We start from the raw sequence: 57,671 nt of genomic DNA, 5'->3' as shown, positions 1-57,671 counted from the left end.
CGTTCGCCACGCGGGCATGGATCCGCGAGCTTGTTCCAAAGGCCCCGGTGGCCGTCCTTCCCCAGGACGTGCGCCGGGGCCTTCGGTGTGAGCGGCTGTCCGACCCGGGTTACGCGCGTCCGTCCGGCCCGGGTTACGCCCGTCCCCGGGAACGCGCCGCACGCGCGACGGTCACCACGCACTTCTCCAGGGCGTACTCGGGGTCGTCCCCGCTGCCCTTCACCCCCGCGTCCGCCTCGGCCACCGCGCGCAGGGCCACCGAGACGCCGTCCGGGGTCCAGCCGCGCATCTGCTGCCGGACGCGGTCGATCTTCCACGGCGGCATGCCCAGCTCGCGGGCGAGGTCGGCGGGGCGGCCGCCGCGGGCGGAGGAGAGCTTGCCGATGGCCCGCACGCCCTGGGCGAGCGCGCTGGTGATCAGTACCGGCGCCACTCCGGTCGCCAGGGACCAGCGCAGCGCCTCCAGGGCCTCCGCCGCCCGTCCCTCGACCGCCCGGTCGGCGACCGTGAAGCTGGAGGCCTCGGCCCGCCCGGTGTAGTACCGCCCGACGACGGCCTCGTCGATCGTGCCCTCGATGTCGGCGGTCAGCTGGGACACCGCCGAGGCCAGCTCCCGCAGGTCGCTGCCGATCGCGTCGACCAGCGCCTGGCACGCCTCGGGGGTGGCGGACCGTCCGGCGGTGCGGAACTCCGCCCGCACGAAGGCCAGCCGGTCGGCGGGCTTGGTCATCTTGGCGCACGCCACCTCGCGGGCGCCCGCCTTGCGCGCGGCGTCCAGCAGGCCCTTGCCCTTGGCGCCGCCCGCGTGCAGCAGGACGAGGGTGATCTCCTCGGCGGGCGCGCCGAGGTAGGCCTTGACGTCCTTGACCGTGTCGGCGGACAGGTCCTGCGCATTGCGTACGACGACGACCTTGCGCTCGGCGAAGAGCGAGGGGCTGGTGAGCTCGGCGAGCGTGCCGGGCTGCAGCTGGTCGGGGGTCAGGTCGCGTACGTCCGTGTCGGCGTCGGCGGCCTTCGCGGCGGCCACCACCTCCTGCACGGCACGGTCGAGCAGGAGGTCCTCCTGGCCCACGGCAAGGGTCACCGGGGCGAGAGGGTCGTCATTCGCAGTCTTCCTGGCCATCGCGACAAGCATCGCACGCGCCACTGACAGCGGCGGCGTGCCCTACGGCTCCTCGCGCCAGCCTTCCCACTCCCCCGCGAACGCGTCCAGCTCGGCGGGGTCCAGGGCCTCACGCTCGTCCCGCAGGACGACGAGCCACTGGGCGTCCTCGGCGTCGTCCTCGCCGGCCAACGCGTCCCTCAGGATCCGCGGTTCCTCGTCGATCCCGAACCGCTCCCCGAGCTCCTGGGCGAGCTCCTGGGCGGCGTCGCGGTCGGGCAGCACCAGCACATGTCTCACGTCACTCACGGGTGCCATTGTCGGTCAGCCCTTGGGCACGATCTGCACGTCGAGGTCGATGCGGATGCTGGGCCCGACGACGGCGATGCCGCGCGCCAGCATCGTCTGCCAGCTGACCGTGAAGTCGTCGCGGTGCAGCTCGGTGGTGGCGCGGCAGGCCGCCCGCGTCTCGCCCTCCATGCCGTTGCCGAGGCCGAGGTACTCGGCGTCCAGCGTGACCGTGCGCGTCACGCCGTGCAGCGACAGCGCGCCGGTCACGGCCCAGCGGTTGCCGCCGCGGTGCGTGAACCTGTCGCCGTAGAACTCCAGCGTCGGATACCGCTGCACGTCCAGGAAGTCCGCGGACCGCAGGTGGTCGTCGCGCATCTTCACGTTGGTGTCGATGGACGCCGCGTCCATCACCACGTGCATCGCCGACCGCTCCATGTCCTCGGCGATCCGCACCGCGCCGGCGAACGCGTTGAAGCGGCCGTGGATGCGGGCCAGACCGATGTGCCGCGCGGTGAACGCGATCGAGGAGTGCGTCGGCTCGATCTCCCAGTCGCCCGGCGCGGGCAGCTGCGGGGGCTGGGCCACCTGAAGCGTCACGTCACCGAGCGACGCCAGCGCGTCCTCGGTGACCGTCACGGACGCCCGGTAAGGCGTGTAGCCCTCGGCGGACACGGCGAGCCGGTACTCCCCCGCGGGCACCGTCGCCACGAACGACCCGAAGGGGTCCGTCCCACCGCCGACCACCTTGCGCCCCATGGTGTCGCTGACCGCGAACTCCGCGTTCACGACCGGCTCGTTGACGGGGTCGAGGACCCGGCAGCTGAGCACCCCCGCGTTCGGCGGCGTTCGCACCGCGGCCAGGGGTCCCGTCCGTTGCATCCGCTTCGTACGGTTTCCCAGCAAGCGGCCGATCATCTGCGACACCCTCTGTGTGACATGGAAAGAATTGGTTGACGAAGAAACATTCGATCACCATTGGGGCTTTCGAGGCAACACGGGGTCACATCGCGGGAAAGCGGCGCATGTGCTGCGGGTACGCACGAGTAGCCCGTGTTGCCCGGTTTCAGCGCTCCCGGCGGGTTTCCTCACGAGCGGGCCCGGCGGGCCCGGCGGGCACCCGGTCGAGGCGGATCCCGAAGAGGTCCCGGTAGGCCCTCAGCACCTCCTCGTCCGTCGCCACCTCACACACCTCCCGTCCCCCGTCGGCGGCGGTCGTCGTGAGCCTGCGCCCGCTGAGCGTGACCCGGCCTCCGTCCTCCGTGAGCCGGGAGCACACCGGGGACTGGAGGAAATGCGACCGGGGCGAGGTGCTGTGCCACCACGCACCGGCCACGAAGTCGCCGAGCACCCTCGGGCGCGGCTCCAGCCGGTACACGGGCTTCCCGTCGCACAGCACGTCCAGGTCGGCCGCGCGGACCGCGTCGTGCCCGCCGCGCACCCCGGCCGCGTCCGGCCCCGCCGCCACGATCCGGAAGGTCCCCCCGGGGTCCTCCTGCTCGCCCCGCTCCCCGAACTCCAGCGGACCGTGACTGTGCGCCCCGAACCCGACGTCCGCCAGCCAGTCGCCCCCGTCCACCGTCCGCACCAGCAGCGCCATGTGGTCGTACGGGATCCCGAGCGCGCCGCCGTCCCCGTACACCCGCGCCGCGAGCAGCGTGACCTCGTACCCGAGCGCGGACAGCAGCGCGGCGAAGAGCCCGTTGAGTTCGTAACAGAACCCGCCCCGCCGCGCGCCCACGATCTTCTCCAGCAGCCGCGCCTCCTCCAGAACGATCCCCTCGCCCAGGTGGACGGACAGGTTCTCGAACGGCACCGTCCGCAGATGGCGCTGGTGCAGCTCGCGCAGGGCGCCGAGGGTGGGCCGGGCCGGAGCGTCGGCTCCGAGCCGGCGGAGGTAGGCGTCGACCTGTGATGTCTCCATGCCCTCAGTCTCCTGGAGCGTGACCGGACGGAACCGGCGAGGCGGGACCAGGCGTCGATCGGTGCACAAGATCGCTGATGGACGTGGAGGAGCGTGTGATGACCGGCACAGCCACCCGGTATCTCTGTCTGGCCCGGCACGGCGAGGCGTCGTCCGAGGAGAGCGGGCTGACGGAGAACGGCCGCCGGCAAGCCACGCTGCTCGGCCGGCGTCTCCGGGACCTCCCCCTGACGGCCGTTCACCACGGTCCGCTGCCCCGCGCCGAACAGACCGCACGTCTCATCGGTGACCAGCTGGAGAACGTTCCTCTCCACGTCTCGGAAGTCGCCGGTGACTACGTTCCCCACGTGCCGGACAGGGACGAGCTCCCGGTGGAATCGGCGGACTTCTTCCTCCGTTTCCTCGCCGGTGCCACCGAGGAGGAGCGGGAGCACGGACCCGCGCTGGCCCGCCGGGCGCTGGACATGTTCACCGGGCCGGTGGACGGTGAACAGGACCGCTACGAACTGGTCGTCACCCACAACTTCCTGATCGCCTGGCTCGTACGGGACGCCATGCACGCGCCGCCGTGGCGCTGGCTCGGCCTGAACCACTGCAACGCCGCACTCACGGTCATCCGGTACGCACCCGGCCGGCCCGCCTCCGTCCTCACCACCAACGACATGCGCCACCTGCCCACCGAGCTGCGCTGGACCGGATTTCCTCCCGAGGTGCACGTCTGAGGGTGCCCGTGGCGCGTGACGCTGTCCGGCAGCCGCCCATGCCTCAGTCACCCGCCACCCGCAGCGTCTCTCCGGTGCCGGTGACCGCCAGCGCCCCGTCCCGGTCCGTACGCAGCACCATCGCGCCGCGCGAGCGCAACGCGGCGACGGTGGCCGACGCCGGGTGGCCGTAGGTGTTGTCCTCGCCGCAGCTGATGAGCGCCAGCCGTGGGGCCACCTTCCGTATGAGGCCGGGGTCCTGGTGCGCGGAGCCGTGATGGGCGACCTTCAACACGTCGACCTCCTTCAGGGCCGCGGCGGCCGGTGAGCTCGCCAGGGCCTGCTGGGCCGGGGGCTCCAGGTCCCCGAGGAGCAGCAGGCGCAGGCCCGCTGTCCGCACCAGGAGGGTGACGCTGGCGTCGTTGGCTCCTTCCGTGCTCGGTGGTGGCGGCAGCGTGGGCGAGCCCGGCGCCGCGGCAGCCGGTGGTGTGCTCGGGGGTGGCCACACCACCTCCCAGGACAGCGGGCCGGTCCGCCGTCGTTCCCCGGCGGTGGCGTGCCGCAGGGGGATCTGTCTGGCCGCCGCCTGTCTGCGCACGAACTCCGCCTGGTCGGCGGGCTCTTCCAGGGCCGTCGTCTCGATCGCGCCCACCGAGCGTCCCCGCAGGACCCCGGGCAGTCCCGCCACGTGGTCGGCGTGGAAGTGGGTCAGCACCACGAGTGGGACGCGGGTGATGCCGAGTGAGCGCAGGCAGTGGTCGACCAGTGCCGGGTCGGGTCCGGCGTCCACGACGACGGCCGTGTCGTCGCCCGCCGCGAGGACCAGGGCGTCGCCCTGACCGACGTCGCACATCACCATCCGCCAGCCCGGTGGGGGCCACCCGGCGATCACCCGGGTCAGCGGTGGCGGCTGCACCACCGCCAGCACCAGCACCACCGCGCAGACACCGCACCACCAGGGGTGCTTGAGCAGCCGTCGGCCGAGGAACAGCGCCGCCACCGTGACGAGGGCGAGCAGCGCCGCGCCCGGCCAGCTGCCCGGCCAGTCCACTCCCGCGCCGGGCAGCGCGGCGCCGGTGCGGGCGATCCCCGCGATCCACTCGGTCGGCCAGCCCCCGCACCAGGCCAGCGCCTTGGCCAACGGCATCGCCAGTGGTGCCGTCGCCAGCGCCGCGAAGCCCAGCACCGTGGCCGGCGCCACCGCGAACTCCGCGAGCAGGTTGCACGGGACCGCGACCAGACTCATCCGCGCCGACAGCACGGCGACGACCGGCGCGCACACGGCCTGCGCCGCGCCCGCGGCGGCCAGTGCCTCGGCGAGCCGGGGCGGGACGCCGCGTCGGCGCAGTGCCGCGCTCCAGCGCGGGGCGAGGGTGAGCAGGGCGCCGGTGGCCAGCACGGAGAGCAGGAAGCCGTAACTGCGGGCCAGCCACGGGTCGTACAGCACCAGCAGCAGGACCGCCGTCGCCAGCGCCGGGAGCAGGGACCTGCGGCGTCCGGTGGCCAGGGCGAGCAGGGCGACGGTTCCGCAGGCGGCGGCACGCAGCACGCTCGGGTCGGGGCGGCAGACGATGACGAAGGCCAGAGCGAGCATCCCGCCGAGCAGCGCGGTCGTCCGCAGGGGGATGCCGAGGCGTGGCGCCAGTCCCCGGCGTTCGCTGCGCTGGGCCAGGCTGGGCGGGCCGAGCAGCAGCGCCAGCACGATGGTGAAGTTGGCTCCGGACACGGCCAGCGTGTGCGCGAGGTCGGTCTCCTTGAACGCCTCCTCCAGTTCGGGTGTGATGCGTGAGGTGTCACCGACGACCAGCCCCGGAAGCAGGGCTCGCGCGTCCGTCGACAGGCCGTCGGTGGCCTCCCGCAGACCGGCCCGCAGTCGTCCCGCGAGTCGCTGCGCGTCCGACGGACCGGCGACCACCTCGGGTGCCTTGCCCTCGCCGCGTACCCGCAGCACGGCGGCGATGCGGTCGCCGCGCGTCCTCGGCGGTGCCGTGCGGGCGGTGACGCGGAGCCGCGTGGTGGGCAGGAGGTCCAGCCATCGGGCGGTGTCGGCGCCTGCCTTGTCCGACTCGTCGCTCCCGTCCACGTCGACGAGCATCAGCACCGGCGTCCGCGTCCGGACCTCCCTTCCGCCGGTCTCGGTCACCCGTCGTACCTCGCCCTCGATCAGCACGGTGGGCGGCACGGCACGGTTCCCCCGGATTCTGGGCCGGGTGAGGCGGGGGTCGGCGGTGAGCTCGACCTCCGCGGTGACCGTGGCGTACTGCCGGGCCAGCGCCGGTACGGGCCCGCGTCGCAGGTCGGCGCCGTGCAGCGCGGCCGAGGCCGCGGAGGCGGCGACGCAGAGGAGGAGGGCGGCGACCGAGGCGCGGGACCGCCCTCGTGCGGGCCCGCGTTTCCGTGTCCTCAGCAGCAGGACGGCGGCCACCGCCAGACCGACCGCCACCACGCCCACGGCCCACCCGGCCGACGCGTCCAGCAGCAGCGCCGCCGTGCCCCAGGCGGCGAGCGCGGGCGGGACCAGCCGCAGGTCCGCGGGGCCCTCCTGCCGGGGGTGAGCCGCACCGAGCCGGTGCCCGGAGGCGGCGTGCACGGGGGCGCGCGGAGGTGCCGTGCCGTCGGCAGAGGCCCCAGCCCCCTGCGGGGCCGGGCGCCCGGTGGCGGTGCCACCGACGGCGCTCGCCTGCGCGTCGTCCGACCCGTTGCTCATGGCCGCACGAGGTCCCGTACTCATGGCCGCACGAGATTCCGCAGGTCGGCGAAGCGGCGGTCGCCCACATGGACACCCCGACCTCCTGGCCGGGTGCACCCTGGACCTACAGAACCCGCGAAGAAGTGATCGACATGACCATCCGCGCTATCGCCCACCACCTCGGACTACCCGTCCGGCGCGACCCACAGCAGGCGGCAAAGATCATCGAGGAACTTCGCCCGGTGCTGAACGAGGTTCCTCAAGGCGACCGACGGGATTGGGCCACCGCCGAGATGACCAGGATGGTGCTCACCGAGCGCCACTGGCACCGGCCCTATCTCCGGGGCTAATCAGGCGGACCGTGGTCTTCGTCGCGGCGATGCCGGTGCTCTGCCACGAGGGTCCCCACCAAGGACAGTCCTGCGATGACGGCGCCAACAATCGACGCCACCGCATCGGCACTAGCGAGCCCTGAAGTCAGCAGTACCGATACGACAGCCGTGCCGGTAGTGGCGATGAGCCCAACGTAGGCGAACACTCGCATGCGGTCACGACGTCCGTGCGAGTCACGCATATACCTTCACCCCGGCCACGACGGACGACAGCAACACGATCAACCCGATGGCATCGGCACACACCACGTAAGGCCAGCCCCTGACGCGGCCCGAGCCGTCATAGCAGATCATTCGGACACCGAACGGCATGAAGGTCATGCCGACGAACTGAACCCCCAGCGCGATGAAGACCGTGCTCGACGCGATGGGCTTGTGATCCAGGCTGGCCGCGATAAGAGCGCCGCAGAGTGCAACCGCTGCTGTCACGGTCCAATCGATCCAAAAGACCGCATCATCGAGTGTAAGCGCGTGCTTCTTACCCGGCGGGGGCTCACGAGAGACCAACTTGAGCCAGGTCTGAAGCACCGCCACAACGAACGCTAGCCCCAGCGTCAGTAGCCAGGCCAACTTCATCCCCCAAAGTACGAACTGACGAGCAGACATCATGACATCCGCCGTCGTGCCGCTGCACCTGCCAGGAGAAGTTACTCAATGCTGGAGCCCCGCATGGCCTCCGCGATCTTCTCGGCGACCTCGGCGCGCACCATGCCCAGGTGGACGTACGGCTTGCCATTGTGGGTGACCATCGGTCTCACGCTGCCCCAGACGCGCTCAGGCAGGCCGAGAGCGGCAAGGGCCGCCCGGATGGCCTCCGCCGCGTCCGTGGCCTGCTTGCGGCCGTCGCGGTACGTCTGCATGTCCATCGTCATCAGTGAGCCCCCGAGGCGTGGGCGCGGACATTCGTGGCGTGCTTGGCGGCCTGCTGGATGTCGCCAAGTCCCTCGGCCGCCTTCAGGTGCTGCCACTCGGACTGGCACGTCGTGCAGTCCCGGACCGGGGCGCAGTCCAGTAGCCACGCATTGAAGCCGACCGGCAGCTCTACCGGTGATTCTTGCGTCGTCTTGTGACGGACCATGGATGCGCTCCCCGGCTGATCGATGGGCTATCCATGCTGCGCCGTAGTGGCAATTCTCCCTAGCCGCTTTCCTGTTGTTGCAAGAGATCGTCTCTGATGTCGGCTGCCAAGGCCCGCATGTCGTCGCCGTGCAGTGCCCCCTCCGCGAAGCCGTCGAACTTGGCGACGTACAAGGCCACGTCACGCGGGTCCGTGACGACGATTTCCGCGTGCACGGTCTCAACGGTGACCGCCCGGTCGTCCCTGACGACGAACGCATGGTTGGGGATGTCGTGTTGCCGACCGGCCAGGGGGACTACCCGTACGTCGATGTTGGGCAGACGCGACAGGGAGATAAGCCGGTCCAACTGGCCGGCCATGACGAACGGCGGCACGATAAGCCATCGCAGCACGGGCTCGGTGACCACGAACCTGAACGTCTTGCCCGTCTCATACAAAACCTCTTGCCGTTCAAGCCTCGCGCTCACCGTCTCCCTAACCACGGCCTCGCTCAGGTCCTCATGCCGGGACAGGATCGCTCGCATGTACTCGGGAGTCTGAAGCAGGCCGGGTACGAGAGAGGGCTGGAAGAGACGCAGGAGGGTCATCCGGGCCTCTACGGCCTTGAGCTGCCTCTGTGCCTTGTGGAGCCCCGCGCGCTGGATGAGGCGCCATGCTGTGGCCTCTGTAGCGACGGCACGGGCGACGTCCATGTACTCGGCCTTGACGTCGTCCGAGACACCGATGGCGGTCAGAAGGCGTTCAACATCGTCCGCGCTGGGAGCGAGCTTGCCTGTCTCGATCTTGCTGAGCTTGCTGGCAGACATGACAGCGCTGCGGGCTACCGCCTTGGCCTCCTTGCCGGACGCCTGTCGCAGTACCCGCAGCGCTGAACCAAGCTCGGAACGGTTCACTCGGCGTGCTTGGCCCACCAGTCCGCGAACGGCTCGGCGTGCGCGAGGGCCGTGTCCCGGTAGTCGACGAACTCGGCGGCGCGTTCGTCAGGCAGTACGTCGGCCCGGAGGAACTTGCCGTCATCGGTGTAATCCATGGGGGCGGCCGTGGTCGAGTCGAAGAGCCAGAAGTCGCCCACTTCCGACGGCAGCGGGCTCGGCCGGTCGGTCACGTCCAAGATGAAGAACTCTTCACCTGCCGTGGCGTTCGTGGCGTACCCCCAACCCAGCTCGAACCGCAGATACGGCGTGAGGGGGCGGGCAAGCACGTGCACCCGGTACACACGACGCCCCGAGCCGACGTGCGTCCGGATCTCGTCGAGCCAATCGGCGTTGTAGTCACCGGGCATGTCCTGACCGTCGACGAACGCCCGGTACGCGTCCACGCTGCCCGAGCGACTGTAGTCGTCCAGGGTCTCCAGCCGGAACGCCTCGCGCTGGAAGGTGTCGAAGAGATCGCCCAGAGTCCTAGGCGCCGGGCTGGTCACCGAACGCCTTCCGAATCAGGTCCATCGGGATCTCGACGAGGGTCTCGTGCGCCGGGATGTTCAGCCCGTGATCCGTCGGCGTCTCGCCCTGCACCAGGATCGTGCCCCGGTCCGTCTGGTAGACGGTCGGGCAGTCCTTCTTGTCGCATGTCGTCGCCAGCATGGTCACCTTCACTACCGGTCCCCTTCCCGTGGCCGCCGATGTCTCGTCTGATCGTTCCGTCGGGTGAGCCGCTGGGGCAAGGGGTACGAGTTTCCAGAACGGGAAAGCGGCGACTCCCCGGCGCCGGGATCACCTGCCCTGCTGCCGCTTCTTGTCCTCCCTGTCGTAGGCGCACATCCGGCACAGGCCCTTGTCGGCCCACTTCGGAGGCTCGCCGTAGCGGTCGATACGGCCGCCGCACTCATCACATCGTCGTGCCCCCTCAGCCTTGCCACTCATTACCATCACCTCACTGACCTGCAATTTTACGCTTGCTGGGAAATTCTTTAGCGGGGAGAAATGCGGTGGGGTATGGGGGTCGACCGGCTGACCTGCGATTACGTCGACACCTCTCCCCCCCTCGCCGGGCGACCGGCGACCGCGACCGACCGGCGACCGGCGACCGGCGACGGCCGACACTCCAACCCAACACGGCCCGGACTCCAGCACGCCGGACCTCCACCAACACAACAAGCGCGACTCCAACGCGAGGGCAGGCTCGACAGGGGACACCGGTCGCCCGCCTGGCGCCGACGGCGACAGCGACAGCGACAGCGACAGCGACAGCGACAGCGACACCATCGCGCGACACGATCAACGCCATGCAGGTGGCACACTGCTGAGCCATGAGCGAGGGGTGGGTGGCGGTAGTCAGTGCTGCGGCTGGCCTGGTCGGAGCGGCACTGGGTGCGATCGGCGGGTACTTCAGCGGTCGGGCTCAGGCACGTGGCACGGTCGAGGGCGTACAGCTCCAGCTCTCGGGGCAACAGGCCGAGGCACTCTGGCAGGCTGAGATCGATGCTTGTGCTCAGTTCGTAGATGCTTGCAATCGTGCGTTGTTCAAGTTGGGACAGTTGCTTGGCGTTGCAGGATTGGATCACGAGCAGGAGCAACAGCTAAGCGTTTATGGCATTGGTTCACGTGATCAGCTTCTGAGGGAACTACGAGATCTTCAGGACGAGTGCACGTTGCGAGAGGTGACGTTGCTGCTGCGCATGCCAACGACCGAAGCGGAGAGTGCCAGAGCCGTTGGCCATGCACTGACCTTGGCTGCCAACGGTCTGCACCTGTGGTGCGCAGCACGTGCAGGGCAGACCGAGGATGAGCCAGATCGGCGTCGGGACGCTCACCAGGGGATCGTCACGTACAGGCAGGTACTGAAGCAGTTCACGATCACGGCTCAGCAGCGCTTCGCACAACCGCACGGCGCTGCTGTGGAGACACGACAGCGATCTCTGTTCAGGCGTCGGGCCTGACGGCAGCAGGCTCGACGCCGAACATCCACATCACGCGGACAGTCGCAGGACCAGTCCGCGCAGATAGGTGGCACGCTCCCCAGGACTGAGGCGCTTCCCGGGGAGAGCGAACCGCACACCGACCGACGTGGAAGCGTAGGCCGGGTTGAGAACCGGCCCGGCCTCATACAGCTCGACAGCCTGGATGGTCCGGAGCATCTCCTCGCCCCTGTAGAGCCTGTCGATGGCGCGCTCGGCATCCACCGTGCGCCCAGCTTCGTCCGTCCACTCCTCGGCCGTGACCCGGAAAGCGAAAGACATGCCGGAAATGGCCCCGGCGGCGATGGCTTCGCGGACGGCTTCGGCGGAGTCGGAGGTGAAGAGACGGGCCTCGACGTACAGCCCGTGTGCGTCCTCCCGCGCGACCGTCATCGCACCGATCGGCAGCGTCCCCACCTTCGGATCACGCCCATGGTTGTACTGGATCTTGGGCGTCCGCTGAGCGAGGCTTGCGGCGAAGGCCCGGGGAGCGACCTGCTCCCGGAACACGACGCCCATCTCCCTGATGAGCGTCGGGGTGTTCCATACGGCGGCGTATCCCGCGAGGGTGCGCCCGTCGCCGGCACGGTCAGTGACCTTGTCGGCGAGGCGCTCCTCGACACCCCCCGCGTGGAAGCGTGCTGTCATGACGTCCCCCTACGCCGTGGTCGCGACGTTCAGGACGCGGGCAGCGTTGGCGATGACCACGCCCGCGCCGGTCCGGCTCCACAGGAGCAGACCGCGCTCACCCGTCGGGCGGCGGTTGGCGCCGACCAGGTGTGGCACCAGCTCCACGGTCGATCCGGCGAAGTCCACGATCGTGTAGGCCCGCTTGATGTCGCCGTAGATCAGCACTGGGTTGTCGCTGGTCTGGGCCGCGTTGATGTCGGCGGTGGACCGCATGTTGGACCACTCGTGAACCGGCTTGCGCAGGAGCGCGGGGTTGGCGTCACCGATGCTGGGGTAGCGGGGTGCGCCGTTCGCGGTCTCCGCCTCGCTGATCTTGTTGATGGTGGCCAGGTCCATCAGCCAGATCGCGCTCCGCTGGAAGCGAGGCGGCAGGGCGTTCTGGACGCTGTACACGTCCACGCTGGCGTTGAAGGTCTCCGCCACTGCCGGGGACAGCTCCGAGGCGGTGCCGTCCAGGCCCGTCCACAGACCCTGCGGGGCGCTGGTGCCGTTGCCGTTCAAGAAGGCCTCGTTCGAGAGCTGGTCGTAGCCGTCCACCAGGAGCCGCGTCAGGTCGGCGATCGCGCCCCCGAACGAGGCGGTCTCATACTCGAAGCTGAACGGCACGAACGAGGTCGACTTGAAACTCTTGATGGTCGGCGACGCCAGGGTGGGGCTGTTGTCCGGCACCTCCACCGATTCCGCGGTCCACTGGTTGGTGACGTGCGCGGAGGTCACCGGCTTGAACTCGTGCCCGATCTCCTGCCGCACCTCGGCAAGCTGCCGGATGGGGGATATCGAGCCGTCGCTAGAGATGCGGATGGCAGGATCGATCACGGTCGGCACCTGAAAGCCGCCTGTGGAGCCGGTGCCCACCTGCATGGCCCGCATCTCGGCCCTGACGGCCTCGACTCGCCGGTAGGCGTCTGCCTCCTGCGGGGTCCACAGCAGGTGGCCTCGTTCCCCACTGAGGGCCTTGAAGAAGGCGCTGAGGTAGTCCGGGCTCGATCCAGCCGCAGCCCAGCGCGCGGCGAGGCTGCCGTTCTCCCGCGCACCCATGAGGGCCTCGACCCGCTCGGCTGCGGCAGCGGGCATCGTGCCGTCGCTGACGGCCCTGTCGATGTGCCGCATGGCGACGTCACGGGTCTCTCCACCCTGCATCCGCTGGCGATCACTGATACGACCGGGGTCGGAGCCCCGTTCGGTGGCCATCTCGCCAGACAGCACCCGGCGCTTGAGCTCGGCGTCGCGGGCCTCGGCCGCCTCCAGGTAGCTCGTGATCCTCGTCCATTCCGCCGTCTCAGCGGAGTCGAGGTCGCGCCCTTCAGCGTTGGCGTGGATCTCCTTGAGGGCGGCGCGGGCCGCCGGGATGCTCCGGCACGGGTCGTCGTCGCGGTCTCGGTCCTTGGGAATTCGAGTCATGGTTTTGTTGCTCCTTCGTGAAAGGCGCAGCCTAATTTCGGGCACGCCTGTGGCATGTCTTCATGGATGCCGGTTACGAAGGGAGCCCCTGCCCGCGCGACGAACATTTGGAGGCATATTCCCGGGAGCCCACGCCCCTCAGCCGAAATAGCCTGCCAATGGCAGCTACCATTATGATACGAAAGGGGCACTCAGGTCCAGCATTCGGCGCCCCTTTTTTTGCATTTTCTACTCTACGTCGTCGCCGCCGATCCATTCCTCGGGGACTTCGTCGGGGGGACCGTCTATGTCTCGTCGCCCCATGATCACCGCCCCGTCATGGACCTGGAAGACGAGATCCCCTGCCATGTACATCCCGACCAGTTCAGGGAAGTCATCCCGGGCTATGACCGAGTCGAATAGGTTGGCGATGTGCCGCGCGAACTTTTCGCGTGCCTTTCGCAGATTTTCTTCGTTCATCACTTTTCACTCTCTCTTCGAGTTACGGGCCACGCACGGGTTCCAGCGAGCGTTTTCCGCTAGCAGCCCCCTCTAAGGGGGGCTGGCGGCTAGCGGAATCAGATGCTGATGCCGCTAAGAGGGTTGGCGGAAGCTAGCGGAACCAGCGGAATGGTCGTCGATCTTCGCTGCTGGTCGGATGTACGCTGTGGATTTCCCTCGCCCTGTCCTTTCGAGTTCTCCCTGGTCGCAGCAAGTTTTCAGTGCGGCACGAGCCGTCGATTCCGGCAGATCTGCGAGTTCCGTGATCCTGGCCGTGGTGATCGATTGCATCGGCTCAAGCTGGCGGACAATTAGCAGAACGCGGTCGATGGCAGCCGCCTGTGCCGTCAGCACCTCCGCCCAGTCGGCAGAAACCGGCACCAGCGAACTGCACCGTGTGGGGTCGTGCTCGCCGTCTCCCGGACCGCCGCAGAAGTGCTGCACCCTCAGTCGGATGTTCCAGAAGAAGTCGTCGCGATCGTCCTTCTGCTTCTTGACCGAGAGCTTCGCGTACCGGCACTCCGATCCGGCTCCCGTGGTCTTAGCGAGGTAGAGGACGGTGTCGGCCGCGCCGTACAGCGAACCGTGCCCCCGGAGTACGTCTGTTCCCTTCGTGGTGTGGTGGAGGGTGAGGACGCAGGCCCCGGTTTCCATCCGCAGCGCGTTGACGGCGTCGACGTATGTGCTCATCACCGAGCCGTTCTCTTCGAGCCCCGGGGTCACCCGCGACTGCGTGTCGATGACGACGATGGCGGGGCGAAGGTCCCGGCAGACAGCGATCAGTTCCCTGAGAAAGGGCTCCTCGGTTATGCGTATGGCCATCGTGAGGAAGGTGAACTGGCCGCTGAGCGACCGGCCCGCCATCGCCTCCCACGCACGCTTCCGCTTCGACATGCCAGCGGACCCTTCTGCCGCCACATAGAGGGCAGGGCCTTGCTGTGTCGCAGCGCCGGCGAAGCCGACGCCCACCCCCAGCGCCACGGACGCTGCGAGGTCGAGAGCGACGAACGACTTGTAGCAGCCGGGGTCGCCATAGAGCCACGCAAGCGAGTCCTTTGCCAGCATCGAGGCAACCAGGTATTCGACCTGAATCTCATCTATATCTTCCGCGTCGAGCAGGTTTTCACGGACAGCCTGGGCGACGTCTCCTGCCTTCTCGACGTTGTACAGATCGCGCGCCAGGTCATTAGCCCGGAACTTCATAACATTCTGCTTGACCCTGTCATTCAGCTCCGCGCGCTCTCGCTTATCCTGATTACACTTCTCGATCCTGCAAAGCTCATCAAACACGCGATGATGCTCTGAAGGTACCGCGCTTCGAACCTCTTCTTTACTTTCTTCATTCAGCATGGCCGCATAATTGGCGAGATGGCCTACATAGTTGGGGATTGTCGCTGCTGCTGGCTGACTGAAGGTCGTGACGTAGTCGGCCATCAGCCCTCTCCCTCGGAAGGCATGACGTGAGCGTCTACACCCGCCGTCGCCACAGCTCGAATTGGATCTGCGGCACCGGACACAGCCCCACCGAGTACTGGGCAGCTTTCTTGGTGATTTATGCGGAGGTGCATCACTCCGTCGTCAGCCTCACTGACGCTACTGACATGGCCGCCGCAATGCCCGCATACATAGGCGACAGCCGCCGCAAGGGCAGCCATCCACGAGTTGTCTTCGATCATTTGGTGTCCTCGTTCAGTCGTCCCTCGTGGCCGGGGAAGCCGATCTTCAGTAGCGCCGCAATGCGGCGGACTTGATCGTCGGTGAGTTCCATCTCGGCCAGCGGATTCGGAATCGGGTCAGGCCGCGACTGCTGCGTCGGCATCGTCGGCCCTGAAGAAGACCGCGACATCGCAGCCGAGCGCATCTGCCAGCGCGCACAGACGTGCCACGGTGGGCGTGGTCATGCCGTTCTCGTAGGCGTGGATAGCCGCCCACGGCACCCGGGCATCCTGGGCGAGTTTGTACTTGGACACAGCGCCACGGGCGACGGTGAGTGCCTCTGGCGAGAATTTCTGCGGCATCTGGATGTGCCTCTCTATCGGCCGGATGTATGTAACCGGTCCTGAGAATGGCGCACGGCTCCGCGCACGGAACCGCCAAAAACCACAAACTCTTCGACAGAGTGTGTCTGCATCAGAACGCTGTGTGTCGACTGACTGCCCTTGAGGCACAGGAGCGCAGGTCATCGGTAGAGGCGAAGTCCTTCTCGAAGTCCATGACCAGCACGACGTCGAGAGGTCCGATCTTGAGCTGTCGAAGTCGTTGATGACGAACGGCGCCTTTGGGTAAGTGGGAGCCGCTACGCGGCGAGGGTGACCGGCCGCAGACGCTCGGGCTGGAACGGGTTGCCCCGCGACCGGTCGTGCGGCACCACTTCGTAGCCGTCGGGTACGAGCGTCAGCACCACGTCACGCTTGTCGGCGGGTGTCAGCGCCGCCCAGCCGTCGCGCACGTCCCCGGCCAGCAGACGGCGTAGGGCCCGGGGTGCGGAGGCGCCGACCAGGGCGCGGGAGTCGTGGATGCGCTGCTCGACGATCTTCCGGGCGTTGCGGTACTCGGCCAGGGTGATCTCGCGGCGCGCGAACATGGTCGACAGCTCCACCAACTGCTTCTCGTCCTCAGCCAGTTCGCGGCGGCTCTCCTCGGTGGCCTCGCTGCGGCTGACCGCGTCCAGCCGTTCGAGGACGCGCGGATGGGTCAGCAGACCGAGAACCTGCCGCTCGACTTCCGCCTCTGCCCTGGCCGCATCGACGGCGATCTTCCCGCAGCCCCCGCACTTCGTGGAGCACCAGTACCGGGGGCCGCCGTTGCCCTGGGCGCCGCCGAGGAGGTGACCGCAGGCCTCCCCCTTCTTGTGCGTCGTGCACGGCTTCATGCCGCCGCCGATGCAGCCGCAGTGCAGCGCTCCCGTGAGCCACCTCTGGAGTGTCAGGTCGGCGGTGCCAGCGCGGGCGGCCAGCGTGGCGCATACGGTCTCCCAGACGGGCATGTCGAGGATCGCGGGCCAGGCGGCCGTCACCGGCTGCCCCTGGTCGTCGCGGACGATGTCGCCGTGGAAGGAGCGCAGGCCGGCCACCGACGGCTTGGTGACGACGCTACGGACGCTGCGGGAGTTCCAGGGGGCGCCAGTCACGGTGGGGATCTTCTTGAGGTTCAGCTCGTCGGCCACCCGGCACAGGCTCCAGCCGCCCAGGGTGATCCACTCGGCGACGTCGCGGATGACACTGGCCTCCGTCGGGACGATCTCCCGTCCCTTGCGGGTGTAGCCGTACCCCCTGAAGCCGCCGCCGTTCCACTTTCCCTCTGCCGCCAGCTCCACATGCTTGCGGGCGACTCGGCGCGAGGTGTCCCGGGATGCCTTGTTGGCGACGGCGACCATAACGCGGGCCATGGTCACGTCGGCGTCGTTGGCGAGCCTCAGAGAGCCCGTCACCGACTGGACGGGTATGCGCGGCTCACCTGACTCCACCACGTCGATGAGGTCTTCCAGATCGCGCGGGTCGCGGGCGATGCGGTCGAGGTCGTAGGCGAGCAGCCCGTCACGCTCCCCGGAGGCGAGCCTGTCCAGTGCAGTGCGGAACTTCGGCCGGTAGGTCCGAAGAGCCGTCGTGCCGTCCGGAAGCCTGGTCCTGCGGCGCTTGAATGCGCTCGTGTCGTTCTCGACCAGGACCTCGGCGATGGTCCAGCCCAGGCGAGCGGCCAGCGCACGGCCGTCGTCCTCCTGGCGGCCGACGCCTGCCGCGTCCTCCGCCTTGTCGTCACTGATCCGGACGAGCAGTATTGCCCTTTTTGGACTGTTTGACACGTTCATACATTTAGAGTAGCTCTGTCCATATCGGATCGCCGATACCGTTGACCTCACGCAGCTGGTCGACCGAGCGGAAACCGCCGTTCCTGGTGCGGTAGTCGATGATGTGCTGGGCCAGCACCGGGCCGACGCCCGGAAGGGTGTCGAGCTGGTCGGCGGTCGCCGTGTTGAGGGAAACCGATGCCGCGGGAGCGGCCGGTCCCACCGCCGTGCCGCTCGGGCCGACCACCGCGGGCTGTGCCGGGGCGCCGACGATCACCTGCTCGCCGTCCACGAGGAAGCGGGCGCGGTTCAGGCCGTCGGTCTTCGTGCCGGACCGTACTCCCCCGGCGGCGCGCAGGGCATCCTCGACCCGTGAACCGGCCGGCAGGCGGTGGACCCCGGGCTCGCGCACCTTGCCGCCGACGTCCACCACGATCTCGGCCCCGGCCGTCGCCGGCGCGCTACCCGTGAGCGGGTCGGCGGCCGTCCGACCGTCGGCCGCCTCGCGCTTCTCCCCGGCACCGTAAGCCGCCGCCTCCCGCACCACTTCGGGCGCGGAGACCGGCTGGGTGCGGCCGGTCCAGAAGTGCTGCACGGCGAAGACCGCGGCGACCACGAGCAGGACAGTGAGCGCGACCGCGCTGCGCCGCTCCATCCCGCACCGGGTCTGGAGCCACACCGGCATGCGCTCCCGCAGCGCCTGCCCGGCGCGTTCGCGCCGGGTGAGTGCGCCGGTGTCCGGGACAGTCCCGGCATCTGTGACGTCCCCCGCGTTCGTGGCAGCCCCGGCGTCCGTGAGGGCGACCGGGTCCGGTGCGGTTTCCGCCCTGATCGGCTTCCTTTCCTGCTCAACGCTGGGCGGTCCCTTCCCCGACTCCCCCCGCACACCGGCGCCTTCGCCGAAGATCGCCTCCGCGCGGAGGCGGAGGTCCTCCGGCGGCGGACGGCGGCGCCCGTGTCGTGCGCCTGCGGGTGGACCGGAACGGGAGCGGAGTGCGTGGCGGTGGCGGGAACGGCCGTCCGAGGCCGGTCCGCGGCCCGGGCCGCTGGTCGCGTGCGGTGTACGTGTGCGTGATCGAAGAGCCATGCGACGAGGATGGGGGCACCTCGTCGCCCCGCGATGATCATGCTCGATTCCCGGGGATTACCGACGGGTTGTGGAAAACTCCGGCCCTCACACGAGTGATAGGACGCGTCCCGAGTGACACGCCCCGGGTGACGCGACGCCTCACCGCGACGCGACCACGACCCCCAACAACCCCGGCCCCGTGTGCGCCCCGATCACCGCGCCGACCTCGCTCACATGCAGGTCGGCCAAGTCCGGCACCCGCTCCCGCAGGCGTTCCGCCAGGGCCGATGCCCGGTCGGGCGCGGCGAGATGGTGGACGGCGATGTCGACGGGGGCGCTGCCCGCGCGCTCGGCGACGATCTCCTCCAGCCGGGCGATGGCCCTGGACGCCGTACGGACCTTCTCCAGGGGCTCGATGCGGCCGTCGGCCAGCTGCAACAGGGGTTTCACGGCGAGCGCGGAGCCGAACAGGGCCTGGGCGGCTCCGATCCGGCCGCCCCGGCGCAGGTAGTCGAGGGTGTCGACGTAGAAGTAGGCGGAGGTGCCCGCGGCCCGCTTCTCCGCGGCCGTGACCGCCTCGTCCACGGTGCCGCCCGCCTCCGCCGTCTCCGCCGCGGCGAGCGCGCAGAAGCCGAGGGCCATCGCGATCATGCCGGTGTCCACGACCCGCACCGGCACCGGCGCCTCGCGCGCGGCGACGACGGCCGCGTCGTGGGTGCCGGAGAGCTCCGCGGAGAGGTGGAGGGAGACGATGGCGTCGGCGCCGGAATCGGCGATCCGGCGGTAGGTCTCGGCGAAGAGCTCGGGCGCGGGGCGGGAGGTGGTGACCGGGCGCCGTTTCTGCAGGGCCTGGGCCAGCGAGCGGGTCGAGATCTCGGTGCCCTCTTCCAGTGCCCGGTCGCCGAGGACGACGGTCAGGGGTACCGCGGTGATGCCGTGCCGCTCCATCGTCCGGGCCGGGAGGTAGGCCGTTGAATCCGTGACGATCGCGACATGGCGGGACATGAGCTGGAGGTTACCTGCCGTAGCGCCCATACGGCAGCCCGGCCCCGGTGACCGGCGCCCGCAGGGCTGTGATCAGGTCGTGTTCTCCGGACGGGCGTTCTTCTGCCAGGGGTAGACGGGGCTCGGAGCGGGTGGGGTGATCGCGGGCCGCGCGGGCTCCTCCGCCGGCTCCGGCTGCCGTTCCGGCCGCGGGTCCTTCGGCCAACTCTGCGGGGCGGGCGGGGCGTCGGCGGCCGGGGCCTCGGGCCAGGACGGCGGCGCGGCGGCGGGCTCCGTCTCGGTCCAGTGCCGCAGCGCACCGGCCTCGACGTCGATCTGGGCGCTGAGCGAGTCCAGGTCGTCGTCGGCGAAGCGGCGGGCCCGGTCGCGGGCCGCCCAGCGCAGGGACTCCGCCGACCGGGCGATGCGCTCGGTGCGTTCCCGCAGCTCGGGCAGGCGCTGGGCGAGGGTGGCACGGTCGGGCTCGGACTCCAGGCGCCTGAGCTCACCGTCCAGTTCGAAACCGTGGGCGCTGAGCCGCTCGAAGAGGGCCAGGGACTCCTTGAGGGATTCGTCCTCGGCCACGCCCGCGTGCAGCGCGTCCTGGGTGGCCCGCATCGACGTGCGCAGCGTCAGCCGCAGCTGGGCGAGCTCGGCGGCCGGGCCGACCTGGACGAGGGACTTGGCGCGCAGGGTGTGGTCCTCGACCGTGCGGCGGGCCTGGGTGATGCCGCGGTCCACGCTGCGCTTGGCGGCGCCGACGGCCTTCACCGTGGCGTAGACGCCGAGCACGACGGCGAGCAGGAAGAGCAGGGCGAAGACTGTGATGGCTGCTTCCACGAAGCTCCTCCTCCGAGCGTCCGGCCCGCCGGACGGCAGACCGGCAGGCCGCGGCACTCTCCGCGCCGCTCTTCCACGGTAAACGCAGCGGGCAGGCCCCAGGTTCCGACAGAACCCCGAACCTGCCCGCACACATCCCTGAAACGGCCCGTAGGGGACTACCCCGGACTCAGCTCCGCCCGACTCACGCCGGAACGATGTTCACCAGCTTCGGCGCCCGCACGATCACCTTCCGGATCCCGGCGCCGCCCAGCGCGGCCACGACCTTCTCGTCCGCCAGCGCCGCCTTCTCCAGGTCCTCGTCGGAGACGGACGGGGAGACCTCCAGGCGTGCCTTGACCTTGCCCTTGATCTGGACGACGCAGGTCACGGTCTCGTCGACCACGTACGCCGGGTCGGCCACCGGGAAGTCCTGGTGGACGACCGAGCCGGTGTGGCCCAGCTTGCGCCACAGTTCCTCGGCGACGTGCGGGGCCAGCGGCGCGACCAGCAGCACCAGGCGCTCGGCGACCGTGCGCGGGACGGGGCCGCCCACCTTGGTCAGGTGGTTGTTCAGCTCGGTGACCTTGGCGATCGCGGTGTTGAACCGCATGCCCTCCAGGTCCTGCCGCACGCCGTCGATGGCCTTGTGCAGGGCGCGCAGGGTGTCCTCGTCGGGCTCCGCGTCCGCCACCGTAACCTCACCGGTGGTCTCGTCCACGACGTTGCGCCACAGCCGCTGCAGCAGCCGGAACTGGCCGACCACCGCGCGGGTGTCCCAGGGGCGGGAGACGTCCAGCGGGCCCATGGCCATCTCGTACAGGCGCAGGGTGTCGGCGCCGTACTCGGCGCAGATCTCGTCGGGGGTGACCGCGTTCTTCAGGGACTTGCCCATCTTGCCCAGCAGCCGGGAGACCTTCTCGCCCTGGTAGAAGTACGCCCCGTCGCGCTCCTCGACCTCGGCGGCGGGTACGGCGATGCCGCGCGCGTCGCGGTAGACGTACGCCTGGATCATGCCCTGGTTGAACAGCTTGTGGAACGGTTCGGCCGAGGAGACGTGCCCCAGGTCGAACAGGACCTTGGACCAGAAGCGGGCGTACAGCAGGTGCAGCACGGCGTGCTCGGCACCGCCGACGTACAGGTCGACGCCGCCGTGCGGCAGGCCCTCGCGCGGGCCCATCCAGTACTGCTCGATCTCGGGGTCGACCAGCTTCTCACTGTTGTGCGGGTCCAGGTAGCGCAGCTCGTACCAGCAGGAGCCGGCCCAGTTGGGCATGGTGTTGGTCTCGCGCCGGTACTTGCGCGGGCCGCGGCCGTCGCCCAAGTCCAGGGTGACGTGGACCCAGTCGTCGTTGCGGGACAGCGGGGTCTCGGGCCGGGTGTCGGCGTCGTCGGGGTCGAAGGTGCGCGGGGAGTAGTCCTCGACCTCAGGCAGCTCCAGGGGCAGCATCGACTCGGGCAGGGCGTGGGCGATGCCGTCCTCGTCGTAGACGATCGGGAAGGGCTCGCCCCAGTAGCGCTGGCGGCTGAACAGCCAGTCGCGCAGGCGGAAGTTGACGGTGCCCCGGCCGGTGCCGGAGCGTTCCAGCCACTCGGTGACGCGGGCCTTGGCCTCGACGACGCCCAGGCCGTCCAGGGAGACGTCCGAACCGGTGGAGTTGACGATCTTCGCGTCGTACGAGGCGAACGCCTCGTCCCAGGTCGACGTGTCGGTGCCCCGGCCGTCGGTCGGCTCGACGACGCAGCGGATCGGCAGCTCGAAGGCGCGCGCGAACTCGAAGTCACGGGTGTCGTGCGCCGGGACCGCCATGATCGCGCCGGTGCCGTACCCCATCAGCACGTAGTCGGCGATGAAGACCGGGACCCGCTCGCCGTTGACCGGGTTGGTGGCGTACGCGCCGATGAAGACGCCGGTCTTGTCCTTGGCCTCGGCCTGCCGCTCGACGTCGGACTTCGAGGCGGCCTGCGCGCGGTAGGCGGCGACGGCCTCGGTCGGGGTGGCGTGGGAGCCAGTCCAGGCGTCGTGGGTGCCCTCGGGCCAGGCGGCCGGGGTGAACTTCTCGACCAGCGGGTGCTCGGGCGCCAGCACCATGTAGGTGGCGCCGAACAGGGTGTCGGGACGGGTGGTGAAGACGGTGATGTTCTCGCCGTCGATCGGGAAGTCGACGCGGGCGCCCTCGGAGCGGCCGATCCAGTTGCGCTGCTGCAGCTTGATGGCCTCGGGCCAGTCCAGCTCGTCCAGGTCGTCCAGCAGCCGGTCGGCGTAGGCCGTGATCCGCATGTTCCACTGGCGCAGCTTGGACTTGAAGACGGGGAAGTTGCCGCGCTCGGAGCGGCCGTCGGCGGTGACCTCCTCGTTGGCCAGCACGGTGCCCAGGCCGGGGCACCAGTTGACGGGCGCGTCGGAGGCGTAGGCCAGGCGGTACTCGCCCAGGACGTCGGCGCGCTCGCCCTCGGTCAGCTCGTCCCAGGAGCGGTCGCCGCGGACGGCGCGCTCACCGGACTCGAACTGGGCGACCAGCTCGGAGATCGGGCGGGCCTTCCTCGCCTCGTCGTCGTACCAGGAGTTGAAGATCTGCAGGAAGATCCACTGCGTCCACTTGTAGTACTCCGGGTCGATCGTGGCGAACGACCGGCGGTTGTCGTGGCCCAGGCCCAGCCGGCGCAGCTGGCTCTGCATGTTCTTGATGTTGGCCTCGGTGGACACGCGCGGGTGCGTGCCGGTCTGCACGGCGTACTGCTCGGCGGGCAGACCGAAGGCGTCGAAGCCCAGGGTGTGCAGGACGTTGTGGCCGGTCATCCGCTGGAAGCGGGCGAAGACGTCGGTGGCGATGTAGCCCAAGGGGTGGCCGACGTGCAGGCCCGCGCCCGAGGGGTACGGGAACATGTCCATGATGAACTTCTTGGGCCTGGCGACCAGCTCCGGGTCGCCCGCCAGGTCACCCTTGGGGTTCGGCGCGGCGTACGTCCCCTCGGCGTCCCAGAAGTCCTGCCAGCGTGCCTCGATCTCGGCGGCCATGGCCGCCGTGTAGCGGTGCGGCGCGGCGTCCGCCGTCACGGGGGCGGTCGCCGCGGGGTTCGTCTCGCTCATGATCCTCAAAGCTCCATCGATCGTCTCTGCCAGCGGCTGCGACCTTCAAGACCAGCGGCTGCGATTGCCGGGAAATGAAAAATCCCCTCGCACAGGAGGGGACGCCGCGCCGATTCCGACCGCCGGAACGGGACCGGGGTCGGGACTGATCAGCGCGGCTCGCTAAGCAGAAGGCGTACGGCACGCATGGCGTCAGGGTACCGCAGTCGCCGCGCGGGCCGCGACGGGCTTCCGGCCAACCCGAACCTGAACCAAGGTCAAAGGTTACTTCGCGTAACGACCACTAAGGGGACAACGCCACGAGTGCATTGTCGTTTGATAACAACGCAATAACTCAAACCTCGTACTCACGGGTATGGCGCCACTTAGAGTGCGGCAGCGGGACCGCTTTCCCGAACCGCTCGGAGTCGCCCCCATGAACCCTCCTCCTCTGATCCACCCAGGCAGCGCCTGCTCGCCACCTCCCCGCACCTCCCTGACGCGGGGTGGTCTGCCGTGGTGACGAACGACAGCACGGTGGACGACACCTTCGCCGAGTTCCTCAACTTCGGCGCCGGTGTCCTCTCCCTCGTCCTCCTCAGCTGCTCCGTCATCTGGGGGCTGGTCGCCCAGGACCGGATCGTCCTCGACGCCCGCCGACGCATCCTGGCCCAGGCGGTGCACCGGACCACCGCCGTCGCCTCGGTGGTGTTCCTGCTGGTGCACATCGGGGTCAAGCTGGCCCTGGACCACACCACCTGGGTCGCCGCGGTGATCCCCTTCGGGCTGCTGGCCACGGACGACGAGGCCTTCGGCGGCCGGTCCGTGCTCATCGGCTTCGGCACCCTGGCCAGCATGCTCATGCTCTTCGTGGGCGTCACCGGCGCCCTGCGCAACCGCTTCGCCGCCCCGGCGCCGGTGGCCTCGCGCTGGCGGGCCATGCACATGCTGGCCTACCCGGCGTGGTGCCTGGCCCTGCTGCACGGGCTCTACGCGGGTCGCGCGGCGAAACCGCTGTTCACGGTCCTGTACGCACTGTCCGTACTCGGTGTCATGGCGGCCCTGGCGCTGCGCGCGGCGCCCCGCCCGGTCAAGCGCAGGGTCGCCGCCCGGATCGCCGTCCTCCTCGGCACCGAGGAGCGGGTGGCCCGCGAGGAACTGGAGGAGAGCCGGTCCCGGGCCACGGCCGCCGCGCTGCCCGGCTACGGGAGCCGGGCGGCGTCCCGGACGCGCGGAGGCTCCCCGTCCGCACCGCTGTACGAGCCCGCGGAACGCCTCACGGCACCGGAACCGGCGGGCGGCTTCGCGGCCGCCTACCGCGCGGTGTCCAACCCGTCGGGCGGACGGCGCAGGCCGCTGTCGGCCGACTCGGCCGCGTCCGACCCGCTGCCGCCGGACATGCGGCCCACCGAGGCGATGCCCTTCGTGGACGGCGGCGGCAGCACGTCGGGAAGCTGGCCGGTGCCCTCGCCGCCCCCGGTCGGGGAGGCACCCCCGTCGGCGTACGACCCGCTCAACGACACCGGACACACCATCCCGGTCTACGGCGGCCCGGACACCACCGTCCAGTCGCCGGGCTACGGCCACTCGTCGGGCTACGGCTCGAGTGACGTGTACGACACCGGTGAGACGAACGCCGTGTACGACACGTACTACCCCAACGACACGTACAACAGCGGTCCCGCAACCGAACCAAACCCCGGTGCGCCCTCGACGTCCCACGACTTCGACGCACCGGGTTCGGGCGAACCTTGGAACGCGCCCTCCGGAGGCTTTAAGTGAACGAGGCCCTGCCCGACGTCCCCGAAGTCCGCGTGGTCGGTCTTCCCCAGCTCACGTCGGGCTTCGACCTTGTCGAGCGCCTGGATCTTCCCATGCACCTCAAGGTGCACGGGCCGCTCGAACCGATGGGCGGGGAGCAGCTCGCGCAGCTCTCCGAACGCATCAACCTGAAGGGCCGCGGCGGCGCGGGCTTCCCCTTCCACAAGAAGCTGCGCTCGGTCGCCGAGTCCGCCATCAAGCGCGGCGTGCGGCCGGTCGTGGTCGTCAACGGCAGCGAGGACGAACCGGCCTGCCGCAAGGACACGGTGCTGATCAACCGTGCCCCGCACCTGATCCTGGACGGCGCGCTGCTGTGCGCCGAGGCGATGGGCGCCCGCACCCTCGTCATCGGCGTCACCCGTGAGTCCACCCAGCGCTCCATGGAGGCGGCCCTCGCCGAACGCGGCCTGAGCAACGGACGCCGGTCCGCCCTGCGCGCACGCGTGCAGCGCAACCCGGTGCGCATGGTCACCGGCGCGGCGGCCTCGCTGATCCGCTCCATCGACGGCGGCCCGGCGATCCCGCCCGGCCGCAAGGTCAGCGCCTCCAAAAGCGGCGTGGGCGGCGCACCGACCCTGCTGTCCAACGCCGAGACCTTCGCGCAGCTCGCGATCGCCGCCCGCATCGGACCGGAGCGCTACGGCAACACCGGCCTGTACGACGAGCCGGGCACCGTCATGCTCACCGTCTCCGGGGCGGTCGCCCGGCCGATGGTGATCGAGGTGCCGACGGGCGTGCCGCTGCGCTACGTCCTCCAGCTGGCCGGCGCCCCGCCGGTGCCGCAGGGAGTGCTGACCGGCGGCTACCACGGCAAGTGGATCGACGCGGCGAGCGTCGACGAGGCGATCGTCTCCCGCAACTCGCTGCAGCAGGTGGGCGGTTCGCTCGGCGCGGGCGCGATCCTGCCGATCGGTCAGGACACCTGCCCGCTGGGCGAGTCGCTGCGGGTGGCGCAGTGGCTGGCACAGGAGAGCGCGGGCCAGTGCGGCCCCTGCTACCTCGGTCTGCCGGCCGCCGCGCGGGGCCTGGAGGACATCCTGAACGGCGGCGGCCCGGCCGCCCTGGAGGCGGTCAAGCAGGTCGCGCGGAACGTGAAGCGGCGCGGCGCCTGCTCGCACCCGGACGGCTCGGCGATGTTCCTGGAGTCGACGGTCAAGGCGTTCACGGACGACCTCGCCGCCCACGTCCTCGGCAACGGCTGCGGACGGGCCGTGGAGGGTGTTCTGCCCCTCCTGGAGGGCGGGGGGACCCCTACGGGCATCCCGGGCGGTGACGGGGAGAACGGGCCCAGCCGGCAGAAGATCTACGTGGACTGGACACTGTGCCGGGGCCACGGGCTGTGCGCGGACGTCCTCCCGGAGGTCTTCCAGCTCGGCGCCGACGGCTTCCCGACGGTCGCACAGGCCGACGTGCCGCGTTTCGCGGAGGCCAAGGCCGTGCGCGCGGTGCGCCGCTGTCCGGCGCTCGCGCTGCGCATCGAGGGGGACACCCGGGCACAGGCCGCCCCGTCCTCGCGGACGAACCTGCCGGTCCTCTCTCCGGGCCGGGGCCGCCGGGCGCTGGGCCGCTGAACACGCGGCTGACATGAGGAAACCCCCGGATCGATGATCCGGGGGTTTCCCTGTTTCCTGTGGAGCTAAGGAGAATTGAACTCCTGACCTCCTGCATGCCATGCAGGCGCTCTACCAACTGAGCTATAGCCCCTTGCTTCGCTCCGCCCGGTTTCCCCGGCGGCGACGCCAACATTACACGGTCGACCGGGCACAACACCAAATCGTTTCCGTTTCGCCCGATTTGCCCGCGTACAGTACCGCTACGCGGGTCCGCTACGCCGTGACGAACGAGTAGAACCGCTTGAGTGTGCAGTGCTCCTCCAGGAGCCGGCCGTAGATCGGCTCGCCCTCGAGTTCGCGGTACGTCTCGATCGGGTCGCCCTTTATGATCAGCGCCCGCGCGCACTCCTCGCACCAGTACTGGTAGTCCGGGTTCACCGGCTCCATGTCCCGCACGATCGGCGTGCCGCTGCCGCACCAGTCGCACTTCCGCCTGTGTGCACCCATCGATCAGCTCCAGCTGTGGCCGCAGGCCGTGCACACGTACGAGATTCCGCCGTTGTCCCCGAGGACCTGGGCCACGTGCCCGGAACCGCAGGAGGGGCAGAGGAGACGAGTGGCCGTGTTCCGTGTCACCGCTGAGCCGAGGAGGTGACCGACCTCCTCGATGACGCTCGCAGGCATCGCCACTCCCTCCCGTCGGGTCGCGGTCCCCTTCCGGCCGTTTGATTCTGCCACGAGCGGGCCAATACGGTCAGCGACGCCTCAGTACCAGTCCGGACACGGAGTTCCACCGAGGTATACGCCTGTGGGACGCGTGTTGCTCAAGCGGAAGCAAACGAAAAATCCCGCCCCCCGAGGGGGACGGGATTCGTCCGTGGGCTGTGGAGCTAAGGAGAATTGAACTCCTGACCTCCTGCATGCCATGCAGGCGCTCTACCAACTGAGCTATAGCCCCTTGCTGCCACCCGGCCGGAGCCGTGTGGTGTTTCGTCCCGCTCGGCGGGGCGAACAAGAAGAACTTTAGCCTGCGACCTGCCGGAAAGTGAAATCCGGGTCCCGGGTCCGTCCGGAGCCCGCTCCCCGGCCGCTCAGTCGTCGTCGCCGAGCACCGGTTCCGGCAGGGTGCCGGCGTTGTGCTCCAGCAGGCGCCAGCCCCGGGCGCCCTCTCCCAGGACGGACCAGCAGCAGTTGGTGAGGCCGCCGAGGCTCTCCCAGCTGTGCGGCTCCAGACCGAGCAGGCGGCCGATCGTGGTGCGGATCGTGCCGCCGTGGCTGACCACGACGAGAGTGCCGTCCTCGGCGAGCTTCTCGGCGTGCCGGAGCACGACGGGGGCGGCTCGGTCGGCGACCTCGGTCTCCAGTTCGCCGCCGCCGCGGCGGACCGGTTCGCCGCGCTTCCACGCCGCGTACTCCTCGCCGTGCCGGGCGATGATCTCGTCGTGGGTCAGGCCCTGCCAGACGCCCGCGTAGGTCTCCCGCAGGCCCTCCTCCAGGGTCACGTCCAGGCCGGTGAGCGCCGCCAGCTCCGCGGCCGTGTTCGCGGCGCGCGCGAGGTCGGAGGCGACGATCGCGTCGGGCTTGAGGTGCACCAGGAGCCGGGCGGCGCGCCGGGCCTGGGCGACGCCGGTCCCGGTGAGCTCGACGTCGGTGGTGCCCTGGAAGCGGCGCTCCACGTTCCACGAGGTCTGGCCGTGCCGCCACAGGATGACGCGCCGGCCGCGGCCGGGCCGGCCGGCCGTCACCTCGCCGGTGGCGCTCACCGCCAGTCCCCGTCGGTCTCCGTCGCCTCCTCGGCGGCCTGGCGCTCGGCGTGCTCCTGGGCCTTGCCGCGGGTCTCCTTGGCGTCGGCGGGCAGCTCCAGCTCGGGGCAGTCCTTCCACAGCCGCTCCAGGGCGTAGAAGACGCGCTCCTCGCTGTGCTGGACGTGGACGACGATGTCGACGTAGTCGAGCAGGACCCAGCGGGCCTCGCGGTCGCCCTCGCGGCGCACCGGCTTGGCGCCGAGTTCCTTGTTGAGCCGTTCCTCGATCTCGTCGACGATCGACTTGACCTGGCGGTCGTTGGGCGCGGAGGCCAGCAGGAAGGCGTCCGTGATCGACAGCACGTCGCTGACGTCGTAGGCGATGACGTCGTGCGCGAGCTTGTCGGCTGCCGCCTGGGCGGCGGTGTTGATGAGTTCGATGGATCGGTCGGTCGCGGTCACTGCGTGGCTTTCGGTCGGCGGTCGATTGACCTCAAGGGTCTCACGACCGCCGACGGCGGCCCACGCGATAAACGTCGGCCCCCTACGACGCCGGTTCGTAGTCCTGGCCGAGCACCACCGAGACCCTGGCGTTGGCGGAGACCTCGCCCTGCTCGACCGCGTCGGCGGACAGGCCCAGGGTTTTGGCGACCTGGACGGCGTTCTCCTTGTCGGCGGCCTCGGCGTAGACCACCTCCGACGCCGCCTGGGTACCGGATGCGGTGCCGCCGGACAGGAAGGTGAAGCCGCCGTTGAGGAGGGTGACGCGGGCCTTGGCGGTGCGGTCCTCGTCGCCGGTGGCGTTGCGGACCGAGACGCTGACCGCGGCGTCCTGGTCGGGGCTCTTGGCGGTGCCGCCGAGGACGTCCTTGACGACGCCGTCGGCGGCCTCGGCGCTGAGCCTGCCGTCGTCCTGGACGGGCAGCAGCTCGGTCTTGAAGTCGCCGCCCTTGGCGAGGTCGGAGAGCCCGGCGAGGAAGGAGCCGAGGTCCTTCTCGGTCAGCGGCGGGTCGAGGATCAGCCCGAGGGTCTGGACGGTGGTCGTCGCGGCCTGCGGATCGGAGGACAGCTTGCGCAGCACGCCCTGCATGACCTGCCCGAACCGTTGCAGCTGGGCGTCGGCCTCCTCGCCGGAGCCCTGGTAGGTGGCGTAGGCGACGGCCATCTTCCCGCTGAGGGTCTGCGCCTCGCCCTTGTGGACGAGGGGTGCGGCGCCCTTGTCCTTGGCGTCCGGGTCGGGGACGTCGGTGTCGGTGTCGACCTCGATGTTGCCGACCAGGTCGACCAGGATCTGGAGGTAGGGCGTGTCCAGGCGCCAGGTGCCCTCGATGTCGGTGCCGAGGACCGTGTCGAGCGCGGTGCGGGTCGCGTCGGGGCCGGCCTCGTCGACGGACTTCGCGAGGGTGGTGGCGGTGCCGTCGTCGGCGGTCAGGGCGAGGGTGTTGGGGAGCAGGACGGCGGTGCCCTGCTTGGCGGTGGTGTTGTCGACGAGCAGCGCGGTGGAGGTGCCGCCACCGTCGGTGTCGTGCAGGTGGACGGCGATCACGTCGCGCTTCTGGGCGCCCGCCGCCGTCGTACCGCCCGTCTTGTCGTCCGAGGAGGACGTGCCGGGCAGCTTCCCGGCGTACCAGAGGTAGCCGACGCCGCCGACCGCGACCAGCGCCAGGACGACGACCAGGGCGACGATCCGCGCGCGGGCGCGGCGCCGGGCCTCCTCGCGGCGTTCGGTGCGGTTCTCCGTGAACTTCATCCAGTCGATGACGTCCTCGGAGTCGTCGGTGGGCTCCTCGACGAAGGCGAACTGCTCGGTGCGGTACTCCCGGTCGTCCCGGTCGGGTTCGGCGCTCTCGGCGGTGGGCTCCGGTTCGTCGGGCGGGCCCGCCTGCTGCGGGATGTGCGCGGTCTGCGCGGTCTGCGCGGTCTGTTCGGCGACCCGGGGCTGCGGGGTGCCGGCGGCCGCCTGGCCGTAGGGGTCGTACGGGTTGCGGGTGTTGTGGGGGTCGTACGGCTGCTGACCGGTGTCCCAGCCCGGCTGGGAGCCGTAGGGGTCGTAGGGCTGCTGACCGCCGCCCGCGTACGGGTCGTAGCCGTAGCCCTGGTGGTCCGGGGGGTTCGGGTGGCTCTGCTGGTCATACGCGGCCTGGTGCTGCCCGTACGGGTCGTAGGGGTCGTACGCCTGCTGACCGCCTGCCTGGGACGGGGCCTGGCCCTGAGCCTGGGCCTGGCGGTACACGGGCTGCCCGTACTCGTCGTAACCGACGATCTCGTACTGGTCGCCGCCGCCGTATCCCGCGTCGTATCCGTCGTTCACCGGTGCCCCTCTCGGCTCACTCGCCGCGGTACAGCTGGCGCTTGTCGATGTAGCGCACGACTCCGTCCGGCACCAGGTACCAGACGGGGTCGCCCTTGGCGACTCTCGCACGGCAGTCCGTGGAGGAGATGGCGAGGGCGGGGACCTCGACCAGCGATACGCCGCCCTTGGGGAGTCCGGCGTCCGTCAGCGTGTGACCGGGCCGGGTGACGCCGATGAAGTGGGCGAGGGAGAACAGTTCCTCGCTGTCGCGCCAGGTCAGGATCTGAGCGAGGGCGTCGGCGCCGGTGATGAAGAACAGGTCGGCGTCCGGGTTGAGCGCGCGCAGGTCGCGCAGGGTGTCCACGGTGTAGGTAGGACCGCCGCGGTCGATGTCGATGCGGCTCACGGAGAACTGCGGGTTCTCGACGGTCGCCACGACCGTCATCAGGTACCGGTCCTCGGCGGCGGAGACCGTGCGGTGGCTCTTCTGCCAGGGCTGCCCGGTGGGTACGAACACCACCTCGTCGAGGTGGAACTGCGCGGCGACCTCGCTGGCCGCCACGAGGTGGCCGTGGTGGATCGGGTCGAAGGTGCCGCCCATGACGCCGAGGCGGCGCTTGCCCGAGGGCGCCGGGCCGGTGCCCCGGCCGGTGGCGCGGGCGGGCACCGCGCGGTTGTGCGTGCCGTGCGCCGGCGCGTGCGCCGGACCGGTAGGCATGTCCTGCTCTCCCATGCGTGCAGACCCTACCGGCCCGGCGTGACGGCTCCTGCCGGGCCCACGGGCTGGGGACACACGGCCCCCGCGCTCAGCGGTCGCGGTTGAACCGGGTGGTGATCCACAGCAGGATCATCAGGATGACGAACGCGCCGATGCCGGTGAGGTAGGGGCTGAGACTCTCGTGGTTGCCGCCGTGTCCCTCGCCACCCTCGGAGGCGAGGGTCACGATCTGGGCAGCGGTGCTGTGGAAGCTCATCTTCGGCAGGACCTATCCGGTGTGGGCGGAATAAAGACGTCGCCTCATCGTATGCGGGCGCCTCGCGGGCGATCACGCCGACTCCGCCGTCGGGGACGGTCCGGGACGATCCAGGGTGGTCCGGTGCGGTTCGGTGCGGTCCGGGGAACCTTCGGGTGGCGTCAGTCGTCCTTCCGGCTGTACCCCCGCAGCAGGAACCACGCGGTCAGCACGCAGCCCACCACCATCACGATCAGCACGATCCGGAGCAGATTCCCCGGCCCCTGCTGCTCTGCCGCCCTCGCCGCGGCGGCGAGCCAGTCGGTGTGGGGGGTGTGCGCCATGACGGGACTCCTTCGCTGTGCTGCCCGTCCACGGTATCTCCGCCTAGGCTGGGTTCGGCTTCGGGGGCGCAAAGGGCCGCACAAGGGTTCGCAAAGGCCCAGACATACGCACAGGCCACACACACGCACATGGGGGAAGACATGTCCGACGGCCACCAGCACAACGGGCACGAGAACGTGCCGAGCAGGCAGCGCAGGCGCTTCCCCGGAATCTCCTCGCGTGCGTACGAGCACCCGGCCGACCGCAGCGCGCTGGTGGCGCTGCGCAGGCTGAGCGGGTTCGACACGGTGTTCAAGGCGCTGAGCGGCCTGCTGCCCGAACGCAGTCTCAGGCTGCTGTTCCTGTCCGACTCGGTACGCGTCTCGGACCGGCAGTTCGCCCATCTGAACGTCATGCTGCGCGACGCCTGCTACATCCTGGACCTGGAGAAGGTCCCGGCGATGTACGTGAACCAGGACCCCAAGCCGAACGCGATGTGCATCGGCCTGGACGAGCCGATCATCGTGGTCACCACGGGCCTGGTCGAGCTGCTCGACGAGGAGGAGATGCGGGCGGTCGTCGGGCACGAGGTCGGGCACGCGCTGTCCGGGCACGCGGTCTACCGGACCATCCTGCTCTTCCTGACCTCGCTCGCGGTCCGGGTCGCCTGGATCCCGCTGGGCAACGTGGCGATCATGGCGATCGTGACCGCGCTGCGCGAGTGGTTCCGCAAGTCGGAACTGTCCGCCGACCGCGCGGGTCTGCTGGTCGGCCAGGACCTCCAGGCGTCCATGCGGGGCCTGATGAAGATCGCGGGCGGCAACCACCTGCACGAGATGAACGTGGACGCGTTCCTGGAGCAGGCCGACGAGTACGAGGCGGGCGGCGACCTGCGCGACTCCGTGCTGAAGATTCTCAACGTGCTGCCCCGTTCACACCCCTTCACGACGGTGCGGGCCGCCGAGCTGAAGAAGTGGGCGGCCTCCCGGGACTACCAGCGGATCATGGACGGCCACTACCCGCGGCGCGACGAGGACAAGGACACCTCGGTGCGGGACTCCTTCCGCGAGTCGGCGTCCAGCTACGCCACGCATGTGCGCGGCTCCAAGGACCCGCTGATGAAGCTGGTGAACGACATCGCCGGCGGCGCCGGGGACCTCGGCGACCGGATGCGGCGCGGCTTCGGCGGCTTCACGTCCTCGCAGCCGAGGCCGCCCAAGGACGAGGGCGGGTCGCCGTCCGAGGGGCCGGGGCCGGAGGGGGCGTCGGACGGTCCCGAGACGCCGGACGACCGTCCGCCGGGCAGCGGCGCCTGAGAGGGCGCGGGGCGCCTGCGGACGAGCTCCTACACCTTCGGCTGGGCGCTCGCCGCGAGCGTGCCGCACAGGGCCGTGGGGTTGTCCTCGGTGTACGGGTCGGTGCCGGCGGGGACTCCTGCCCCGGCCGTCTGGCCGGCGAGCAGCGGGCGCAGGTGGCCGGCCGAGTCGTCGGCGCAGGAGAGCGGCCCGGCCTGGACGTGGGAGGCGACGAGCTGCGTCTGCCGCAGGCGCAGGTCGTCCCGGTCGAAGCGGAAGTGCAGTTCGCGCCGGACGGTGAACAGGGACGTCTCCGCCCGGTCGTCTCCGGCGGGCCGCAGCGGGTAGACCATGGTGTGGTCGGCGGTGACCTCCAGCGTGGAGGCGTCGGTCTCCGTGAACCGCATGCTGCCGTGCACCCGGATCTCGGCGTCGGCCAGCTCGGTGCGGGCGGGGTCGAAGCGCACCAGCCATCCGGTGGCCGCGTGCCGGCCGTCCGGGGTGGGCCTCTCGAAGCTCTGGTCGAACTGTTCCAGCTGGACCGGGTCGAGCAGCACCCGCACCGACCGGACCTCCCCGCCGCCGAGCACGTCCGGGTCCAGCGCCGAGCGGACGATGTACTGCTTGGCGGTGGTCAGGGCGTTCAGCACCTGGTCGTCCGAGAAGTGCGCGGTGCGGTGGTGGCCCGGCAGCGGGACGCCCTTCGCCGCGGTCCGGAACTCCGCGGCGGGGCTGTGCTCGTAAAGGTGGGCGGCGTCGTCCGCGCCGGGCACCTCGCCCTGCGGGGCGAGCGGGACGACGGCCATCCGCACCGGCTCGGCGGGCCGCTGGGTGGCGGGGCTCTGGTACGGGTGCCGTACGCCCATGTAGAGGGCGGTGCCGACGGCGACGGCGACGAGGACGACGAGGATCAGCGCCTGCCGGGAGAGGCCGGCCCGGCGCAGCGGGGTGCGGCGGCGGACGGCGTGCGCGTGGTCGGCCATGCGCTCCTGGGCGGAGAACTCCTCGAGCCGGGCAGCGCGGACGAACGACTCGTCGAAGACGACGGATCGGTACTCGTCCTCTCCGCCTCCGGGGGAGCCCTCGGGCGTCCCTCCGGGCGGGTCGCCAAGCCCTGCCATACCTTCAGGGTTGGTCTGCCCGGGGCCCCGTAAACGCGCGGCCGCGGGTCAAGTCGGGACAGCTTCCGAGCCGCCGGGCGGGCAGGTCAGGGGCTGCGCGGGATGACCGGGACGGCGGGCTGGGAGTAGTCGGCGGAGGCCGACGGCGTCACCTTGCCGCCCTGTTCCGGACCGGTGGAGGCGGGGGAGGCCGGTGGGGGCACCTGCTGGGTGCCGCCGCCCGAGGAGGCGCCGCGGTAGACCGCCGCGAAGGCCAGCGCGACCATGCCGACGCCCATCACGACGGCGAGCATCCAGGCGACCGGCCGGTGCCAGCGGACCTGCTTGCCGGTGGCCGGCGGGGCGCCGTAGGGGCGGTCCAGGAGGTCGCGGTCGTCGTCCGGGTCGTCGAGGTCGGGATCATGGCCGAAGTCGCCGTACCCGTCGTCGTAGCGCTCGGCTCTGCTGCGGCCGCGGCGGGCCGCTTCCGCCTCGGTGGCCTCGGCTCTGGCCTCGGCGGCGGCCAGGAGGCGTTCGACGGCGGACGGCTCGTGCACCGCGGCCGCCCGTACGAAGGCCTCGTCGAAGACCACGGAGGCGAACTCTTCGTCCGACACCCCGTGGTCGTGGTCGTCGTCGGGCTCCCAGCCGTCAGGGAACGGCCTACCCCCCACGTCCTCCGGCACGGGTCCAGAGTAGACCTGGGGGGTCGATTTGGGCAGACGGCGGGGAAATTCATCCGGTGGGTGAGATGCCCCGATCGGGTCACGGGCGCGCCCGCCCACCCTCGGCGTGCGCCGTGGGCGCGGTGCCGGCCGTCAGCGCCGTACGTGTCCGTCGCCGGTGACGATGTACTTGGTGCTGGTCAGCTCCGGCAGGCCCATCGGGCCCCGGGCGTGCAGCTTCTGCGTGGAGATGCCGATCTCGGCGCCGAAGCCGAACTGGCCGCCGTCGGTGAAGCGGGTGGAGGCGTTGACGGCGACGGTGGTGGAGTCGACCAGCTGGGTGAAGCGGCGGGCGGCCTGCTGCGAGGTCGTCACGATCGCCTCGGTGTGGCCCGAGGTCCACAGCCGGATGTGCTCGACGGCCTTGTCGAGGGAGTCGACGACGGCCGCGGCGATGTCGTACGACAGGTACTCGGTCTCCCAGTCCTCCGGCGTGGCCTCGACGGCCGTCACCTTCGAGTCCTCGGCGTACGCCATGACCCGCTCGTCGGCGTGCACGGTGACGCCGGCCTCGGCGAGGGCGTCCAGGGCGCGGGGCAGGAACTCGGCGGCGATGTCCTGGTGGACCAGGAGGGTCTCGGCGGCGTTGCAGACGCCGACCCGCTGGGCCTTGGAGTTGATGAGGATGTCGACGGCCGTGTCGAGGTCGGCCCGCGCGTCGACGTAGACGTGGCAGTTGCCGGTGCCGGTCTCGATGACGGGGACGGTGGACTCCTGGACGACGGTGTTGATCAGCGAGGCGCCGCCGCGCGGGATGAGCACGTCGACCAGGCCGCGCGCCCGCATCAGCTCGCGCACGCTCTCGCGGCTCTCGCCGGGCACCAGCTGCACGGCGTCGGCGGGCAGGCCGGCCCCGCCCACGGCGTCGCGGAGGACCCGGACGAGGGCGGTGTTGGACTGGTAGGCGGAGGAGGAGCCGCGCAGCAGCACCGCGTTGCCGGACTTCAGGCACAGGGCGGCGGCGTCGACGGTGACGTTGGGCCGGCCCTCGTAGATGATGCCGACGACGCCGAGCGGCACGCGGACCTGGCGCAGGTCGATGCCGTTGGGGAGGGTGCTGCCGCGCACGACCTCGCCGACCGGGTCGGGCAGGGCGACGACGTCCCGCACGTCGGAGGCGATGGCCCGGACCCGCTCCGGGGTCAGCGTCAGCCGGTCGATGATGGCCTCGCTGGTCCCGGCGGCGCGGGCCTTGGCCACGTCCTGGGCGTTGGCCTCGACGATCTCGCTGGTACGGACCTCCAGCGCGTCCGCGACGGCGAGCAGCGCGTCGTCCTTGGCGGCCCTCGGCAGCGGCGCGAGGTCGGCCGCGGCGGCCTTGGCCCGGTAGGCGGCCCGGGTGACCGGGGACATCGAGTCGTACGGCGAGAGCGTGGTCATGGGGGAAGCGTAGTAGGCCGGACGGGGCGCCCACCGGTCGTCCCAAACCCCGAGACATACGCCGGACGGGGCGAAAAGGGATGCGCCAGGGCCTGTGGCCGCATTTCGGTTGCCGCCCCGGGAGGTGGGGGCGCGGCGGCGGCTCGGGGGCAGCCGGGGGGGGGCGCGGGAGCGGCTCGGGGACGCGGGGCAAGCCCGGCGGCGGTCGGCAGCGGCTCGGGAGCAGCCCGGCGACGCGGGAGCGGCTCGGGGACGGTCCGGGGGTGGCCAGGCGGCCCGGGAGCAGCCCTGCGGCGGCTCGGGAGCAGCCCGGCGGCTCGGGGACGGCTTGAGGGTCCCTCTGGGGGTGGCTCGAGGGTGGCGGCACTGGGACGGCGGGAGCGTCGCTGAGGCAGGGGTGGGGGGGTGGCGCGGCGGGCGGCGTCGTGCACTGGCCGGTCCCGCGCATTGGTGAGGGCGCCGCCGGCGGTGGCCGGGCGCCCCCGCGCACGGGCCGGTCGCGGCCACCTGCGCCGGGCGTTCCTGACAGGCCCCGCACCACAGACACAGACCGGTGCCGCCAGGTGCTCCCGACAGGCCCCACACCATGAGTACGGACCGAGCGCAGACCGTCCAGCCCCCGGCGGACGCGCGGCCTCGGGCCTAGAACGGGTGGACCCCGACCGGTGTCGCCGGGGCCGGTCCGTATCCGGCGGCGATGCGCTGGTGGTAGGTGGCCCGGTCGATGACCTCCAGGCCGACGATCTCCCAGGGCGGCAGTCCCGCGGTCTGCCGGTGCTCTCCCCACAGGCGCAGGGCGACGGCGGCGGCGTCGTGCAGGTCGCGGGCCTCCTCCCAGTACCGGATCTCGGCGTGGTCGTCGGCGTAACGGCTGGTCAGCAGGAAGGGGTGGTCGTGGGCGAGCTGTTCCAGGGCGCGGCGGACCTCGGACAGCGGGGCGCGGGCGCCGGAGACGCTGAGCGTGACGTGCCACAGGCGCGGGGTGTGCTCGGGCTCCCCGCCCCGGAAGCGGTCGCCGGCCGCGACGCTGGTCAGGGGACGTTCCTCGCCGGCCGCGCGGGACGCCTTGCGGGCACCGCCGCCCGGGCGGGCGCGGGACGCCGCCGTTCCAGGGCGCACTCCGCTCACGACGGCCTCCTTCACGCACACTGCTGAGCCCGGTGGTCGGCCGGGCCTGTCCCTGAAGGAAAGTTGAGCAGGCCTCGCAAGATCGCGGGGCGGTTTTGCGGAACGTACACCGCCGATTCGGGGACGTTTCGGCCCATTACGGGTGCAGGATCACCAGATCGTCCCTGTGTACGACCTCACGTTCGTACGCCTGTCCGAGTTCACGCGCCAGCTCCCGGGTGGAGCGGCCGAGCAGCCGGGGCAGCTCCTTGGCGTCGAAGTTGACCAGCCCCCGGGCCACCGCGCGGCCCGCCCCGTCCCGCAGCTCGACGGGCTCGCCCGCGGCGAAGTCGCCCTCGACGCCGGCGATGCCGGCCGGCAGCAGCGACTTGCGGCCCTCGACGACCGCGCGCACCGCCCCGTCGTCGAGGACCAGCGCCCCCTGCGGGGTGGAGGCGTGCTGCAGCCACAGCAGCCGGTCGGCGGAGCGTTTGCCGGTGGCGTGGAAGTAGGTGCCGGTGTCGCCGCCGGCCAGGGCGTCGGCGGCGTGGACGGCGCTGGTCAGCACCACCGGGATGCCGGCGGCGGCGGCGATCCGGGCCGCCTCGACCTTGGTGACCATGCCGCCGGTGCCGACACCCGCCTTGCCGGCGCTGCCGATCTCGATGTCCGCGAGGTCGGCCGGTGCGCGCACCTCGGCGATCCGCGAGGTGCCGGGCCTGCTCGGGTCGCCGTCGTACACGCCGTCCACGTCGGACAGCAGCACCAGCAGGTCGGCACGGACCAGGTGGGCGACGAGGGCGGCGAGCCGGTCGTTGTCGCCGAAGCGGATCTCGTCGGTGGCGACGGTGTCGTTCTCGTTGACGATCGGGAAGGCGCCCATCGCCAGCAGCTTGTCGAGGGTGCGGGAGGCGTTGCGGTGGTGGGCGCGGCGGCTCATGTCGTCGCTGGTCAGCAGCACCTGGCCGACGCGGACGCCGTAGCGGGCGAAGGAGGCGGTGTAGCGGGCGACCAGCAGGCCCTGTCCGACGCTGGCGGCGGCCTGCTGACGGGCCAGGTCCCTGGGGCGGCGACGCAGGCCCAGCGGGGCGAGACCGGCGGCGATGGCGCCGGAGGAGACGAGGACGATCTCCCGTTCCCCGCCGCTTCGGACCTTGGCGAGGACGTCGACGAGCGCGTCGACCCGGTCGGCGTCCAGGCCGCCGGCCGCGGTGGTCAGCGAGGAGGAACCGACCTTGACGACGATCCTGCGGGCCTCGCCCACGGCCTGCCTTGCCCCAGCCACTGTTGCCGCCCGTCCTTCCCCGTCGACGCGCGCCCGTCCGGGCGCCCGCCAGGCAATCTACGCGAAGCGGATCGCGCCCCGCGCCACGGTCCAGGCTGCGGACAGTGCACCCGGCCCGGCTCCCGCGCCGAGCACCGCAGACGACCGCACCGACCGCACCGACCGCACCGACCGCACCGACCGCACCGACCGCCGGAACGTTCCGCACCGACGACCGCAGCCGCCCCGCACCGACCCGCCAGAACGACCCACACCAACCACCACAACGCCCACCGCCGACGACCGCAGCCGCCCCGCACCAACCGCAGGAGGCCCCCGCACCGACGCCCCGGGCAACACGTGCGTGTCGTCGGGAGGTCGCCGTGCGTTAACCCGTATGTCCGATGCGCGACGAGCAAGCCTGGAGCGACCGCAGTGCCCCTATCCCTGCCCCGCCGCAGACTTCCCCGCCGTGTCCCCCGCCCGGGCCGCCGCCCGCGCCCCCGTGTCCCCGGCCTCGCCCTGCCGCGCCGCCGGACCGCCGTGAAGCTGCTCGTCCTCGCCGTGCTGGCCACCGCGTCGGTCGCGCAGGCCGTCGGCGCGCTGCTGCCGCACGTGCCGCTGCTGCTCGCCGCGACCGCCGGTTCACTGGCCGCCGAGGGGGTGCTGTACCGGTGGCAGCGGGGCATGGTGTCGCTGTTCGCCAAGTCGCACGCCGACGTCACGGTGCGGCACGTGCTGCGGGACCTGCTGCTCGTGGTCGGCCTGCTGCGCCTCGGCGAGCAGCACCGGGAGCCCGCGTACGCCCCGCTGGTCGCCGCCCTGCTCGCCTTCTACGGGCTGCACTGGGCGATCCAGGCCGCCTCCGTGCTGGTCCGGCGCACCCGCACGCTGCCCGTGGTGACCCGGAACGTGGACGCCTCCGCGCTGCGCCTGACCCCCGCCCCGCCCGCGCTGCTGCGCCGCCCCGGCCACCGGCTGGCGGTCCTCGGGCTGCCCGCGACGGCCGGACTGCTGGCCACGGCCGCCGCCGACGCGCCGGTGTACGGGGCGGCCGGCCTCGCACTGTCGCTGGCCATGGCGCTGGCCGGCCTGGGCGTGCTGGTGCTGCGGCTGCTGCCGGGGCGCCGGCCCGCGGGCGAGCAGGAGGTCCTGGACTGGTTCGACGCCTGGCTGGCGGAGTACCGGCCGACCGTCGGCCTGTACTTCTCGGGCGGGGCGTCCTCGGCGTACCAGGCCAACATGTGGCTGGAGCCGCTGGCGCGGCTGGGCGGGCGCCCGGTGATCGTGCTGCGGGAGCGGCACATGATGCAGCGGATCGCGGCGACCGACATCCCCGTGGTGTGCCTGCCGAAGGTGTCCACACTGATGCGGCTGGAGCACTCCACGCTCCGGGTCCTGCTGCACCCCTCCAACTCGGGCAAGACCTCGCAGGTCCTGCGCATCCCCACGATCAAGCACGCCTTCGTCAACCACGGGGAGAGCGACAAGCTGTCCTCCTGCAACCCGTACGCGAAGGCCTACGACGAGGTGTGGGTGGCCGGTCCGGCGGCGCGCGAGCGGTACGCGCTGGCGGAGGTCGGTGTCGAGGACAAGGACGTGGTGGAGATCGGCCGCCCGCAGCTGGACGCCGTACGGCCGTACGCGGGGCCGCCGGCGCCCGGCGCCCGCACGACGGTCCTGTACGCGCCGACCTGGGAGGGCTGGGACGGCAACCCCGGCAACACGTCGGTGGTGGAGGCCGGCGAGAACCTGGTGCGTGCGCTGCTCGCGGACCCGGGCGTACGGCTGCTGTACAAGCCGCACCCGCTGACGGGGTCCGTGGACCCGCGGGCCCGGGCCGCCGACCTGCGCATCCGGGAGCTGGTGCGGGCCGCGAACCGGGAGCGGGGCGGGCCCCGGCCTCACGCGTCGGCGGCAGCCGGGCTCGACCGGCTGACGGCGGAGCTGGACCGGCTGACGACGTCCGGTTTCCGCTCCGCCGCCGACCAGGCGGAGCGGATGCTGCGGCAGCCGGCGCCGGAGCCGGGGCGGGCCGCCGCGGTGGCGCGGGCGGCGGCCGCCTGGGAGGAGGCGTACTGGGCCTCGCTGCCCGAGTGGGAGCACCAGGTCGTCACCGACGCCCGGCCGCCGCTGTACGCCTGCTTCAACCGGGCCGACCTGCTGATCAGCGATGTGTCCAGCGTCATCAGCGACTTCCTGGCGAGCGGCAAGCCGTACGCGGTGGCCAACACCAGCGGGCTGGCCGAGGACGGGTTCCGCAAGACGTTCCCGACGGTGGCGGCGGCGACCGTGCTGGCGCCGGACGCGGCCGGGGTGCCCGCGCTGCTGGACGCGGTCCGGCACCCCGAGCACGACGAGCGGGCGGCGGAGCGGGCGGGGCTGGCCCGGCGGCTGCTGGGCCCCGCCGAACCGTCGTCCCAGGAGCGTTTCGCCGGGGCCGTGCGGGCGCTGTGCGCGGCGGCCGGTGAGCACCGGGCGCGGATGGCGGGGCGCATGGCGACCGAGGTCCCGCTCCCCGGGCCCAGGCGGCAGCCCGGCCCGCCGCCCGCCGTCAGCGCCCCGAAACCGCAGCGCCACGGTTGATCCGCTGATCCGCCGCTCGCGGGCAGCTCCCGAGCCCGAGCCGCCGGACGTCAGCCGTGCCGTCGGCGCCAGCCCTGCCAGGCGGACTCGATCATGTCGTCCAGGTCGTGGCGGGCCGACCAGCCGAGCTGCTCGCGGGCGCGGTCCGCGGAGGCGACTACGCGGGCCGGGTCGCCGGGGCGGCGTTCGGTCACCTGCGGGACGAGGTCCTGCCGGCCGGTGACCTTGAGGATGCGGTCGACCATCTCCCGGACCGAGCTGCCCTCCCCGCGTCCGATGTTGAGGGTGAGGGCGGTGCCCTCGGGGAAGTCCGTCAGGCGCCGGGCCGCCGCCAGGTGGGCGGAGGCGATGTCTGCCACGTGGATGTAGTCCCGCACACAGGTGCCGTCCGGGGTGGCGTAGTCGTCGCCGAAAACGAGCGGGGCCTCGCCCGCCTCCAGGCGCTCGAAGACCATGGGGATGAGGTTGAAGACACCGGAGTCGGACAGCTCGGGGGCCGCCGCGCCCGCGACGTTGAAGTAGCGCAAGGACGCGGCACGAATGCCGTGGGCCCGAGCGGCGGCGGTGATCAGCCACTCACCGACGAGCTTTGTCTCGCCGTACGGGCTCATCGGGAGGCAGGGCGTGTCCTCGGTGACGAGGTCCACGTCCGGCATGCCGTACACGGCGGCGGAGGAGGAGAAGACCAGCCGGCCGACGCCCGCGGACGCCATGGCCTCCAGGAGGGTCTGCAGACCCGTCACGTTCTCCCGGTAGTAGTGGAGCGGGCGCTCCACCGACTCCCCCACCTGCTTCTTGGCCGCGATGTGCACCACACCTGTCACAGCATTGTCACGAATCGCGGCATCCAGGGCAGAGCGGTCCAGCACGCTGCCGACCACCAGCGGCACACCCTCGGGGATTCGCCCCGCGCTTCCGGTGGACAGGTCGTCGTACACGACCACGGACTGCCCGTCGGCGACCAGAGCACGCACCACGTGCGCACCGATGTACCCCGCGCCGCCTGTGACCAGCCAACTCATCCTCTTGCCTCCCAGATCTTCGTCTCTGAGTGCAGAGTCGCCCGCAGGCCCCGGAAAATCGAGTCGGACATGTGGGGCGAACAGCGGATAAGGAGCGAAGCAGGCGGCCGTGCAGGGCCTGCCGGACCTGCCACCTCGCCCACGGAAACTTCACGTGAATCCTTTACGCTGATGCGGCGGCGCGCTCAGGCCCACCGACGCTCCCAGCGCGCCCCGGCCCCCAGCGCGCGGTCCCCGGTCAGACTCGGAACAGGTTGTAAAGGATGCCCAAGCTCTCTCTCGTCGTCCCCGTGTACAAAGTGCAGGGCTACCTGCACGAGTGCCTCGATTCCGTACTCGGACAGGACTACACGGACTTCGAGGTGATCGCGGTCGACGACCGCTCGCCGGACGGGTCGGGGGCCATTCTTGACGAGTACGCGGAGCGCGACGCACGCATTCATGTGATTCACCTCACGGAAAACGTCGGCCTGGGCCGCGCGCGAAACGCCGGACTCGAAAAGGCCCAGGGCGATTACGTGTTGTTCCTGGACAGTGACGACACGTTGTCCGAGGGTGCACTGACGGCGATATCCGACCGCCTGGAATCCACCGGAAATCCCGAGATCCTGGTCTACGACTACGCCCGCACCTACTGGTACGGCGCGGTCGAACGCAACCAGCTCGCACACCTCCTCGCACAGGACGCCGGCCCGGACACCTTCTCCCTCGCCGCCCGGCCCGAACTGCTCGACCTGCTCCAGATCGTCTGGAACAAGGCCTACCGACGCGACTTCATCGACCGGGTCGGGCTGACCTTCCCTCCCGGGTACTACGAGGACGCGCCCTGGACCTTCCTCTCGATGATCAGCGCCGAGCGGATCGCCGTGCTGGACCGTGTCTGCGTCCTCTACCGCCAGCGCCGCGAGGGCGGCAACATCCTCAAGACGGTCAGCCGCAAGCACTTCGACGTCTTCGAGCAGTACGACCGGATCTTCGACCACCTCGACGCGCACGAGGAACTGTCCCGGTGGCGGGGTCCGGTCTTCCGCAAGATGGCCGACCACTACCTGACCGTGCTGGAGCGCCCGGGCCGGCTGCCGCACAACGCCCGGGCCGAATTCTTCCACCGGGCCTGTGCCGACTACCGCGCGCGCCTGCCCCAGGGCTTCCAGCGGCCGCCAGGCCGCAAGGGCCAGAAGTACGCGATGCTGCAACGTGACGCGTACGCGGCCTGGGCGGGCGCGACGCGTGTGTCGAAGCTCCGCCAGCAGGCGCAGAAGCGCGCCCGCCGGGTCGTCAACCAGTCCAAGCGCCGGGCGATGGGCCTCTTCTACCGCTCGCAGCTGAGGCTGCCCCTCGACGAGAACCTGGCGGTGTTCTCCGCCTACTGGAGCCGTAGCGTCTCCTGCAACCCCGCGGCCGTCGACGCGGCCCTGGCCTCCCTCGCGCCGCAGATCCGCCGTGTGTGGGCGATCCGGCCGGACGCGGTGGACCAGGTGCCCGCGGGCGTGGACTACGTGCGCCTGGGCTCGCGGGAGTACTGGGCCGCCGTGGCGCGCGCCAAGTACCTCGTCAACAACGTGAACTTCCCCGACAGCGTGGTCAAGCGCGAGGGGCAGATCCATGTGCAGACCCACCACGGCACACCGCTGAAGAGCATGGGGCTGGACCAGCAGAAGTACCCGGCCTCCACCAACATGAGCTTCCGCGCGCTGCTGAGGCGGTGCGACCGCTGGGACTACAGCGTCAGCTCCAACCGGTTCTCCACCTCGGTGTGGGAGCGGGTCTATCCCGCCTCGTTCGCGTCGCTGGACACCGGCTACCCGCGCAACGACGTCCTGGTCACCGCGACGGCCGAGGACGTCCGCACGGCCCGTGCGGACCTCGGGCTGCGCGAGGGCACCACGGCCCTCCTCTACATGCCCACCCACCGCGAGTACCAGCGCGGGTTCACACCCCGCCTCGACCTGGAGCGACTGGCCGAACAGCTGGGCCCCCGCGTCACCCTGCTGGTGCGTGGCCACTACTTCTACGGCGCTTCCTCCCGCCTCACCGACCTGCAGTCCGCCGGACGAGTCGTCGACGTGTCGTCCCACCCTTCGGTGGAACGGCTCTACCTGGCCTCCGACGGTCTGATCACGGACTACTCGTCGGCCATGTTCGACTACGCCAACCTCGACCGTCCGATCGTGATCTTCGCCGACGACTGGGAGACTTATTCCGTCGTCCGGGGAACGTACTTCGATGTCCTGCGGGAGGCGCCCGGGTCCGTGGCCACCACCCAGGAAGAACTGACCGAACTGCTCCGCTCCGGCCAGTGGCGCGACGACCGGGCGGCAGAGGCGCGCGCCCGGTTCCGGCGGCGTTTCTGTGATTTCGACGACGGACACGCAGCCGAACGGGTGGTCCGGCACGTCTTCCTGGGTGAGCCGCTGGAGAAACTGCCGCCGATCGTGCCGTTGGACGAGCGGGTGCCTGCTCCGCCTCCCGGCCCAGGCATCGCCACGACAGACCCGATATCCGTTCCTTGAGTCAGAGGTAGCCGCTGCTGTGTCCCAGCACCACGACAGAACACCCGACATCAGCGTCGTTGTCATCGTCTACAACGACGCCGATCGTCTGCCGACGGCGGTGCAGTCGGTTCTCGACCAGACGCTGCAGAACGTCGAGGTCATCGTCGCCGACGACCACTCCACCGACGGCTCCTACCAGGTCGCCCAGCAGCTCGCCGCCTCCTCCGACCGGGTGCGGGCCATCCAGTTGGCCGAGAACAGCGGCGGCTGCGGCGAGCCGCGCAACCAGGGCATAGCCATCGCCCGCGGCCGATACGTGATGTTCCTCGACAGCGACGACACCCTCGAGGTGAACGCCTGCCGCAACATGCTGGACGCCGCCGAGCGTACCGGCGCCGACCTGGTCTCCGGCCTCTGCCTGCGCGTCCACACGGACAGCCGGTCGGGCAAGACGGCCAGGTGGTACCCGTGGCTGTACCGGCAGACCCGCACCTTCGACTCGATCGCGGAAATCCCGGACCTCCTCGTCTTCGACACCCTGTCGACCAACAAGTGCTACCGGCGCGAGTTCCTCGTCGACAGCGGCCTCACCTTCCCCCGCGGCATCCACTACGAGGACCTGCTGTTCTCGGCCCAGGCCTACCTGGCCGCGTCCAGGATCACGCTGATCCCCAACACGGTCTACCACTGGAACGTGGTCGAGAAGACCGAGGCGAAGTCGATCAGCAACCGCCGCCACGAGATCAACAACTTCGCCGACCGGCTGGAGATCCACCGCCGGATCGACCGCATCCTCGCCGAAGAGGGCCACGACGGGCTGAAGCTGCACAAGGACACCAAGTTCCTCAAGCACGACCTTGTCCTGTACCTCCGGGAGCTGCCCTTCCTGGACGACGAGTACCGCCACCACTTCGCCCAGATGGCGGGCGGCTACATCAAGGACTTCCCCGACGAGGCGTACGCGGAGCTCTCCCCCATCCACCGGCTCTGCGCCTACCTGCTGCTGCGTGAGGACTGGGAGCACCTCATGCCGGCCATCGACACGCTCATCAACAAGAGCAAGGTGTCCAGCCCCCTGCTGGAGCGGGACGGCCGGGTCTACTGGTGCGCGGAGCACCTGGACGACCCGATGGGCCGTGCCGTGCTCGACGTGACCGACCTCGGTTACCACGCGAAGCCGGTGCAGCGCCTCAACCTGCGCAACGCGGTGACCCGGTACACGGAGACCGCCGCGGGTGTCGTTCTCGCCGGCTCCCTGGTCAACCCTCTCGGAGTGATTGCCCCCGACGCGCGCCTCGAGGGCGAACTGGAGTTCCGCGCCCGCCGCAAGAGCCTGCAGTCGTTCCGCTTCCCGGTGACGGACATCCGGCACGAGGGCGAGGCGGTGACCTGGCAGGCGACGGCCGCGCTGGCGAGCCGGCTGCGCCCGGTCGGCCTCGTCGACGACGTCTGGGACGTGCGCCTGCACCTCACGGTGGACGGAGAGCACCGCACCACGAGTCGGCTCACCGTCGGACGCACCGACCTGGAGGGCGCCGGCGAGATCCGGATCCGGCCACGGCTGGGCCGGATGATGGCCGACCGCATCCTCCCGCACGCCTCGGCCAACGGACACCTCGCCTTCCGGCTGACCCAGCACGGCAAGCTGGCGCAGCGCACGTCGTCGCTCGTGCAGCGCAACATCCAGAGCCCGCCCGCCCGCGTGGCGAAGAAGATGGTGCGCAAGGTCTACTCGGTGCGCAAGGACTTGCACTCCGGTCCGCGCAAGATCGAGACGTTCGAGCGCATGATCCGGGTGCTGCCCGTACGCAAGGGCACCGTCGTCTTCGAGAGCCACCTCGGCAAGCAGTACAGCGACAGCCCCCGCGCCATCTACGAGGAACTGCGCCGGCGCGGTGTGCCTCTCAAGGTCTACTGGTCGTACGCCGGTTCCCGCCCCGAAGGCTTCCCGCAGGACGTCGAGCTGGTGCGCCGCTGGTCCTGGCCGTACCTGAGGGCTCTGGCCCAGGCCGAGTTCTGGATCGACAACCAGGGCTTCCCGCTGAAGCTGCCCAAGCGGCCGGAGACGACCTACATCCAGACCTGGCACGGTTCCGCGCTCAAGCGCATGGGCTTCGACGAGCCGCACTACCGGATCATGCCCGAGCACGAGCAGCAGGCCTACCAGCGGTCCATCGACCGCTTCGACCACTTCGTGGTGCGCGGCGAACACGACGAGAAGACGCTGGCCCGCGCCTATCGAATACCGGAGGAGAAGCTGCTGCGCACGGGGTACCCGCGCAACGACGCCCTGGTGCGGGCGCGGGACTCGACGACCCCCGACCCGGCCGCGCGGGAACTGGCCGAGCGGCTGGGCATCCGCAGCGACCTCCCCGTCGTCCTGTACGCCCCCACTTTCCGGGCGCAGGCCAACGGCAAGGTGCGCAAGTTCGAGTTCCCCTTCGACGTCGAGGAGTTCGCGGACCGCTTCGGCGACCGGTTCACGCTGCTGATCCGCACGCACTATCTCAACAACGTCACGCTGCCGCCGTCGGTCGCCGGCCGGGTGATCAACGTCAGCGAGGAACCCGACATCACCCCGGTGATGCTCCTCTCGGACGTCCTGATCACCGACTACTCGTCCGTGATGTTCGACTACTCGCTGCTCCAGCGGCCGATGGTGTTCTTCACCTACGACTGGGACGAGTACGCGGAGAACAGCCGCGGCACCTACTTCGACCTGTCCGAGCAGGCCCCCGGGCCGGTGGCCGGCACATCGGAGGAACTCTTCGAGGTGCTGTCGGACCTGGACGCCCTCGCGTCCGGCTGCGAAGGACGGATCAAGGAATTCATGAGCCAGTACGGCGAGTACGACCGCGGTGACGCGGCCGCCCGCATCGTGGACCGCTTCTTCGGTGCCGAGGGAGAAGCCCGATGACACAGCGCGACATCATCTTCGTGGCGAACGAGGTCAACGAACTGGGTGGCGTCGCTCGCTGGCAGGCCCTGATGGCCAGGCTCTTCGCCGAACGCGGCCACCGCGTGACCGTCGTAGGCATCGCCCCGCCCGATGTGCCGATGGACCTGGGCGACAATCCGCCCTTCGAGACCGTCACCCTCTACGACGAGCGCCCGCCCGGCCCGTGGCAGGCCCGCAGCCTGCGCGACCGGGCCAACGTGGCGGCCCGCCGGCGCGAGGCGGCCCGGGAGGCGGGCATGCGCGAGGCCGCCGAGCGGCTGTCGCGCCTCTTCCGCGGCGCCCGGCCCGGTGCCATGATCATCGTGACCCAGGTGTGGGCCATGGAGTGGGTGGCCGTCGCCGACACGGCCGGTCACCCGGTGATCGGCATGAGCCACGAGTCCTACGAGTACTCCAAGGGCTCCTCGCGCTTCCGGCGCGTCCAGCGGTACTACAAGGACATCGACCGGCTCCTGCTGCTGACCCAGGAGGACGCCGACCTCTGGGTCGGCCGCGGCCTCAACAACGTCGGGTTCATGCCGAACCCGCTGCCGATGATGCCGGAGGTGCCTTCCTCCCGCACCGAGAAGGTCGTCGCCAGCATCGGCCGCCTCGGTCACCAGAAGGGCATCGACATGCTCCTCGACACCTGGGCGGAGGCGGCGCCCCGGCATCCCGGGTGGAGGCTGCGCATCTACGGTTCCGGGCCCGACGAGAGTGCACTCAAGCAGCAGTGCACCCGTCTGGGGCTGGACGACTCGGTGGAGTGGGCGGGGCAGACCGACGACGTCGTGGGCGCGCTGCACGGCGCCTCGGTGTTCGTCCAGTCCTCCCGCGGCGAGGGCTTCCCGCTGGCCCTGCTCGAGGCGATGGCCTGTGCGGTGCCCTGCGCGGCCTTCGACTGCGCGCCGGGCGTCCGCCAGATCGTCCAGGACGAGGAGGACGGCGTCCTGGCCCGTCCGGGCAACACCATGGAACTCGCTCGTCAGCTGGGCCGGCTGATGACGGACCAGGAACTACGGGACTCGATGGGCGAGAAGGCACGTGCCAACGTGCAGCGGTACTCCCCGTCGGCCATCACCGACCAGTGGGAAGAGCTGTTCGCGTTCCTGGAGCGCTGAGTCCCGCGCCTCCGCCAGCAGGGGGCCTTGGTCCGGGGTGCCCGGCCGGTGCGAACCGGCCTGGCACCCCGGCCGCATGTGCCGGGAGGCACCCCTGCAACCATTTCTGCCGTTTGTCGGTCATGCAGTCGCGCCCCGAGGGCGTCGTGTGCAGGACTGTCACCGGAAAGGCAAATGGATGCGCCAGGCGGATCGACCCGTACCGTCGGAGAGTTCCACCGGGCAGGTGAACGGGGAATCGGTAGAGCCGGACGTACCGTCGCCGCGGCCGGCCGCCGAGGCGGAAGTGCCTCAGGCGGGACCGGTGGTGCACAGGAACCGGCTGGCCGCCCTGGACGGTCTGCGGTTCCTGGCGGCACTGGCGGTGGTCCTCTTCCACTTCGTGGGCCAGACGCCGGGGGCGATGGAGATCGTCTGGGGCCGCCCGCCCGGTGAGATCTTCCCGGAGGCGCACCGCTACTTCGCCTTCGGCCGTCTCGGCGTCGACCTGTTCTTCCTCATCAGCGGCTTCGTCATCTGCATGAGCGCGTGGGGTCGAACACCGCGCGACTTCTTCATCTCGCGGGTCACCCGGCTGTACCCCATGTACTGGGTGGCGATCATCGTGTCGGCAGGCGTGATCTACACCTTCGACACACCGTTCGGCCACCCCAACCCGCGGATGCTCTTCGCGAACTTCACGATGTTGCAGACTCCGCTGGGTGTCGACAACCTCGACTCGGTCTACTGGACGCTCTGGCCCGAACTCTGCTTCTACCTCACGTTCGCGGTCGTGGTGTGGAAGGGCCTCACCTACCAGCGGGTGGTGATCTTCTGCGGACTGTGGACGGTCGCCGCGGTGCTCGCGCCCAGTGCCGGCATCCCGCTGCTCACGCTGCTGGTCAATCCGACGTCCGCCCCGTTCTTCATCGCGGGCATGGCCTTCCACCTCATGTACCGCTACCGGCCGACGCCGCTGCTGTGGGGCATTGTCGCCATGTCGTGGCTGCTGGCCCTGCACTTCCTGCTGGCCCCGCACGGAGGCCGGAACAACTGGGACACGTGGTCCCCCTGGCGCGGCTGGCTGGTCCTGGCCACCACGGTGTTCTTCCTGCTGGTCGCGGCGATCGCGCTCGGCTGGACCAGCAGGATCCGCGGGCACTGGCTGACCGTCGCCGGCACCCTGACGTTCCCGTTGTACCTGCTGCACGACGTCATCGGCGTGAGCATCCTCCACCACTTCGGGGACCGCGTGGACCCCTGGACGCTGGTCCTGGTCACCGCCGGCGGGCTCATCGCCCTGTCGTACGTCGTCCAGCGATTCGTGGAGCGGCCGATCGCGCAGGCCATGCGGCGGCGGCTGAAGAGTGCCGAGTTCGGTTTCAAGGCGCCGGCACCGCGTCGGCGGTCATGACGCCCGAGGCCGTGTCCGGTGCCGCCGTTGCGGACCGGCACACGGCCTCGGGTGAGCGTCAGAACGGCTCGAAACCGTCGAACTCCCGCTGCGCCTCGTCCCGTTCGGCGTCCCGGTCCCGGCGCCGCTGGGCGGCGGGGCGGGACTCCTCGAGGCGGTGGTCCTCACCGCGGCGGCCGAGCATCTCGGCGCCGGCCGACACGGACGGCTCCCAGTCGAAGACGACCGCGTTGTCCTCGGGGCCGATGGCCACGCCGTCGCCGCCCCGGGCGCCGGCCTTCATCAGCTCGTCCTCGACGCCGAGGCGGTTGAGCCGGTCGGCGAGGTAGCCGACGGCCTCGTCGTTGTTGAAGTCGGTCTGGCGCACCCAGCGTTCGGGCTTCTCGCCACGCACCCGGAACAGGCCGTCCTCCTCGCGGGTGACGGTGAAGCCCGCGTCGTCCACGGCCTTGGGCCGGATGACGATCCGCGTCGCTTCCTCCTTCGGCCGGGCGGCGCGCGCCTGGGCCACCAGGTCGGCCAGCGCGAACGACAGCTCCTTCAGACCCATGTGGGCCACCGCCGACACCTCGAAGACGCGGTAGCCGCGCTCCTCCAGGTCGGGGCGGACCATCTCGGCGAGGTCCTTGCCGTCGGGCACGTCGATCTTGTTGAGGACGACGACGCGCGGCCGGTTGTCCAGGCCGCCGTACTCGCGCAGCTCCGCCTCGATGATGTCCAGGTCGGAGACCGGGTCGCGGTCGGACTCCAGCGTCGCCGTGTCCAGGACGTGCACCAGCACGCTGCACCGCTCCACGTGCCGCAGGAACTCCAGGCCGAGGCCCTTGCCCTGGCTCGCGCCGGGGATGAGGCCGGGGACGTCGGCGATGGTGTAGACGGTCTCACCGGCCGTCACCACGCCGAGGTTCGGGACGAGCGTCGTGAAGGGGTAGTCGGCGATCTTCGGCTTCGCCGCGCTCATCACGGAGATCAGCGAGGACTTGCCGGCGCTCGGATAGCCGACCAGGGCCACGTCGGCGACGGTCTTCAGCTCCAGGACGACGTCCCCGAGGTCCCCCGGCTCACCGAGCAGCGCGAAGCCCGGGGCCTTGCGGCGCGCGGACGCGAGGGCCGCGTTGCCGAGGCCGCCCCGCCCGCCCTGTGCGGCGACGTAGGAGGTGCCGTGCCCGACCATGTCGGCGAGCACGTTGCCCGCCTTGTCGAGGACCACGGTGCCGTCGGGGACGGCGAGGACGAGGTCCTGGCCGTCCTTGCCGGAGCGGTTGCCGCCCTCACCGGGCTTGCCGTTGGTGGCCTTGCGGTGCGGGGAGTGGTGGTACTCCAGGAGCGTGGTCACCGACTGGTCGACGGTGAGGATCACGTCGCCGCCACGGCCGCCGTTGCCGCCGTCCGGGCCGCCGAGCGGCTTGAACTTCTCACGGTGGACGGAGGCACAGCCGTGGCCTCCGCTACCCGCGGCGACGTGCAGCTCGACGCGGTCCACGAAGGTGGTCATGGGATGTGCCTCCAGTTACCGGTTACTGCCTACTGCGGAATGTCTCTTGGGTAACACGCGAAAGGCGGACCCGCTTCCCCTCGGGGAAGTGAGGCCCGCCTCGCGAAAGTGTTCCGGTCAGGCGACCGGGACGATGTTCACGACCTTGCGGCCACGGTGGGTGCCGAACTGCACCGCGCCGGCCTGCAGGGCGAACAGCGTGTCGTCGCCGCCACGGCCGACGCCCGCGCCCGGGTGGAAGTGGGTGCCGCGCTGGCGGACCAGGATCTCACCCGCGTTGACGGCCTGACCGCCGAAGCGCTTCACGCCGAGCCGCTGGGCATTGGAGTCGCGACCGTTCCGGGTGGACGATGCGCCCTTCTTGTGTGCCATGTCTCCTCAGTCCCTTACTTCGCAGCCGCGGGGATCTCAGTGACCTTGATCGCCGTGTACTGCTGGCGGTGGCCCTGACGGCGGCGGTAGCCGGTCTTGTTCTTGTAGCGCAGAATGTCGATCTTCTGGCCCTTGTGGTGGTCCACGACCTCGGCCTGGACCTTGATGCCGGCCAGCACCCACGGGTCGCTGGTCACAGCGTCGCCGTCGACGACGAGCAGGGTCGAGAGCTCGACCGTGTCGCCGACCTGGGCGGTGGAAATCTTGTCAACCTCAACGATGTCGCCGACAGCAACCTTGTGCTGGCGACCACCGCTGCGCACGATGGCGTACACGCGGATCTCACTCTCTCGCTCGGGAACGGCACCCCCGCAGTCCAGCCGCCCGGCGGCATGCGCGGACGGCCTCTCCCGGTCCCGGCCCGCGAGGGCCCGCACCCGGAGGGAATGAGGTTTACGGGGATGTGACGTGTCAGTCGACACGCCGACGGTCAAGGTTACGGGGCCGCACGACAGGGGTCAAACCGGCCCCGGGCACCCGGCGGCGCCTCAGCCGGCCACCGACGCGACGTACTCGGCGTACGCCTCCTTGGTCCGCTCCGGCGACATGTCGAGGTGCTCCAGGACCGTGTACCGGCCCGGCCGGGTCTGCGGAGCGAACTCCACGGCCCGTACGAACTCGTCGTCGCCGAACCCGATCTCCCCGGCCACCACCGGCAGCCCGTGCCGACGCAGCGTCCGGGCCATCAGCAGCGAACCGTCGCGGTCGCCCCGCAGGAACGTCGCGAAGGCCGCGCCGATGCCCACCTGCTCGCCGTGGGAGGCCGCCCGCCTCGGGTACAGCAGGTCGAGCGCGTGGCTGATCTCGTGACAGGCACCGGAGGAGGGCCGGGTGCGCCCGGCGATCGTCATGGCGATCCCGGACAGGACCAGGCCCTCGGTCAGCACCGTCAGGAAACCGTCGTCGCCGCAGCCGCCGGGATGGCGCAGCACCGCCTCGCCGGCCTGCCGGGCCAGGGCGGCGGCCAGACCGTCGACCTTCTCACCGTTGACCCGGTGCGCCAGCTCCCAGTCGGCGACCGCGGAGATGTTGGAGACGGCGTCGCCGATCCCGGAGCGCACGAAGCGGATCGGCGCCTCGCGGATCACCGCGAGATCGACGACGAGCGCGATGGGTGTCGGCACGCCGTACGAACCGCGGCCCGCGTCGTTGTCGAGTATCGACACCGGCGAGCAGATGCCGTCGTGGGAGAGGTTGGTGGCCACGGCGACCATGGGCAGGCCCACCCGGGCCGCCGCGAACTTGGCGCAGTCGATGACCTTGCCGCCGCCGAGGCCGACGACCGCGTCGTAGCGGCCCGACTTCATCCCGTCGGCCAGCCGCACGGCGTCGTCGATCGTGCCGCCGCCGACCTCGAACCAGTCGGCACCGGGCAGGGAAGGCTCCAGGCGTCGGCGCAGCCGCGCCCCGGAACCGTCACTGATCGCCACGGCGAGCCGTCCGGACCGGGAGATCCGCTCGTCCTCGAGGACACTCGCCAGGTCGTCGAGTGCGCCCGGGCGGATGTCCACGGCGAGCGGCGAGGGAATGAGCCTCGTCAGTACCGGCACGTGATCTTCTCTCCTCACGGGGATCGGTGACTTGTCCGGTGATATGCGCACGGGCATGTCCGGGGAAACGTGTGGTCCCGCCCGATCGGATTCCGAACGGACAGGACCACACGTTTTGCGACAGCTGCCGGATCAGACGGTGCCGGTTCAGCCCTCGTCGGTGGCGGCCGTGACCGAGGACGGGCTCTGCTGAGCGGCCGCCGCGGTCTTCTTCGACGCCGTCTTCTTGGCCGTGGTCTTCGCCGTGGCCTTCTTGGCGGTCGTCGTCTTGGCCGCCTTCTTGGCGGTGGCCTTCTTCGCGGTCGTCGTCTTCTTGGTCGCCGTCTTCTTGGTGGCGGCCTTCTTCGCCGTCGCCTTCTTGGCCGTCTTGCGGGCCGCCGCCTTCTTGGCCGGGGCCGCCTCGGCGCCCTCCTCGGCCGCCTCGTCCGCCGGGGCCGACGGGACGACCACGACGGCCGTCTCCTCGGCCGCGGTCGGCGCGGTGGCCTTGCGCACGGCACGCCGGCGCGGACGGGCCGGCGCGGCGCTCTCGGCGGGCTCCGCGGCCACCGGGGCCTCGGGTGCCGCCTCGGCTGCGGTCTGCGGCTGCTCGGCCTGCGCGGTCTCCGCGACCGTCACGACGGCGGCCTCGGCACCCGCGGGCGAACCGGCCGGCGCGGACACCTTCCGGGTGGCGCGGCGGCGGGTGCGGCCCTTGGGCGCGGCCTCCTCGGCGGCCGGGGCCTCGGGGGCCCGCACCTCGGGGGCCGGGGCGCCGGAGACCGCGTCCTCGACGGCGGCGGGCTCGGCCAGCACCTCGGCGGCGGGCTCCCGCACGACGGGACGCTCGACCTCCTCGGCGGCCGTGACGTCCTGCGCGGTGGGTGCCTGCGCGGCGGCCGGGCTCTCGCCCTTGGCGGCCTTCGGGGCACCCGCCGGGGCCGACGCCCGACGGCTCGTGCGGCGCCGGCCGCGACCGCGCGTGGCGGCGGCCTCGGCCTCGGCGGCGCTGCTGTACAGCTCCTCGTCCGGGGTGAACTCGGGCGCCGGGAGGGCGACCGGCTCGGCCGCCTCGGCGGCGACCTCGGCCTCGGACTCGGTGTCCGCCTCCTGCTCCGCCGTCGGACCGGTCTCGACCCCGGCGACCGCCTCGTGCTCGTGCGGCTGCTCGCCGGCGCCGGCCCGCGCCCGCTTGCGGCGCTTGCCACCGCCGCCGCCGGCGGCGGACGTCGGCTGGTCGAGGTGGACGATGACGCCCCGGCCGTTGCAGTGGACGCAGGTCTCCGAGAACGACTCCAGCAGACCCTGGCCGACCCGCTTGCGGGTCATCTGCACCAGGCCCAACGAGGTCACCTCGGCGACCTGGTGCTTGGTCCGGTCCCGGCCCAGGCACTCCAGCAGACGCCGCAGCACCAGGTCCCGGTTGGACTCCAGCACCATGTCGATGAAGTCGATGACGATGATGCCGCCGAGGTCGCGCAGCCTCAGCTGGCGCACGATCTCCTCGGCCGCCTCCAGGTTGTTCCTGGTGACCGTCTCCTCGAGGTTGCCGCCCTGACCGGTGAACTTGCCGGTGTTGACGTCGACGACGACCATCGCCTCGGTCCGGTCGATCACCAGCGAACCGCCGCTGGGCAGCCAGACCTTGCGGTCCAGCGCCTTGGCGAGCTGCTCGTCGATCCGGTACGTGGCGAAGACGTCGACCTCGCTCGTCCACTTGGACAGCCGCTCGGCGAGGTCCGGCGCCACGTGCGACACGTAGCCGTGGATGGTCTGCCAGGCGTCGTCGCCGCTGACGACGACCTTGGAGAAGTCCTCGTTGAAGATGTCCCGCACGACCCGGACGGTCATGTCCGGCTCGCCGTACAGCAGCGTGGGCGCGCTCGAGCTGCCGCCCTTGGCCTTCTTCTGGATGTCCTCCCACTGCGCCTGGAGCCGCTCGACGTCGCGGCGCAGCTCGTCCTCGCTGGCGCCCTCGGCGGCGGTGCGCACGATGACGCCCGCGTCCTCGGGGACGATCTTCTTGAGGATGGTCTTGAGGCGGGAGCGCTCGGTGTCGGGGAGCTTACGGCTGATGCCGGTCATCGAGCCCTCGGGCACGTAGACCAGGTAGCGGCCGGGCAGCGAGACCTGACTGGTCAGGCGGGCGCCCTTGTGGCCGATCGGGTCCTTGGTGACCTGTACGAGGACCGACTGGCCGGACTTCAGGGCGGACTCGATGCGGCGCGGACCGTTGGCCATGCCCAGCGCCTCGAAGTTGACCTCACCGGCGTACAGGACGGCGTTGCGGCCCTTGCCGATGTCGATGAAGGCGGCCTCCATCGAGGGCAGCACGTTCTGCACCTTGCCGAGGTACACGTTGCCGACGTACGAGGTGGCCTGCTCCTTGTTGACGTAGTGCTCGACGAGCACGCCGTCCTCCAGGACGCCGATCTGGGTGCGCTCGCCGTGCTGGCGGACGACCATGACACGCTCGACGGCCTCGCGGCGGGCCAGGAACTCGGCCTCGGTGATGATCGGCACGCGGCGGCGGCCCTGCTCGCGGCCCTCGCGGCGGCGCTGCTTCTTGGCCTCCAGACGCGTGGAGCCCTTGATGGACTGCACCTCGTCGGACGGCTCGGGCTTCGGGCGGGGCTCGCGGACCTTGACGACGGTGCGCTCGGGGTCGTCGGCGGACGAGTCGGCCTCACCGGAGCCGTCCCCGGCCCGGCGACGGCGGCGGCGACGGCGACGGCTGCTGCTGGAGCCGCCGCTCTCGCCGGAGGGCTCGCCGTTCTCCTCGGCGTCCTCCTCCGCCTGCTCGGCGGTGTCCTCGGCATCCTGGGCGGCCTGCTCGGCGGCGACGTGCTCGGTGTCCTCGCCGTTCTCGCCGTTCTCGCCCTCGGCGGCATCGCCGCGACGGCGGCGACGGCCGCCCCGGCGCCTGCGGCGGCGCGAGCCGGACTCCTCGGAGCCCTCGGCGTCGTCGTGGTCCTCGCCCGACTCGTCGGCGTCGGCGTCAGCGTCGGTGTCGGCCCGGTCCTCCGGCTCGTCCTGCGCGGCGGCGGGGGCGGCGGCCCGCTCTTCGGTGCTCTCCTCGGCGGCGCCCCGGCGGCGACGACGGCGGCGCGATCCGGCGGACTGCTCCTCCGGAAGCTCCTCGGTCTCCTCGACCTCCGGCGCCGGTGCGGCCCCGGCCGCTTCGGCGGCGGCCTCGGCCGCGGCCCGCTCGGGCGTCTGGAACTGGGGCTCGGCGAAGACGGGGGCCTGGAAGACGGCCACGGCCGGACGCGACGGCCGCTTGGGGGCGTCCGCCTCCTCGGAAGCCGCGGCGGCGCCCTGGGCGGGCGCGGCGAAACCGGTGGCGGCCTTGCGGGTGGACCGGCGTCGCGCACGGCGCGGAGCGGCGTCCTCGGCGGAGGTCTCGGGTGCCGGGGCGGCCTCGGCGGCGGGCGCGGGCTCGCTCACGTCGGTGCCTGCCTCGGCGACCGGCTCGGCCGGGGCGGACACGCGCCGCGTGGCACGACGCCGGGTACGACGGGGACCGGCGTCCTCGGCGGTGTCGTCGGCGGCTTCCGCCTGCGGCGCCGCGGCGGGCTCGGCGTCCGTGGCCGGAGCGGCGGGCGCGGTCTCGACGGCCTGCTCGGCGGGCGCCGTCACCGTACGCGTGGCACGACGACGACCACGACGCGGCGCGGCCTCCTCGACGGCCGGCTCCGAGGCGGCGGCCTGCTCCGGCTGTACGGGGGCAT

50 protein-coding genes and 2 tRNA genes are annotated in these 57,671 nt (G+C 71.0%); 11 read left to right on the top strand and 41 right to left on the bottom strand.

Translation table 11 applies throughout. The features are described 5' to 3' along the window. Positions 1-133: 133 nt before the first annotated feature. From holA to KUM03_RS26400, 4 genes are all read right to left on the bottom strand, one after another. Entirely contained in the window at positions 134-1,123 is a 990-nt protein-coding gene (gene holA, locus KUM03_RS26415) for a DNA polymerase III subunit delta (RefSeq protein WP_217251947.1), read from the bottom strand. 42 nt (positions 1,124-1,165) lie between these two features. Further along, entirely contained in the window at positions 1,166-1,411 is a 246-nt protein-coding gene (locus KUM03_RS26410) for a hypothetical protein (protein WP_217251944.1), read from the bottom strand. Positions 1,412-1,426: 15 nt separating this feature from the next. Then, on the bottom strand, positions 1,427-2,308 hold the full coding sequence (locus tag KUM03_RS26405) for a YceI family protein (protein WP_217251942.1): 882 nt from the start codon (positions 2,306-2,308) through the stop codon (positions 1,427-1,429). Between the two features lie 148 nt (positions 2,309-2,456). Beyond that, the gene (locus KUM03_RS26400; protein ID WP_217251939.1) at positions 2,457-3,314 is read right to left on the bottom strand and encodes an arylamine N-acetyltransferase; all 858 of its coding nucleotides are present in this window, start codon (positions 3,312-3,314) and stop codon (positions 2,457-2,459) included. Between the two features lie 98 nt (positions 3,315-3,412). Between KUM03_RS26400 and KUM03_RS26395 the strand changes: the two genes are divergently transcribed. Next, positions 3,413-4,036, top strand: coding sequence for a histidine phosphatase family protein (locus KUM03_RS26395; RefSeq protein ID WP_217251936.1), 624 nt, complete (start codon positions 3,413-3,415; stop codon positions 4,034-4,036). A gap of 43 nt (positions 4,037-4,079) precedes the next feature. Here the strand turns inward: KUM03_RS26395 and KUM03_RS26390 are convergent, their stop codons facing one another. Beyond that, entirely contained in the window at positions 4,080-6,722 is a 2,643-nt protein-coding gene (locus KUM03_RS26390; protein WP_217251933.1) for a ComEC/Rec2 family competence protein, read from the bottom strand. A gap of 68 nt (positions 6,723-6,790) precedes the next feature. Here KUM03_RS26390 and KUM03_RS26385 point away from each other — a divergent pair, with 68 nt between their 5' ends. Then, on the top strand, positions 6,791-7,054 hold the full coding sequence (locus KUM03_RS26385) for a hypothetical protein (protein WP_254399885.1): 264 nt from the start codon (positions 6,791-6,793) through the stop codon (positions 7,052-7,054). A gap of 216 nt (positions 7,055-7,270) precedes the next feature. On the opposite strand, the gene KUM03_RS26380 is transcribed toward KUM03_RS26385, so the two are convergent. The 6 genes from KUM03_RS26380 to KUM03_RS26355 form a co-directional block, all read right to left on the bottom strand. Further along, the gene (locus KUM03_RS26380; RefSeq protein WP_217251931.1) at positions 7,271-7,672 is read right to left on the bottom strand and encodes a hypothetical protein; all 402 of its coding nucleotides are present in this window, start codon (positions 7,670-7,672) and stop codon (positions 7,271-7,273) included. A gap of 71 nt (positions 7,673-7,743) precedes the next feature. Next, the gene (locus KUM03_RS26375; protein WP_217251929.1) at positions 7,744-7,962 is read right to left on the bottom strand and encodes a hypothetical protein; all 219 of its coding nucleotides are present in this window, start codon (positions 7,960-7,962) and stop codon (positions 7,744-7,746) included. A gap of 271 nt (positions 7,963-8,233) precedes the next feature. Continuing rightward, the gene (locus KUM03_RS26370; RefSeq protein ID WP_217251926.1) at positions 8,234-9,067 is read right to left on the bottom strand and encodes a helix-turn-helix transcriptional regulator; all 834 of its coding nucleotides are present in this window, start codon (positions 9,065-9,067) and stop codon (positions 8,234-8,236) included. Next, positions 9,064-9,594: a DUF6879 family protein gene (locus tag KUM03_RS26365; RefSeq protein ID WP_217251924.1), complete on the bottom strand. Its 531-nt coding sequence runs from the start codon at positions 9,592-9,594 to the stop codon at positions 9,064-9,066. The genes KUM03_RS26370 and KUM03_RS26365 overlap by 4 nt, the downstream gene beginning before the upstream one ends. Further along, on the bottom strand, positions 9,575-9,769 hold the full coding sequence (locus KUM03_RS26360; RefSeq protein ID WP_217251922.1) for a hypothetical protein: 195 nt from the start codon (positions 9,767-9,769) through the stop codon (positions 9,575-9,577). Before KUM03_RS26360 ends, KUM03_RS26365 begins: the two co-directional genes overlap by 20 nt. Before the next feature lie 117 nt (positions 9,770-9,886). Beyond that, entirely contained in the window at positions 9,887-10,036 is a 150-nt protein-coding gene (locus tag KUM03_RS26355) for a hypothetical protein (RefSeq protein ID WP_217251920.1), read from the bottom strand. 386 nt (positions 10,037-10,422) lie between these two features. On the opposite strand from KUM03_RS26355, the gene KUM03_RS26350 reads away from it, so the two are divergent. Next, positions 10,423-11,052 carry a hypothetical protein gene (locus KUM03_RS26350; protein ID WP_217251918.1) on the top strand — a complete coding sequence of 210 codons (630 nt, stop codon included), beginning with the start codon at positions 10,423-10,425 and terminating at the stop codon, positions 11,050-11,052. Between the two features lie 30 nt (positions 11,053-11,082). On the opposite strand, the gene KUM03_RS26345 is transcribed toward KUM03_RS26350, so the two are convergent. The 10 genes from KUM03_RS26345 to leuS form a co-directional block, all read right to left on the bottom strand. Continuing rightward, positions 11,083-11,718 (bottom strand): HK97 family phage prohead protease, encoded by a 636-nt coding sequence (locus KUM03_RS26345; RefSeq protein WP_217251915.1) that lies wholly within the window; start codon positions 11,716-11,718, stop codon positions 11,083-11,085. A 9-nt stretch (positions 11,719-11,727) separates the two neighbouring features. Beyond that, positions 11,728-13,161 carry a phage major capsid protein gene (locus KUM03_RS26340; RefSeq protein ID WP_217251912.1) on the bottom strand — a complete coding sequence of 478 codons (1,434 nt, stop codon included), beginning with the start codon at positions 13,159-13,161 and terminating at the stop codon, positions 11,728-11,730. 228 nt (positions 13,162-13,389) lie between these two features. Continuing rightward, the gene (locus KUM03_RS26335; RefSeq protein ID WP_217251909.1) at positions 13,390-13,620 is read right to left on the bottom strand and encodes a hypothetical protein; all 231 of its coding nucleotides are present in this window, start codon (positions 13,618-13,620) and stop codon (positions 13,390-13,392) included. A 114-nt stretch (positions 13,621-13,734) separates the two neighbouring features. Beyond that, complete coding sequence (locus tag KUM03_RS26330) at positions 13,735-15,075, bottom strand: AAA family ATPase (RefSeq protein WP_217251907.1); 1,341 nt, start codon at positions 15,073-15,075, stop codon at positions 13,735-13,737. Positions 15,076-15,434: 359 nt separating this feature from the next. Beyond that, a complete protein-coding gene (locus tag KUM03_RS26325) occupies positions 15,435-15,659 on the bottom strand; it encodes a helix-turn-helix domain-containing protein (protein WP_217251905.1) in 225 nt (74 codons plus the stop codon). A 278-nt stretch (positions 15,660-15,937) separates the two neighbouring features. Then, positions 15,938-17,449 (bottom strand): recombinase family protein, encoded by a 1,512-nt coding sequence (locus KUM03_RS26320; RefSeq protein ID WP_217251903.1) that lies wholly within the window; start codon positions 17,447-17,449, stop codon positions 15,938-15,940. Between the two features lie 4 nt (positions 17,450-17,453). Next, entirely contained in the window at positions 17,454-18,515 is a 1,062-nt protein-coding gene (locus tag KUM03_RS26315) for a ComEA family DNA-binding protein (RefSeq protein WP_217251901.1), read from the bottom strand. A 141-nt stretch (positions 18,516-18,656) separates the two neighbouring features. Further along, positions 18,657-19,502 (bottom strand): DegV family protein, encoded by an 846-nt coding sequence (locus tag KUM03_RS26310; RefSeq protein WP_217251899.1) that lies wholly within the window; start codon positions 19,500-19,502, stop codon positions 18,657-18,659. Positions 19,503-19,574: 72 nt separating this feature from the next. Next, a complete protein-coding gene (locus KUM03_RS26305; RefSeq protein ID WP_217251897.1) occupies positions 19,575-20,321 on the bottom strand; it encodes a hypothetical protein in 747 nt (248 codons plus the stop codon). Between the two features lie 184 nt (positions 20,322-20,505). Then, positions 20,506-23,391, bottom strand: coding sequence for a leucine--tRNA ligase (leuS, locus tag KUM03_RS26300; protein WP_217251895.1), 2,886 nt, complete (start codon positions 23,389-23,391; stop codon positions 20,506-20,508). Positions 23,392-23,886: 495 nt separating this feature from the next. On the opposite strand from leuS, the gene KUM03_RS26295 reads away from it, so the two are divergent. Beyond that, entirely contained in the window at positions 23,887-25,152 is a 1,266-nt protein-coding gene (locus tag KUM03_RS26295) for a ferric reductase-like transmembrane domain-containing protein (RefSeq protein ID WP_217251893.1), read from the top strand. Then, positions 25,149-26,762 (top strand): NADH-quinone oxidoreductase subunit NuoF family protein, encoded by a 1,614-nt coding sequence (locus KUM03_RS26290; protein WP_217251890.1) that lies wholly within the window; start codon positions 25,149-25,151, stop codon positions 26,760-26,762. Before KUM03_RS26295 ends, KUM03_RS26290 begins: the two co-directional genes overlap by 4 nt. Positions 26,763-26,822: 60 nt before the next feature. Here the strand turns inward: KUM03_RS26290 and KUM03_RS26285 are convergent. From KUM03_RS26285 to KUM03_RS26245, 9 genes are all read right to left on the bottom strand, one after another. Then, a tRNA-Ala gene (locus KUM03_RS26285) sits at positions 26,823-26,895 on the bottom strand. A gap of 122 nt (positions 26,896-27,017) precedes the next feature. Then, positions 27,018-27,251 (bottom strand): hypothetical protein, encoded by a 234-nt coding sequence (locus tag KUM03_RS26280; RefSeq protein WP_003976229.1) that lies wholly within the window; start codon positions 27,249-27,251, stop codon positions 27,018-27,020. A gap of 378 nt (positions 27,252-27,629) precedes the next feature. Then, a tRNA-Ala gene (locus KUM03_RS26275) sits at positions 27,630-27,702 on the bottom strand. Between the two features lie 133 nt (positions 27,703-27,835). Next, positions 27,836-28,507 (bottom strand): histidine phosphatase family protein, encoded by a 672-nt coding sequence (locus tag KUM03_RS26270; protein WP_308406420.1) that lies wholly within the window; start codon positions 28,505-28,507, stop codon positions 27,836-27,838. Continuing rightward, positions 28,504-28,950, bottom strand: coding sequence for a ribosome silencing factor (rsfS, locus tag KUM03_RS26265; RefSeq protein ID WP_217251888.1), 447 nt, complete (start codon positions 28,948-28,950; stop codon positions 28,504-28,506). Before rsfS ends, KUM03_RS26270 begins: the two co-directional genes overlap by 4 nt. Positions 28,951-29,032: 82 nt before the next feature. Further along, positions 29,033-30,799, bottom strand: a complete 1,767-nt coding sequence (locus tag KUM03_RS26260) for an LCP family protein (RefSeq protein WP_217251886.1) — start codon at positions 30,797-30,799, stop codon at positions 29,033-29,035. Between the two features lie 16 nt (positions 30,800-30,815). Then, a complete protein-coding gene (gene nadD / locus KUM03_RS26255) occupies positions 30,816-31,514 on the bottom strand; it encodes a nicotinate-nucleotide adenylyltransferase (RefSeq protein WP_217251884.1) in 699 nt (232 codons plus the stop codon). 73 nt (positions 31,515-31,587) lie between these two features. Next, positions 31,588-31,755 carry a hypothetical protein gene (locus tag KUM03_RS26250; RefSeq protein ID WP_217251882.1) on the bottom strand — a complete coding sequence of 56 codons (168 nt, stop codon included), beginning with the start codon at positions 31,753-31,755 and terminating at the stop codon, positions 31,588-31,590. Between the two features lie 161 nt (positions 31,756-31,916). Beyond that, positions 31,917-32,078: a hypothetical protein gene (locus KUM03_RS26245; protein ID WP_217251880.1), complete on the bottom strand. Its 162-nt coding sequence runs from the start codon at positions 32,076-32,078 to the stop codon at positions 31,917-31,919. Between the two features lie 141 nt (positions 32,079-32,219). Between KUM03_RS26245 and KUM03_RS26240 the strand changes: the two genes are divergently transcribed. Beyond that, positions 32,220-33,374, top strand: coding sequence for a M48 family metallopeptidase (locus KUM03_RS26240; protein ID WP_217253004.1), 1,155 nt, complete (start codon positions 32,220-32,222; stop codon positions 33,372-33,374). 29 nt (positions 33,375-33,403) lie between these two features. Here KUM03_RS26240 and KUM03_RS26235 read toward each other — a convergent pair whose 3' ends face one another. From KUM03_RS26235 to proB, 5 genes are all read right to left on the bottom strand, one after another. Continuing rightward, entirely contained in the window at positions 33,404-34,474 is a 1,071-nt protein-coding gene (locus KUM03_RS26235) for a hypothetical protein (RefSeq protein ID WP_217251878.1), read from the bottom strand. Between the two features lie 86 nt (positions 34,475-34,560). Continuing rightward, positions 34,561-35,139 carry a hypothetical protein gene (locus tag KUM03_RS26230; protein ID WP_217251876.1) on the bottom strand — a complete coding sequence of 193 codons (579 nt, stop codon included), beginning with the start codon at positions 35,137-35,139 and terminating at the stop codon, positions 34,561-34,563. A gap of 132 nt (positions 35,140-35,271) precedes the next feature. Further along, positions 35,272-36,558, bottom strand: a complete 1,287-nt coding sequence (locus KUM03_RS26225; protein ID WP_217251873.1) for a glutamate-5-semialdehyde dehydrogenase — start codon at positions 36,556-36,558, stop codon at positions 35,272-35,274. 642 nt (positions 36,559-37,200) lie between these two features. After that, the gene (locus tag KUM03_RS26220) at positions 37,201-37,686 is read right to left on the bottom strand and encodes a hypothetical protein (RefSeq protein ID WP_374225392.1); all 486 of its coding nucleotides are present in this window, start codon (positions 37,684-37,686) and stop codon (positions 37,201-37,203) included. 136 nt (positions 37,687-37,822) lie between these two features. Further along, the gene (gene proB / locus KUM03_RS26215) at positions 37,823-38,929 is read right to left on the bottom strand and encodes a glutamate 5-kinase (RefSeq protein ID WP_217253002.1); all 1,107 of its coding nucleotides are present in this window, start codon (positions 38,927-38,929) and stop codon (positions 37,823-37,825) included. Positions 38,930-39,472: 543 nt separating this feature from the next. Here proB and KUM03_RS26210 point away from each other — a divergent pair. Beyond that, complete coding sequence (locus KUM03_RS26210) at positions 39,473-41,515, top strand: hypothetical protein (protein WP_217253000.1); 2,043 nt, start codon at positions 39,473-39,475, stop codon at positions 41,513-41,515. A 50-nt stretch (positions 41,516-41,565) separates the two neighbouring features. Here the strand turns inward: KUM03_RS26210 and galE are convergent, their stop codons facing one another. Continuing rightward, the gene (gene galE, locus KUM03_RS26205; RefSeq protein ID WP_217251869.1) at positions 41,566-42,537 is read right to left on the bottom strand and encodes a UDP-glucose 4-epimerase GalE; all 972 of its coding nucleotides are present in this window, start codon (positions 42,535-42,537) and stop codon (positions 41,566-41,568) included. A gap of 263 nt (positions 42,538-42,800) precedes the next feature. Here galE and KUM03_RS26200 point away from each other — a divergent pair, with 263 nt between their 5' ends. From KUM03_RS26200 to KUM03_RS26185, 4 genes are all read left to right on the top strand, one after another. Next, the gene (locus KUM03_RS26200) at positions 42,801-45,050 is read left to right on the top strand and encodes a bifunctional glycosyltransferase/CDP-glycerol:glycerophosphate glycerophosphotransferase (protein ID WP_217251867.1); all 2,250 of its coding nucleotides are present in this window, start codon (positions 42,801-42,803) and stop codon (positions 45,048-45,050) included. A gap of 19 nt (positions 45,051-45,069) precedes the next feature. Further along, complete coding sequence (locus tag KUM03_RS26195) at positions 45,070-47,949, top strand: CDP-glycerol glycerophosphotransferase family protein (protein ID WP_217251864.1); 2,880 nt, start codon at positions 45,070-45,072, stop codon at positions 47,947-47,949. Then, complete coding sequence (locus tag KUM03_RS26190; protein ID WP_217251862.1) at positions 47,946-49,091, top strand: glycosyltransferase family 4 protein; 1,146 nt, start codon at positions 47,946-47,948, stop codon at positions 49,089-49,091. Before KUM03_RS26195 ends, KUM03_RS26190 begins: the two co-directional genes overlap by 4 nt. Before the next feature lie 304 nt (positions 49,092-49,395). Beyond that, entirely contained in the window at positions 49,396-50,484 is a 1,089-nt protein-coding gene (locus tag KUM03_RS26185; RefSeq protein ID WP_308406419.1) for an acyltransferase, read from the top strand. A 58-nt stretch (positions 50,485-50,542) separates the two neighbouring features. Here the strand turns inward: KUM03_RS26185 and obgE are convergent, their stop codons facing one another. The 5 genes from obgE to KUM03_RS26160 form a co-directional block, all read right to left on the bottom strand. Continuing rightward, positions 50,543-51,979 (bottom strand): GTPase ObgE, encoded by a 1,437-nt coding sequence (gene obgE / locus KUM03_RS26180; RefSeq protein ID WP_217251857.1) that lies wholly within the window; start codon positions 51,977-51,979, stop codon positions 50,543-50,545. A 117-nt stretch (positions 51,980-52,096) separates the two neighbouring features. Next, the gene (rpmA, locus tag KUM03_RS26175; RefSeq protein ID WP_003976205.1) at positions 52,097-52,351 is read right to left on the bottom strand and encodes a 50S ribosomal protein L27; all 255 of its coding nucleotides are present in this window, start codon (positions 52,349-52,351) and stop codon (positions 52,097-52,099) included. Between the two features lie 14 nt (positions 52,352-52,365). Further along, positions 52,366-52,686 (bottom strand): 50S ribosomal protein L21, encoded by a 321-nt coding sequence (gene rplU, locus KUM03_RS26170; RefSeq protein ID WP_007449531.1) that lies wholly within the window; start codon positions 52,684-52,686, stop codon positions 52,366-52,368. Positions 52,687-52,899: 213 nt separating this feature from the next. Further along, positions 52,900-53,961, bottom strand: a complete 1,062-nt coding sequence (locus KUM03_RS26165) for an iron-containing alcohol dehydrogenase family protein (protein ID WP_217251855.1) — start codon at positions 53,959-53,961, stop codon at positions 52,900-52,902. Positions 53,962-54,108: 147 nt separating this feature from the next. Then, positions 54,109-57,671, bottom strand: a 3,563-nt coding sequence (locus KUM03_RS26160; protein ID WP_217251853.1) for an Rne/Rng family ribonuclease, incomplete at its 5' end; no start/stop codon positions are given.

Origin of the sequence: Streptomyces sp. AC602_WCS936, from assembly GCF_019049125.1 — a bacterium.
Classification (GTDB): domain Bacteria; phylum Actinomycetota; class Actinomycetes; order Streptomycetales; family Streptomycetaceae; genus Streptomyces.
This window is presented reverse-complemented; position numbering and strand designations above follow the sequence as displayed.

What these genes read in the sequence shown, in the direction of transcription:
- holA (WP_217251947.1), bottom strand. Translation starts at nt 1,123, where the DNA reads ATGGCCAGGAAGACTGCGAATGACGACCCTCTCGCCCCGGTGACCCTT.
- KUM03_RS26405 (WP_217251942.1), bottom strand. Translation starts at nt 2,308, where the DNA reads ATGATCGGCCGCTTGCTGGGAAACCGTACGAAGCGGATGCAACGGACG.
- KUM03_RS26400 (WP_217251939.1), bottom strand. Translation starts at nt 3,314, where the DNA reads ATGGAGACATCACAGGTCGACGCCTACCTCCGCCGGCTCGGAGCCGAC.
- KUM03_RS26395 (WP_217251936.1), top strand. Translation starts at nt 3,413, where the DNA reads ATGACCGGCACAGCCACCCGGTATCTCTGTCTGGCCCGGCACGGCGAG.
- KUM03_RS26390 (WP_217251933.1), bottom strand. Translation starts at nt 6,722, where the DNA reads ATGAGCAACGGGTCGGACGACGCGCAGGCGAGCGCCGTCGGTGGCACC.
- KUM03_RS26385 (WP_254399885.1), top strand. Translation starts at nt 6,791, where the DNA reads ATGGACACCCCGACCTCCTGGCCGGGTGCACCCTGGACCTACAGAACC.
- KUM03_RS26380 (WP_217251931.1), bottom strand. Translation starts at nt 7,672, where the DNA reads ATGAAGTTGGCCTGGCTACTGACGCTGGGGCTAGCGTTCGTTGTGGCG.
- KUM03_RS26375 (WP_217251929.1), bottom strand. Translation starts at nt 7,962, where the DNA reads ATGGACATGCAGACGTACCGCGACGGCCGCAAGCAGGCCACGGACGCG.
- KUM03_RS26355 (WP_217251920.1), bottom strand. Translation starts at nt 10,036, where the DNA reads ATGAGTGGCAAGGCTGAGGGGGCACGACGATGTGATGAGTGCGGCGGC.
- KUM03_RS26350 (WP_217251918.1), top strand. Translation starts at nt 10,423, where the DNA reads ATGAGCGAGGGGTGGGTGGCGGTAGTCAGTGCTGCGGCTGGCCTGGTC.
- KUM03_RS26345 (WP_217251915.1), bottom strand. Translation starts at nt 11,718, where the DNA reads ATGACAGCACGCTTCCACGCGGGGGGTGTCGAGGAGCGCCTCGCCGAC.
- KUM03_RS26340 (WP_217251912.1), bottom strand. Translation starts at nt 13,161, where the DNA reads ATGACTCGAATTCCCAAGGACCGAGACCGCGACGACGACCCGTGCCGG.
- KUM03_RS26335 (WP_217251909.1), bottom strand. Translation starts at nt 13,620, where the DNA reads ATGAACGAAGAAAATCTGCGAAAGGCACGCGAAAAGTTCGCGCGGCAC.
- KUM03_RS26330 (WP_217251907.1), bottom strand. Translation starts at nt 15,075, where the DNA reads ATGGCCGACTACGTCACGACCTTCAGTCAGCCAGCAGCAGCGACAATC.
- KUM03_RS26325 (WP_217251905.1), bottom strand. Translation starts at nt 15,659, where the DNA reads ATGCCGCAGAAATTCTCGCCAGAGGCACTCACCGTCGCCCGTGGCGCT.
- KUM03_RS26320 (WP_217251903.1), bottom strand. Translation starts at nt 17,449, where the DNA reads ATGAACGTGTCAAACAGTCCAAAAAGGGCAATACTGCTCGTCCGGATC.
- KUM03_RS26315 (WP_217251901.1), bottom strand. Translation starts at nt 18,515, where the DNA reads ATGGCTCTTCGATCACGCACACGTACACCGCACGCGACCAGCGGCCCG.
- KUM03_RS26310 (WP_217251899.1), bottom strand. Translation starts at nt 19,502, where the DNA reads ATGTCCCGCCATGTCGCGATCGTCACGGATTCAACGGCCTACCTCCCG.
- leuS (WP_217251895.1), bottom strand. Translation starts at nt 23,391, where the DNA reads ATGAGCGAGACGAACCCCGCGGCGACCGCCCCCGTGACGGCGGACGCC.
- KUM03_RS26280 (WP_003976229.1), bottom strand. Translation starts at nt 27,251, where the DNA reads ATGGGTGCACACAGGCGGAAGTGCGACTGGTGCGGCAGCGGCACGCCG.
- nadD (WP_217251884.1), bottom strand. Translation starts at nt 31,514, where the DNA reads ATGGGAGAGCAGGACATGCCTACCGGTCCGGCGCACGCGCCGGCGCAC.
- KUM03_RS26250 (WP_217251882.1), bottom strand. Translation starts at nt 31,755, where the DNA reads ATGAGCTTCCACAGCACCGCTGCCCAGATCGTGACCCTCGCCTCCGAG.
- KUM03_RS26245 (WP_217251880.1), bottom strand. Translation starts at nt 32,078, where the DNA reads ATGGCGCACACCCCCCACACCGACTGGCTCGCCGCCGCGGCGAGGGCG.
- KUM03_RS26240 (WP_217253004.1), top strand. Translation starts at nt 32,220, where the DNA reads ATGTCCGACGGCCACCAGCACAACGGGCACGAGAACGTGCCGAGCAGG.
- KUM03_RS26235 (WP_217251878.1), bottom strand. Translation starts at nt 34,474, where the DNA reads ATGGCAGGGCTTGGCGACCCGCCCGGAGGGACGCCCGAGGGCTCCCCC.
- KUM03_RS26225 (WP_217251873.1), bottom strand. Translation starts at nt 36,558, where the DNA reads ATGACCACGCTCTCGCCGTACGACTCGATGTCCCCGGTCACCCGGGCC.
- galE (WP_217251869.1), bottom strand. Translation starts at nt 42,537, where the DNA reads ATGAGTTGGCTGGTCACAGGCGGCGCGGGGTACATCGGTGCGCACGTG.
- KUM03_RS26200 (WP_217251867.1), top strand. Translation starts at nt 42,801, where the DNA reads ATGCCCAAGCTCTCTCTCGTCGTCCCCGTGTACAAAGTGCAGGGCTAC.
- KUM03_RS26190 (WP_217251862.1), top strand. Translation starts at nt 47,946, where the DNA reads ATGACACAGCGCGACATCATCTTCGTGGCGAACGAGGTCAACGAACTG.
- obgE (WP_217251857.1), bottom strand. Translation starts at nt 51,979, where the DNA reads ATGACCACCTTCGTGGACCGCGTCGAGCTGCACGTCGCCGCGGGTAGC.
- rpmA (WP_003976205.1), bottom strand. Translation starts at nt 52,351, where the DNA reads ATGGCACACAAGAAGGGCGCATCGTCCACCCGGAACGGTCGCGACTCC.